This window comes from Pseudomonas sp. DR48, from assembly GCF_019823085.1.
Classification (GTDB): Bacteria; Pseudomonadota; Gammaproteobacteria; order Pseudomonadales; family Pseudomonadaceae; genus Aquipseudomonas.
The window spans coordinates 4,843,351-4,901,021 of sequence record NZ_CP081946.1 but is presented as its reverse complement, the minus strand read 5'-3'; the positions used below and the strand labels follow the sequence as shown (position 1 = coordinate 4,901,021).

The 57,671-nt window shown below is 60.1% G+C and carries 50 protein-coding genes and 1 pseudogene (1 of these 51 running past the window's edge); 34 read left to right on the top strand and 17 right to left on the bottom strand.

Annotated features, from left to right (window positions below):
• A protein-coding gene (locus K5K95_RS22260) for a DUF1330 domain-containing protein (RefSeq protein WP_222586130.1) crosses the window boundary here: on the bottom strand, window positions 1–113 show its start. It extends 184 nt beyond the left edge of the window; the window shows 113 of its 297 coding nt (coding positions 1–113); its start codon is at window positions 111–113; the stop codon falls past the left edge of the window.
• A 70-nt stretch (window positions 114–183) separates the two neighbouring features.
• Between K5K95_RS22260 and ribBA the strand changes: the two genes are divergently transcribed.
• The 5 genes from ribBA to K5K95_RS22235 all read left to right on the top strand — a co-directional run bounded on the left by ribBA (window position 184) and on the right by K5K95_RS22235 (window position 5,522).
• Window positions 184–1,293, top strand: a complete 1,110-nt coding sequence (gene ribBA, locus K5K95_RS22255; protein ID WP_222586129.1) for a bifunctional 3,4-dihydroxy-2-butanone-4-phosphate synthase/GTP cyclohydrolase II — start codon at window positions 184–186, stop codon at window positions 1,291–1,293.
• A gap of 274 nt (window positions 1,294–1,567) precedes the next feature.
• On the top strand, window positions 1,568–2,593 hold the full coding sequence (locus K5K95_RS22250) for an ABC transporter substrate-binding protein (protein WP_208667913.1): 1,026 nt from the start codon (window positions 1,568–1,570) through the stop codon (window positions 2,591–2,593).
• Window positions 2,590–3,534, top strand: a complete 945-nt coding sequence (locus K5K95_RS22245) for an ABC transporter permease (protein WP_222590390.1) — start codon at window positions 2,590–2,592, stop codon at window positions 3,532–3,534. Before K5K95_RS22250 ends, K5K95_RS22245 begins: the two co-directional genes overlap by 4 nt.
• Window positions 3,535–3,540: 6 nt before the next feature.
• On the top strand, window positions 3,541–4,350 hold the full coding sequence (locus K5K95_RS22240) for an ABC transporter permease (RefSeq protein WP_222586128.1): 810 nt from the start codon (window positions 3,541–3,543) through the stop codon (window positions 4,348–4,350).
• 17 nt (window positions 4,351–4,367) lie between these two features.
• On the top strand, window positions 4,368–5,522 hold the full coding sequence (locus K5K95_RS22235; protein ID WP_090183083.1) for an ABC transporter ATP-binding protein: 1,155 nt from the start codon (window positions 4,368–4,370) through the stop codon (window positions 5,520–5,522).
• Between the two features lie 1,081 nt (window positions 5,523–6,603).
• On the opposite strand, the gene K5K95_RS22230 is transcribed toward K5K95_RS22235, so the two are convergent.
• Window positions 6,604–8,010, bottom strand: a complete 1,407-nt coding sequence (locus tag K5K95_RS22230; protein ID WP_222586127.1) for a purine-cytosine permease family protein — start codon at window positions 8,008–8,010, stop codon at window positions 6,604–6,606.
• 325 nt (window positions 8,011–8,335) lie between these two features.
• On the opposite strand from K5K95_RS22230, the gene K5K95_RS22225 reads away from it, so the two are divergent.
• The gene (locus K5K95_RS22225; RefSeq protein ID WP_222586126.1) at window positions 8,336–8,821 is read left to right on the top strand and encodes a flavin reductase family protein; all 486 of its coding nucleotides are present in this window, start codon (window positions 8,336–8,338) and stop codon (window positions 8,819–8,821) included.
• A gap of 99 nt (window positions 8,822–8,920) precedes the next feature.
• A complete protein-coding gene (locus tag K5K95_RS22220) occupies window positions 8,921–9,964 on the top strand; it encodes an LLM class flavin-dependent oxidoreductase (protein WP_090183080.1) in 1,044 nt (347 codons plus the stop codon).
• A gap of 52 nt (window positions 9,965–10,016) precedes the next feature.
• Here the strand turns inward: K5K95_RS22220 and K5K95_RS22215 are convergent.
• The 5 genes and pseudogenes from K5K95_RS22215 to glnT all read right to left on the bottom strand — a co-directional run bounded on the left by K5K95_RS22215 (window position 10,017) and on the right by glnT (window position 15,899).
• A pseudogene (locus K5K95_RS22215) lies at window positions 10,017–11,331 on the bottom strand (ammonium transporter).
• A 192-nt stretch (window positions 11,332–11,523) separates the two neighbouring features.
• Window positions 11,524–12,858: an FMN-binding glutamate synthase family protein gene (locus tag K5K95_RS22210; protein ID WP_222586125.1), complete on the bottom strand. Its 1,335-nt coding sequence runs from the start codon at window positions 12,856–12,858 to the stop codon at window positions 11,524–11,526.
• Between the two features lie 20 nt (window positions 12,859–12,878).
• The gene (locus tag K5K95_RS22205; RefSeq protein ID WP_222586124.1) at window positions 12,879–13,562 is read right to left on the bottom strand and encodes a protein glxC; all 684 of its coding nucleotides are present in this window, start codon (window positions 13,560–13,562) and stop codon (window positions 12,879–12,881) included.
• An 11-nt stretch (window positions 13,563–13,573) separates the two neighbouring features.
• Complete coding sequence (locus tag K5K95_RS22200; protein WP_090183074.1) at window positions 13,574–14,479, bottom strand: class II glutamine amidotransferase; 906 nt, start codon at window positions 14,477–14,479, stop codon at window positions 13,574–13,576.
• 85 nt (window positions 14,480–14,564) lie between these two features.
• Window positions 14,565–15,899, bottom strand: coding sequence for a type III glutamate--ammonia ligase (glnT, locus tag K5K95_RS22195; protein ID WP_222586123.1), 1,335 nt, complete (start codon window positions 15,897–15,899; stop codon window positions 14,565–14,567).
• Window positions 15,900–16,181: 282 nt separating this feature from the next.
• Between glnT and K5K95_RS22190 the strand changes: the two genes are divergently transcribed.
• The 8 genes from K5K95_RS22190 (at window position 16,182) to K5K95_RS22155 (ending at window position 25,908) form a co-directional block, all read left to right on the top strand.
• Window positions 16,182–16,781, top strand: coding sequence for a helix-turn-helix domain-containing protein (locus K5K95_RS22190; protein WP_090183071.1), 600 nt, complete (start codon window positions 16,182–16,184; stop codon window positions 16,779–16,781).
• 1,056 nt (window positions 16,782–17,837) lie between these two features.
• On the top strand, window positions 17,838–18,704 hold the full coding sequence (purU, locus tag K5K95_RS22185; RefSeq protein ID WP_222586122.1) for a formyltetrahydrofolate deformylase: 867 nt from the start codon (window positions 17,838–17,840) through the stop codon (window positions 18,702–18,704).
• On the top strand, window positions 18,701–19,606 hold the full coding sequence (gene folD, locus K5K95_RS22180) for a bifunctional methylenetetrahydrofolate dehydrogenase/methenyltetrahydrofolate cyclohydrolase FolD (protein ID WP_222586121.1): 906 nt from the start codon (window positions 18,701–18,703) through the stop codon (window positions 19,604–19,606). The genes purU and folD overlap by 4 nt, the downstream gene beginning before the upstream one ends.
• On the top strand, window positions 19,588–20,829 hold the full coding sequence (locus K5K95_RS22175) for an FAD-dependent oxidoreductase (RefSeq protein WP_222586120.1): 1,242 nt from the start codon (window positions 19,588–19,590) through the stop codon (window positions 20,827–20,829). The genes folD and K5K95_RS22175 overlap by 19 nt, the downstream gene beginning before the upstream one ends.
• A 13-nt stretch (window positions 20,830–20,842) precedes the next feature.
• Window positions 20,843–21,142 (top strand): sarcosine oxidase subunit delta, encoded by a 300-nt coding sequence (locus K5K95_RS22170; RefSeq protein WP_090183060.1) that lies wholly within the window; start codon window positions 20,843–20,845, stop codon window positions 21,140–21,142.
• Window positions 21,139–24,036 carry a 2Fe-2S iron-sulfur cluster-binding protein gene (locus K5K95_RS22165; protein WP_222586119.1) on the top strand — a complete coding sequence of 966 codons (2,898 nt, stop codon included), beginning with the start codon at window positions 21,139–21,141 and terminating at the stop codon, window positions 24,034–24,036. The genes K5K95_RS22170 and K5K95_RS22165 overlap by 4 nt, the downstream gene beginning before the upstream one ends.
• A 3-nt stretch (window positions 24,037–24,039) precedes the next feature.
• Entirely contained in the window at window positions 24,040–24,633 is a 594-nt protein-coding gene (locus K5K95_RS22160; RefSeq protein ID WP_222586118.1) for a sarcosine oxidase subunit gamma, read from the top strand.
• Between the two features lie 255 nt (window positions 24,634–24,888).
• Window positions 24,889–25,908 (top strand): AbrB family transcriptional regulator, encoded by a 1,020-nt coding sequence (locus K5K95_RS22155; protein ID WP_222586117.1) that lies wholly within the window; start codon window positions 24,889–24,891, stop codon window positions 25,906–25,908.
• Between the two features lie 257 nt (window positions 25,909–26,165).
• Here the strand turns inward: K5K95_RS22155 and K5K95_RS22150 are convergent, their stop codons facing one another.
• The gene (locus K5K95_RS22150; RefSeq protein ID WP_222586116.1) at window positions 26,166–27,050 is read right to left on the bottom strand and encodes a LysR family transcriptional regulator; all 885 of its coding nucleotides are present in this window, start codon (window positions 27,048–27,050) and stop codon (window positions 26,166–26,168) included.
• 133 nt (window positions 27,051–27,183) lie between these two features.
• Here K5K95_RS22150 and K5K95_RS22145 point away from each other — a divergent pair, with 133 nt between their 5' ends.
• From K5K95_RS22145 to lldD, 3 genes are all read left to right on the top strand, one after another.
• Window positions 27,184–28,848 carry a GMC family oxidoreductase gene (locus K5K95_RS22145; RefSeq protein ID WP_222586115.1) on the top strand — a complete coding sequence of 555 codons (1,665 nt, stop codon included), beginning with the start codon at window positions 27,184–27,186 and terminating at the stop codon, window positions 28,846–28,848.
• A 141-nt stretch (window positions 28,849–28,989) separates the two neighbouring features.
• Window positions 28,990–30,612 (top strand): MFS transporter, encoded by a 1,623-nt coding sequence (locus K5K95_RS22140; RefSeq protein WP_222586114.1) that lies wholly within the window; start codon window positions 28,990–28,992, stop codon window positions 30,610–30,612.
• A gap of 1,141 nt (window positions 30,613–31,753) precedes the next feature.
• The gene (lldD, locus tag K5K95_RS22135) at window positions 31,754–32,899 is read left to right on the top strand and encodes an FMN-dependent L-lactate dehydrogenase LldD (RefSeq protein ID WP_222586113.1); all 1,146 of its coding nucleotides are present in this window, start codon (window positions 31,754–31,756) and stop codon (window positions 32,897–32,899) included.
• A 352-nt stretch (window positions 32,900–33,251) separates the two neighbouring features.
• Here the strand turns inward: lldD and K5K95_RS22130 are convergent, their stop codons facing one another.
• Window positions 33,252–33,620 carry a DUF427 domain-containing protein gene (locus tag K5K95_RS22130; protein WP_222586112.1) on the bottom strand — a complete coding sequence of 123 codons (369 nt, stop codon included), beginning with the start codon at window positions 33,618–33,620 and terminating at the stop codon, window positions 33,252–33,254.
• A gap of 14 nt (window positions 33,621–33,634) precedes the next feature.
• On the opposite strand from K5K95_RS22130, the gene K5K95_RS22125 reads away from it, so the two are divergent.
• The 6 genes from K5K95_RS22125 (at window position 33,635) to K5K95_RS22100 (ending at window position 38,407) form a co-directional block, all read left to right on the top strand.
• On the top strand, window positions 33,635–33,886 hold the full coding sequence (locus K5K95_RS22125; RefSeq protein ID WP_222586111.1) for a hypothetical protein: 252 nt from the start codon (window positions 33,635–33,637) through the stop codon (window positions 33,884–33,886).
• Window positions 33,867–35,816: a DNA topoisomerase III gene (locus tag K5K95_RS22120; RefSeq protein WP_222586110.1), complete on the top strand. Its 1,950-nt coding sequence runs from the start codon at window positions 33,867–33,869 to the stop codon at window positions 35,814–35,816. Before K5K95_RS22125 ends, K5K95_RS22120 begins: the two co-directional genes overlap by 20 nt.
• 113 nt (window positions 35,817–35,929) lie before the next feature.
• Window positions 35,930–36,559 carry a glutathione S-transferase family protein gene (locus K5K95_RS22115; protein ID WP_222586109.1) on the top strand — a complete coding sequence of 210 codons (630 nt, stop codon included), beginning with the start codon at window positions 35,930–35,932 and terminating at the stop codon, window positions 36,557–36,559.
• A 50-nt stretch (window positions 36,560–36,609) separates the two neighbouring features.
• Complete coding sequence (locus K5K95_RS22110) at window positions 36,610–37,113, top strand: GNAT family N-acetyltransferase (protein WP_222586108.1); 504 nt, start codon at window positions 36,610–36,612, stop codon at window positions 37,111–37,113.
• A 520-nt stretch (window positions 37,114–37,633) separates the two neighbouring features.
• Window positions 37,634–37,963: a hypothetical protein gene (locus K5K95_RS22105; protein ID WP_208667882.1), complete on the top strand. Its 330-nt coding sequence runs from the start codon at window positions 37,634–37,636 to the stop codon at window positions 37,961–37,963.
• Window positions 37,964–38,107: 144 nt separating this feature from the next.
• Window positions 38,108–38,407: a hypothetical protein gene (locus tag K5K95_RS22100; protein ID WP_222586107.1), complete on the top strand. Its 300-nt coding sequence runs from the start codon at window positions 38,108–38,110 to the stop codon at window positions 38,405–38,407.
• A 9-nt stretch (window positions 38,408–38,416) separates the two neighbouring features.
• On the opposite strand, the gene cynR is transcribed toward K5K95_RS22100, so the two are convergent.
• Window positions 38,417–39,298, bottom strand: coding sequence for a transcriptional regulator CynR (gene cynR / locus K5K95_RS22095; RefSeq protein WP_222586106.1), 882 nt, complete (start codon window positions 39,296–39,298; stop codon window positions 38,417–38,419).
• 122 nt (window positions 39,299–39,420) lie between these two features.
• Between cynR and cynS the strand changes: the two genes are divergently transcribed.
• Both cynS and K5K95_RS22085 read left to right on the top strand, forming a co-directional pair.
• A complete protein-coding gene (gene cynS, locus K5K95_RS22090; protein ID WP_008043963.1) occupies window positions 39,421–39,888 on the top strand; it encodes a cyanase in 468 nt (155 codons plus the stop codon).
• A gap of 89 nt (window positions 39,889–39,977) precedes the next feature.
• Window positions 39,978–40,637, top strand: a complete 660-nt coding sequence (locus K5K95_RS22085; RefSeq protein WP_222586105.1) for a carbonic anhydrase — start codon at window positions 39,978–39,980, stop codon at window positions 40,635–40,637.
• An 81-nt stretch (window positions 40,638–40,718) separates the two neighbouring features.
• Here the strand turns inward: K5K95_RS22085 and K5K95_RS22080 are convergent, their stop codons facing one another.
• From K5K95_RS22080 to glsB, 3 genes are all read right to left on the bottom strand, one after another.
• Window positions 40,719–41,066 carry a BON domain-containing protein gene (locus K5K95_RS22080; RefSeq protein ID WP_222586104.1) on the bottom strand — a complete coding sequence of 116 codons (348 nt, stop codon included), beginning with the start codon at window positions 41,064–41,066 and terminating at the stop codon, window positions 40,719–40,721.
• A 76-nt stretch (window positions 41,067–41,142) separates the two neighbouring features.
• Window positions 41,143–42,645, bottom strand: coding sequence for an aldehyde dehydrogenase family protein (locus K5K95_RS22075; RefSeq protein WP_222586103.1), 1,503 nt, complete (start codon window positions 42,643–42,645; stop codon window positions 41,143–41,145).
• Between the two features lie 84 nt (window positions 42,646–42,729).
• Window positions 42,730–43,638, bottom strand: a complete 909-nt coding sequence (glsB, locus tag K5K95_RS22070) for a glutaminase B (RefSeq protein ID WP_222586102.1) — start codon at window positions 43,636–43,638, stop codon at window positions 42,730–42,732.
• Between the two features lie 377 nt (window positions 43,639–44,015).
• Here glsB and K5K95_RS22065 point away from each other — a divergent pair, with 377 nt between their 5' ends.
• The 4 genes from K5K95_RS22065 to K5K95_RS22050 are packed head-to-tail and all read left to right on the top strand — an operon-like array spanning window position 44,016 to window position 46,207.
• Entirely contained in the window at window positions 44,016–44,219 is a 204-nt protein-coding gene (locus tag K5K95_RS22065) for a hypothetical protein (protein ID WP_222586101.1), read from the top strand.
• A 58-nt stretch (window positions 44,220–44,277) separates the two neighbouring features.
• Window positions 44,278–44,793 carry a DoxX family protein gene (locus K5K95_RS22060; RefSeq protein ID WP_222586100.1) on the top strand — a complete coding sequence of 172 codons (516 nt, stop codon included), beginning with the start codon at window positions 44,278–44,280 and terminating at the stop codon, window positions 44,791–44,793.
• Between the two features lie 54 nt (window positions 44,794–44,847).
• Window positions 44,848–45,471, top strand: a complete 624-nt coding sequence (locus tag K5K95_RS22055) for a glutathione S-transferase family protein (protein WP_090182999.1) — start codon at window positions 44,848–44,850, stop codon at window positions 45,469–45,471.
• A 37-nt stretch (window positions 45,472–45,508) separates the two neighbouring features.
• On the top strand, window positions 45,509–46,207 hold the full coding sequence (locus K5K95_RS22050) for a dienelactone hydrolase family protein (RefSeq protein WP_222586099.1): 699 nt from the start codon (window positions 45,509–45,511) through the stop codon (window positions 46,205–46,207).
• 728 nt (window positions 46,208–46,935) lie between these two features.
• On the opposite strand, the gene K5K95_RS22045 is transcribed toward K5K95_RS22050, so the two are convergent.
• Together K5K95_RS22045 and K5K95_RS22040 are read right to left on the bottom strand one after the other, a co-directional pair.
• Window positions 46,936–47,910, bottom strand: a complete 975-nt coding sequence (locus K5K95_RS22045) for a nitrilase-related carbon-nitrogen hydrolase (protein ID WP_222586098.1) — start codon at window positions 47,908–47,910, stop codon at window positions 46,936–46,938.
• A gap of 104 nt (window positions 47,911–48,014) precedes the next feature.
• The gene (locus K5K95_RS22040; RefSeq protein ID WP_222586097.1) at window positions 48,015–48,947 is read right to left on the bottom strand and encodes a GlxA family transcriptional regulator; all 933 of its coding nucleotides are present in this window, start codon (window positions 48,945–48,947) and stop codon (window positions 48,015–48,017) included.
• Window positions 48,948–49,178: 231 nt separating this feature from the next.
• On the opposite strand from K5K95_RS22040, the gene K5K95_RS22035 reads away from it, so the two are divergent.
• Window positions 49,179–52,664: a hypothetical protein gene (locus tag K5K95_RS22035; protein WP_222586096.1), complete on the top strand. Its 3,486-nt coding sequence runs from the start codon at window positions 49,179–49,181 to the stop codon at window positions 52,662–52,664.
• Between the two features lie 24 nt (window positions 52,665–52,688).
• Here the strand turns inward: K5K95_RS22035 and K5K95_RS22030 are convergent, their stop codons facing one another.
• A complete protein-coding gene (locus tag K5K95_RS22030; protein WP_222586095.1) occupies window positions 52,689–53,309 on the bottom strand; it encodes a cell wall hydrolase in 621 nt (206 codons plus the stop codon).
• Between the two features lie 139 nt (window positions 53,310–53,448).
• On the opposite strand from K5K95_RS22030, the gene K5K95_RS22025 reads away from it, so the two are divergent.
• Window positions 53,449–54,300 (top strand): CAP domain-containing protein, encoded by an 852-nt coding sequence (locus K5K95_RS22025; RefSeq protein ID WP_222586094.1) that lies wholly within the window; start codon window positions 53,449–53,451, stop codon window positions 54,298–54,300.
• A gap of 31 nt (window positions 54,301–54,331) precedes the next feature.
• On the opposite strand, the gene K5K95_RS22020 is transcribed toward K5K95_RS22025, so the two are convergent.
• The gene (locus K5K95_RS22020) at window positions 54,332–54,568 is read right to left on the bottom strand and encodes a hypothetical protein (protein WP_222586093.1); all 237 of its coding nucleotides are present in this window, start codon (window positions 54,566–54,568) and stop codon (window positions 54,332–54,334) included.
• Window positions 54,569–54,779: 211 nt separating this feature from the next.
• Between K5K95_RS22020 and K5K95_RS22015 the strand changes: the two genes are divergently transcribed.
• On the top strand, window positions 54,780–56,543 hold the full coding sequence (locus K5K95_RS22015) for an L-lactate permease (protein WP_222586092.1): 1,764 nt from the start codon (window positions 54,780–54,782) through the stop codon (window positions 56,541–56,543).
• A gap of 141 nt (window positions 56,544–56,684) precedes the next feature.
• Complete coding sequence (gene yghX, locus K5K95_RS22010; RefSeq protein ID WP_222586091.1) at window positions 56,685–57,572, top strand: YghX family hydrolase; 888 nt, start codon at window positions 56,685–56,687, stop codon at window positions 57,570–57,572.
• The last annotated feature ends 99 nt before the right edge of the window (window positions 57,573–57,671 follow it).

Here is a 57,671-nt window from a genome sequence, read left to right as displayed (position 1 = left end):
CTGGCCAACATCCGCCCCCCGTACAACGCAAAAGCCGCCGGCGCCCGCTGGGTGTATTGGCTGTATTGATCGGGATCGGTGACATCGACATGAGCAATCCAGTACGCCTTCATAGTGACCTCTCGGTTTATTTTGTATTATGGTATACCACATTATATTCCCGCCAAACACTGAGAACCCAACATGGCCTTCAACAGCATCGAAGAAATCATCGAAGACTATCGACTCGGCAAGATGGTGCTGCTGGTTGACGATGAAGACCGGGAAAACGAAGGCGACCTGCTGCTCGCCGCCGACTGCTGCACACCGCAAGCAATCAGCTTCATGGCGCGAGAAGCTCGCGGCCTGATCTGCCTGACCTTGACCGACGATCACTGCCAGCGGCTCGGACTGGAACAAATGGTGCCGAGCAACGGCAGCGTGTTCAGCACCGCGTTTACCGTCTCCATCGAGGCCGCCGTCGGCGTGACCACCGGCATCTCTGCCGCCGACCGCGCACGGACAGTGGCCGCAGCCGTTGCCGCCGACGCCGTACCGGCTGACCTGGTGCAGCCAGGCCACATCTTTCCATTGCGCGCCAAGGAAGGCGGCGTGCTGACCCGCGCCGGGCATACCGAGGCCGGCTGCGACCTTGCCCGCCTGGCCGGCTTCACGCCCGCCTCGGTGATCGTCGAAGTCATGAACGACGACGGCACCATGGCGCGACGCCCCGACCTGGAAATCTTCGCGCGCAAGCACGGGATCAAGATCGGCACCATCGCCGACCTGATCCACTATCGCCTCAGCACTGAACACACCGTGGTGCGAATCGGTGAGCGTGAGCTGCCCACGGTGCACGGCACTTTCCGCCTGATTACGTTTGAAGACCGCATCGAAGGCGGCGTTCACATGGCGATGGTCATGGGCAACCCGCAACGCAACGAACCGACGCTGGTACGCGTGCACGTAATCGACCCGTTGCGCGACCTGGTGGGCGCCGAATACAGCGGCCCTTCCAACTGGACGTTATGGGCAGCCTTGCAACGGGTGGCGGCCGAAGGTTGCGGCGTGGTGGTGGTGCTGGCCAATCATGAATCGTCCCAGGCCTTGCTCGAACGAGTGCCACAATTAACCCAGGCACCCCGTCAGTTCAGCCGTTCGCAATCGCGCATCTATTCTGAAGTAGGGACCGGGGCACAGATTCTGCAAGACCTCGGCGTGGGCAAGCTGCGTCACCTCGGCCCGCCGCTCAAATACGCAGGCTTGACCGGTTACGACCTGGAGGTCGTCGAGAGCATTCCGTTCACCGGATAAGCGCAGACGCGTCGCAGGTCGCCACCACAGCGCGGCCTGACGGAAAAAAACCCGCTTTTGGCTGATGGCCGGTAAGGCAAAGTGCTTGCACAAAGTTTGGAATACCATAATATGATATTCCATAGACCGGACGCTTCAGCCAAGTGCCCCCGACAGGGAAAGCACCAATAACAGCCCTTGGCACGGTCGCCGTTAGAGGCCAGATGGACCTACTGCTCCCGATAGGCGGGCATTACCAAGCCCGCTCAAAAACACAACAAATGAGGGCGTGAAAATGGTGTTGAACAAACGTGCAACCGCAGTACTGTTCGCGGGTTTACTGGCCACGGTCAGTCACGCGGCCATTGCGGCTGAAAGCGTCAACTTCGTCAGTTGGGGCGGTAGCACCCAGGATGCGCAGAAGCAGGCCTGGGCCGATCCGTTCAGCAAAGCCAGCGGCGTCACGGTGGTCCAGGACGGTCCAACTGACTACGGCAAACTCAAAGCCATGGTCGAAAGCGGCAACGTGCAATGGGACGTGGTTGACGTCGAAGCCGACTTCGCCCTGCGCGCCGCCTCCGAAGGCTTGCTCGAACCCCTCGATTTCTCGGTGATCCAGCGCGACAAAATCGACCCGCGATTTGTTTCCGATTACGGCGTCGGTTCGTTCTTCTTCTCCTTTGTCCTGGGCTACAACGAAAGCAAGCTCGGCGCCAGCAAACCTCAGGACTGGTCCGCACTGTTCGACACCAAGACCTACCCCGGCAAACGCGCCCTCTACAAATGGCCAAGCCCAGGCGTGCTCGAACTGGCACTGCTGGCCGACGGCGTGGCTGCCGACAAGCTCTATCCACTGGACCTGGACCGCGCCTTCAAGAAACTCGACACCATCAAGAAAGACATCGTCTGGTGGGGCGGTGGTGCACAGTCGCAACAGTTGCTGGCCTCCGGTGAAGCGAGCATGGGCCAGTTCTGGAATGGCCGGATTCACGCCCTGCAAGAAGACGGCGCGCCGGTGGGTGTGAGCTGGAAGCAGAACCTGGTCATGGCCGACATCCTGGTCGTGCCTAAAGGCACTAAAAACAAGGCAGCGGCCATGAAGTTCCTGGCCAACGCGAGCAGCGCCAAAGGACAGGCCGACTTCTCCAACCTGACCGCCTATGCGCCGGTCAACGTCGACAGCGTGGCACGCCTGGATTCAGTGCTGGCGCCTAACCTGCCGACCGCCTACGCCAAGGATCAAATCACTCTTGATTTCGCGTACTGGGCCAAGAACGGTCCGGCCATCGCGACACGGTGGAACGAATGGCTGGTCAAATGAAAATGGCGGCAACAGCTTCCTCTCCAGCAACGAAGACCGGGAGCGCCGCTGGCGCTGCCGGGGCGGTTCCCGGCAAGGCCGCTGTGCCGAAGCAATCTGCGTCCATGGCGCAGCGCTGGCGTGGTGCGAGCAACCTGATTCCGGCCCTGCTGTTTCTGGGCCTGTTCTTCCTGGCGCCGTTGATCGGCCTGCTGCTGCGTGGTGTGCTGGAACCCGTTCCGGGACTTGGCAACTACGAGCAGCTGTTCGCCAACTCGGCGTATGCCCGGGTCTTGCTCAACACCTTCTCCGTGGCCGGCCTGGTAACGCTGTTCAGTCTGCTGCTGGGTTTCCCGCTGGCGTGGGCCATCACCCTGGTGCCGCGTGGCTGGGGACGCTGGATCCTCAACATCGTGCTGTTGTCGATGTGGACCAGCCTCCTCGCCCGCACCTATTCCTGGCTGGTGTTGCTGCAAGCCTCCGGGGTGATCAACAAGGCGCTGATGGCGATGGGCATCATCGATCAGCCGCTGGAGATGGTGCATAACCTCACCGGCGTGGTGATTGGCATGAGCTACATCATGATCCCGTTCATCGTCCTGCCGCTGCAGGCGACCATGCAGGCCATCGATCCGATGATCCTGCAAGCCGGTTCGATCTGCGGTGCCAGTCCCTGGACCAACTTCTTCCGGGTGTTCCTGCCGCTGTGCCGGCCGGGGCTGTTTTCCGGAGGACTGATGGTGTTCGTGATGTCGCTCGGGTACTACGTCACCCCGGCCTTGCTCGGTGGTGCGCAGAACATGATGCTGCCCGAGTTCATCATTCAACAGGTGCAGTCCTTCCTCAACTGGGGCCTGGCGAGCGCCGGTGCCGCGTTGCTGATCGTGATCACGCTGGTGTTGTTCTACTTCTACCTGAAGCTTCAGCCGGAATCCCCGGTTGGCGCCAGCAACGCGAGGTAAGCCATCATGCTACTGACTCCCAATGCCATGAGCCGGCGCATGCGCCTCGGCCTGTATTTCACGACCGGGCTGATCGCGCTGTTCCTGCTGCTGCCGATCGTGTTCATCGTGCTGCTGTCCTTCGGCTCCTCCCAGTGGCTGGTGTTCCCGCCACCGGGCTGGACGCTGAAGTGGTACGGCCAGTTCTTCTCCAATGCCGACTGGATGAACGCCGCCGTGGCCAGCCTCAAGGTCGCGGTCCTGACCACCTTCTTCGCCGTGGCGCTGGGCTTGCCCACCGCGTTTGCACTGGTGCGCGGACGCTTCCCGGGTCGGGAAATGCTTTACGGCCTGTTCACCCTGCCGATGATCGTGCCGCTGGTGATCATTGCCGTGGCGGTGTACGCGCTGTTTCTCAAGCTCGGCTATACCGGGACGATGTTTGCCTTCGTCGTCAGCCACGTGATCGTCGCGTTGCCGTTCACCATCATCTCGATCATCAACTCGCTGAAGCTGTTCGATCAGTCGATTGAAGATGCGGCGGTGATCTGCGGCGCCTCGCGCCTGCAAGCGGTGTTCAAGGTGACCTTCCCGGCCATTCGTCCGGGCATGGTGGCCGGCGCCCTCTTCGCCTTCCTTGTCTCGTGGGATGAAGTGGTGCTGAGCGTGATGATGGCCAGCCCGACCCTGCAAACCCTTCCCGTGAAAATGTGGACCACCCTGCGCCAGGACCTGACGCCTGTGATCGCCGTCGCTTCGACGTTGCTGATCGGCCTCTCGGTATTGGTCATGGTGATCGCCGCCGCCGTTCGCCGGCGCAATGAAATCAGCGCCTGAGCGCCCAGGAGTACGACATGAGTGCAGTGATCAAAGATTCCGCGCAACACAGTGACCAACCCCTGGTAAGCCTGCGCAACCTGAACAAGTACTACGGCGAATTTGCCGCCGTGGACGACATCTCGCTGGACATCAAGGACGGTGAATTCCTCACCTTCCTCGGCTCCAGCGGCTCCGGTAAAAGTACAACGCTGTCGATGCTCGCCGGCTTCGAAACCCCGAGCAGCGGCGAGATCCTGGTCAATGGCCAATCGCTGGTCAACGTGCCGCCGCACAAGCGCGACATCGGCATGGTGTTCCAGCGTTACTCGCTGTTCCCGCACTTGTCGGTACGCGACAACATCGCGTTCCCGCTGGCCATCCGCAAGCTGCCCGCCGCCGAGCGCGAGCGTCGGGTCGATGCGATGCTCAAGCTGGTGCAACTGGAACAGTTCGCCCATCGTCGCCCTTCGCAACTCTCCGGCGGTCAGCAGCAGCGGGTCGCCATTGCGCGAGCGCTGGTGTATGAGCCCCGTATTTTGCTGATGGACGAACCGCTCGGCGCGCTCGACAAGAAACTGCGTGAAGATTTGCAGGACGAACTGCGCCAGCTGCACCGGCGCCTGGGCATCACCATTGTTTACGTGACCCACGATCAGGAAGAAGCCATGCGTTTGTCTCAGCGCATTGCGATTTTCAGCCATGGCAAGATCGTCGGGCTGGGCAGTGGTTTTGATCTGTATCAGAACCCGCCGAATGCGTTTGTCGCGTCGTTCCTCGGTAACTCGAACTTCCTCAAGCTCAAGGCTCAGGGCAACGCGGTGGCTTCGTTTGAAGGGCAGTCGCTGTCGATTCGCCTGACTGCCGGGTTGCAGATCGATCAGGATGTGCTGCTGATGGTGCGTCCGGAGAAGGCGTTGGCGCTGAGTGTTGAGCAAGCAGCTCGGGAGCCTCTGGCGGCGGGCTGGAATGAGGTGTCGGCGATTGTCGGTGAGGTGTTGTTTCTGGGTGAGAGCCAGACATGCACCGTCAAGACGCTGGGTGGGACTTCGATGACTGTGAAGGCGCTGTCTGCTGCGGGTATGCCGCTCAAGACGGGGGATCCGGTTCGTGTGCGTTGGGCTACTGCGGATGCGTGTGTGTATACCGAGTGGGCTGAGAGTGATTTGAACAAGGCTGCCGGGGCGCATTGATTTTCGGCTGGGCCGTATTACATAGCGTCACCCTCGGGTCGCTGCAACGTCGGGTTGTGGTGGCCCTTTTTTTTTGGTTTTGGTTGGGGGCATATCCGTTTTTTTTGTGATGGCGGATATTGGTTCCGCCCTGACGGCGGGTCACTTGGAGAAGCGCCAAGTAACCAAGCGCTTTTGCCCCTGACGTTCGGTGCCTCGCTAAGGCTCGGCATGCCCTCGCTCCGGTCCTGCTCCGTGGGCCCGCCGCCATCGGCCATCCATGGCCGGGGGCGGCTAACCCGGCATCCATGCCGGGTTGCCCACTGCGCAGAACCTGCGCTCGGCCTCACGAGGGGGCGTGCACTGCCAAAGCCAAAACGAGGCGGCCTGCGGGCCGACCTGTTTGCTCAACGCTTGCGCGTCCTGATCGTTCCCATGCTCCGCGTGGGAATGCCGCCGGGGACGCTCTGCGTTCCGCTGTCGACACCAGGCTTGAGTCTTGCGCGATGGTGACGCGGAGCGTCACGGGATGCATTCCCACGCGGAGCGTGGGAACGATCAACATCAAACCGCGAGATGACCTTCCGGCCAGCCTGGCTTTGCCGGATGGACTCAATACCTGTGGGAGCGAGCTTGCTCGCGATGGCGGCATTACAGGCAATATCACCGCCGACTGACAGGGCCTCATCGCGAGCAGGCTCACTCCCACATTTTGACGGTGTACACCCTGGCTTCTCACCACTCATCAGGCCGAGCGTTAGCTCGCCTTCCGCTTTTGATCTTGATCTTGATCTGCCCCGTCGGAAGGCCGAACGCAGGTTCTGCGCAGTGGGCAACCCGGCATGGATGCCGGGTTAGCCGCCCCCGGCCATGGATGGCCGATGGCGGCGGGCCCACGGAGCAGGACCGGAGTGAGGGAATGCCGAGCCACAGCGAGGCACCGTACGTCAGGGGCGCAAGCGCTTGGTTACTTGGCGCTCTTCCAAGTAACCCGCCGTCAGGGCGGAACCAATAGCAGCCATTACCAAAACAACGGATATGTACACGACCAAAAAAAACGCCCGACCAAAGCCGGGCATTCCAGACCAAACAACCAACGTAATCAGTCAGCAAACCCCAACCGCGAAACCCTGCCCACCTGCACCTGCCCCCGCGTCGCCAGGCAATAGTAAAGCGGACACGTCACCACCAACCCCACTAACCAGGACAAATCCGCACCGTCCACCAGATTGGCATAAGGCCCCACATACAACGACGTATTGGCAAACGGCAGCTGCACAACAATCCCGATGAAATACGCCACAATCGCATGCCAATTGAACCGCCCGTAAATCCCGCCATCCGCACGGAAAATCGAAGCAATGTCATAACACCCACGCTTGATCAGATAAAAGTCGATCAAGTTGATCGAAGCCCAAGGCACCAACACCAGCAACAACGCCAGAATCAACCCGATGAACTGCGAAATGAAATCCGCCGAAGCCCCCAACGCCACCACACAGCAGCCCGTCAGCACCACACTCGACAACACCACACGCACCTTGATGCTCGGCGTCCATTGACTGGCAAACGTCTGGATCGAAGTAATGATCGACAGCACCGCGCCATACAGATTCAAGGCGTTGTGGCTGATGATATTGAGCAGAAACAACACCATCAAAATAGGCCCCAACCAACCGGTGGATTGCTTCACGGCCGCCATCGCTTCAGTGCCTTCCGGCGTCGCCAAAACCGCGACTGCACCAAAGCTAAAAGACAAAATGGTACCCAGGGTTGCCCCCAGATAAGTGGCAAAAAACGGACGGGCAATCCCGATGTCGGCGGGCAGGTAACGCGAGTAGTCCGACACGTAAGGCGAAAAACTGATCTGCCAGATAATCCCCAGCGACACCGTCGCCAGCCAGCCGGACACATTGAAACTGCCGCGAGTGAAAAAGTCGGCCGGCAAGTCATGAGCAAAGATGTAAAGGAAACCGGCCAGCAAGGCACTGCCCATCACCCAGGTCCCGATTCGGTTTAGGGTATGAATGAAGCGGTAACCGATCACCCCGATCGCCGTGGCGCTCAAGGCACCGATCAGGATGCTCGCCGGCACCGGAACCGAAGGCGCAATGCCGACGATGGATTTGCCAGCCAGCACGATGTTGGAGATGAAAAAGCCGACGTAGATGAGTGCGGCAAAGAATACGATCAGCAGCGCACCATAACGACCGAACTGGCCGCGACTCTGGACCATCTGCGGAATGCCCATGCGCGGGCCCTGCGCCGAGGCCAGGGCGATCACCAGGCCTCCCACCATGTGCCCAAGCGCAATGGCCAGCAACCCCCAGAACAGATTGAGGTGAAACACTTGCACCACCATCGCACCGGTGACGATGGGCAGTGGCGCAATGTTGGTGCTGAACCACAAAGTGAAAAGATCGCGGGCCTTCCCATGGCGTTCCGCGAGAGGGACGTAATCGACCGTGTGATTCTCGATCAGGGGGTCTTGCCGGGACATCTGGGACATGTGCATGAACTCGAGTTTGTCTGATCTTATATTTGTATGAAGCCAAACCGGGGGAGCTCTTGGGCCGCCCCTCAGATGGCAGGCATATTATGGTATTCCAACTTTTTCACAAGGCTGATCTGGTCTTTTTGCGACGATCTGCGCCGCTATTCGGAGTCATACAAAATCTCACTTAATCGTTAAAGCGCCCGTAATCATTGGATGAAACGCCAATGACACACGTTTATCGATCCACAAAAAAAGCCCTTGCAAACTATGTATTACGGTATACCATCAGACCTACAAACACATAAAAACCCGTACCACACCGCCAGAGGACCGTCCCATGATCGATGCCGCCATCTACAAACAAGTAATGGGTTCGTTTCCTTCCGGGGTCACTGTCATCACGACACTCGATGACGTCGGACAGATCGTCGGCCTGACCGCCAGCGCCTTCAGCTCGTTGTCCATGGACCCGGCCCTGGTGCTGTTTTGCCCCAACTACAGCTCCGACTCATATCCGGTACTGATCAAGAACAAACGCTTTGCCATTCACGTGCTGTCCGGCGGCCAGCAAAGCGAAGCCTATGCATTCGCCCGCAAAGGTAAAGACAAGGCCCAAGGCATCGAATGGACCTTGAGCGAGCTGGGCAACCCGATTCTGGCAAACGCCACGGCGGTGATCGAATGCGAACTGTGGCGCGAATATGAGGGTGGCGACCACGCAATCATGGTCGGCGCCGTGAAGAACCTGATCGTGCCCCAGCAGAACGCCGGGCCACTGGTGTATTGCCACGGCAAGATGGGCGCCCTGCCCGTGCTCGCCTGATTAGACAATACTCAGAATATGTTGCGTAGATTGCGAATTCCGAGACTCCGATAAACAGCCTGTCGACAGGCCGACAACAAAAGATCCGAGGTAAGCGTCATGAAGTTTTCCCTGTTCGTGCACATGGAACGTTGGGACGAGAGCGTCAGCCATCGCCAGCTGTTCGAAGACTTGACCGAACTGACCCTGATGGCTGAGGCCGGTGGTTTCAGCACCGTCTGGATCGGCGAACACCACGCGATGGAATACACCATCTCGCCAAGCCCGATGCCGCTGCTGGCCTACCTGGCAGCCAAGACCACCACCATTCACCTGGGCGCCGGCACCATCATCGCGCCGTTCTGGCATCCGTTGCGGGTTGCCGGTGAATGCGCATTGCTCGACGTGATCAGCAATGGGCGTATGGAAGTCGGCCTGGCCCGTGGCGCTTACCAGGTTGAGTTCGACCGGATGGCCGGCGGCATGCCTGCTTCCTCCGGCGGTCAGGCATTGCGCGAGATGGTTCCGGTGGTCCGTGCGCTGTGGCAAGGCGACTACGCCCACGACGGCGATATCTGGAAATTTCCGACGTCCACCAGCGTGCCAAAGCCGATCCAGAAGCCCAACCCGCCGATGTGGATTGCCGCTCGCGACCCCGACTCCCATAACTTCGCCGTGGCCAACGGTTGCAACGTCATGGTCACGCCGCTGATGAAAGGCGACGAAGAAGTCCTCGACCTGAAGAACAAGTTCCAGACCGCGCTGGACAACAACCCCGACGTGCCCCGCCCGCAACTGATGGTGTTGCGTCACACCCACGTCCACGCCGTCGATGACCCTGAAGGCTGGAAAGTCGGCGCCAAGGCGATCTCGAAGTTCTACCGCACCTTCGACGCCTGGTTCGGCAACAAGCAAACACCGGTCAACGGTTTCCTCGCACCGAGCCCGGAAGAAAAATTCGCCGAGCGTCCGGAGTTCCAGCTGGAGAGCCTGCACAAGACCGCCATGATCGGCACGCCGGAAGAAATCATTCCGCGCATCAAGTATTACCAGGAACTGGGTGTCGACGAATTCAGCTTCTGGTGCGACAACAGCCTGCCCCATGCGGAAAAGAAAAAATCCCTGGAGCTGTTCATCAAACACGTGGTCCCGGCGTTCCGCTGATTAAAAAGCACAACGCTGGCTCAGGCCCGGCGTTGTGCTGTCAGCAACTGCATCAATGGTTATAGGCACGCTCGTTGTGCTCGGCCAGATCCAGCCCCATCTCCTCCACCGACTCATCGGCACGCAAGCCGATCACCGCGTTGATCACCTTGAGAATGATCCAGCTGACGGCGAAGCAATACACCGTAGTCAGCAGCACACCCTTGATTTGCGCCACCACTTGCGCGCCCATGGTCACGCCCTCGACCATCCCGCCCAGCGACGGCACGCAGAACACCCCGGTCAATACCGCGCCGATCATCCCGCCGATACCGTGCAAGCCGAACACATCAAGGCTGTCGTCATAGCCGAAACGGCGCTTGAGGACGGTGACGCTCAGATAACAGAACACCCCGCACAGCAAACCGATCGCCAGCGCACCACCGACGCCCACATAGGCGCACGCCGGCGTGATGCCCACCAGACCGGCCAGCGCACCACTTGCAAGACCCAAGGCACTTGGCTTGCCGACCTTGAACCACTCGGTGAACATCCAGCCGAGAATCCCGGCGCAAGCACCCAATTGAGTGTTGAGCATGACAATCCCGGAAGTGCCGTTGAGGCCGCCGCCGGAGCCGATATTGAAACCGAACCAGCCGACCCGCACCGGCCATGGTCAGGCTCAAGTTGTGGGCCGGCATCGGCGTGTTCTGGTAGCCCTTGCGTTTGCCGAGAATCAGACACGCCGCCAATGCCGCGACGCCGGCATTGATATGCACCGCCGTACCGCCGGCAAAATCGAGGACGCCCCAGTTATGCATCAAGGCGCCCGAACCGCCCCATACCATATGGGCCACCGGGGCATACACCAGGGTGAACCACAGCGCCATGAACCACAGCGCCGCCGAAAATTTCATGCGCTCGGCAAATGCCCCGGCAATCAGCGCCGGAGTGATGATGGCGAAGGTCATCTGGAAGGTCACGAACACTCCTTCCGGTATATCGCCGACCAGGCTCTGCGGGGTCATGCCCGCCAGAAAGGCTCGGCTCAAGCCACCGACAAAGCTGTTGAAGGTCACTTGCCCCTCGACCATGCCCGTGGTGTCGACCACCATGCTGTAGCCGTAGATCACCCATAAAACACCCACCAGTCCGGCGATGCCAAAGCACTGGGTGAACAACGACAACATATTTTTTGCCCGTACCAGGCCGCCATAAAACAGGGCCAGGCCCGGCAGGCACATGAACAACACCAACACGGCGGCGGTGACCATCCACGCGGTGCTGCCAGTGTTCAAAGTGGGTGCATCGGCAGCCTGTGCCAACGGCACGAGTGCACCGCTGGCTAGCAGGCCAAGAAGGGATTTGCCGAGAAGACGATTGACCATGTTCAAAGCTCCTGCAAAGGAAATGGGAAGTGCCGGGCAGTGAGCAAGCGCTGATTTGCACCTCTTTCGGGCGCTTTGATCGTTCCCACGCTCCGCGTGGTAATGCAGCCCGTGACGCTCTGCGTCACAGAATCGGGACGCAGAGCGTCCCTTGAGGCATTCCCACGCAGAGCGTAGGAACGATCCTGTCACTCAATAACCGGAGCCCGGAATCCAGCTAGTCCCGGCCAGTGGCACCCGGGCCATCGCGGCCGATTCCACCGTCAGCGCCACCAGATCCTCGGGATCGAGGTTGTGCAGGTGCGACTTGCCGCACGCCCGCGCCATGGTCTGGGCTTCCAGCACCAGCACCCGCAGGTAGTTGGCCAGACGGCGTCCGCCTTCCACCGGGTCCAGACGCTTGGACAGCTCCGGATCCTGCGTGGTGATCCCGGCCGGGTCGCGGCCGTTCTGCCAGTCGTCATAAAAGCCTGCGGCCGAGCCGATCTTCTGCAGTTCTTCATCCAGTCGCGGGTGGTTGTCGCCCAGCGCGATCAGCGCCGCTGTGCCGATGGCCACCGCGTCCGCGCCCAGCGCCATGGCCTTGGCCACGTCGGCACCGTTGCGTATCCCTCCTGAAACGATCAATTGGACCTTGCGGTGCATGCCCATCTCTTGCAAAGCCTGTACCGCTTGTGGAATGGCCGGCAAAATCGGGATCCCCACGTGTTCGATGAACACTTCCTGGGTTGCCGCGGTGCCGCCTTGCATACCGTCGAGCACGATCACATCCGCCCCGGCCTTCACTGCCAGTTTGACGTCGTAGTAAGGCCGGCTGGCGCCGATCTTCACGTAGATCGGTTTTTCCCAGTCGGTGATTTCGCGCAGCTCGGCAATCTTGATCGCCAGGTCATCCGGCCCGGTCCAGTCCGGGTGGCGGCAGGCGCTGCGCTGATCGACGCCAATCGGCAAGGTGCGCATACCGGCCACCCGCTCGGTGACTTTCATGCCCAGCAGCATGCCGCCGCCACCGGGTTTGGCGCCCTGCCCCAGGACGATTTCGATGGCATCGGCCTTGCGCAGGTCATCCGGGTTCATGCCGTAACGCGACGGCAGATATTGATAGACCAAGTGCTGCGATTGCCCGCGTTCCTCCGGCGTCATGCCGCCGTCACCGGTGGTGGTGCTGGTGCCGGCGATGGTTGCCCCACGACCGAGCGCTTCCTTGGCATTGGCGGACAGCGCACCGAAACTCATGCCGGCAATGGTCACCGGAATCTTCAGGTGGATCGGCTTCTTGGCGAAACGGTTGCCGAGGATCACATCGGTGCCGCACTTCTCCCGATAGCCTTCCAGCGGGTAACGCGACACGCTGGCGCCGAGCAGCAGCAAGTCATCGAAGTGCGGCACTTTGCGCTTGGTACCGCCGCCGCGAATGTCATAGATGCCGGTCTCGGCGGCACGCTGGATTTCCTGAATGGTCAGGCGGTCGAAGGTCGCGGATTCACGCAATACCGGGGCTGCTTTTGGGCTGGTAGAGTCGCTCATGTCTGTTCTCCTGGCGTGAATCAATACGCGGACGCGTTATCGACTTTGAAGTTGTACAACTGACGGGCCGAGCCGTAGCGCTTGAAGTCAGCGGCCTTGTGCTCGAAACCGGCACGGTTGAGCAGGACCTGCAGCTCTTCCAGATGCTCGGCGCGCATCTCTTTCTCGATGCAATCCGAGCCCAGGGACGCGACGCTACCCTTCACATAGATGTGGGTTTCGTACAGCGAATCGCCCAACGCATCACCGGCATCGCCGCACACCACCAGGCGCCCGGCCTGGCCCATGAAACAGCTCATGTGACCAATGCTGCCGCCGACCACGATGTCGATGCCTTTCATGGAAATCCCGCAACGGGCACCGGCATCGCCTTCGATCACCAGCAATCCACCATGGGCGGTAGCGCCGGCAGCCTGGGACGCGCTGCCCTTGATCCGCACATAACCGGACATCATGTTCTCGGCACAGCCGACACCGGCATTGCCATGAACGGTGATCGAAGCCTTCTGGTTCATGCCGGCGCAGTAGTAACCGGCGTGGCCCTGGATATCGATGGAAACGGCCTGGTTCACCCCGACGGCGAGGTTGTGCTTGCCGTTAGAGTGAGTCACGACCCACTCGCGGTCTTCTACAGCGTGGACCTGGTCATGCAGCGCCTGATTGAGGTCACGCACGGTGGCAATGGAAAGATCGATGGTTTTCATGTGTGCGCTCCTTAAGCTGACTCGCGTTCCCAGATGTACAAAGTGGCCGGTGCCGGCTCCCAGATCCTGGCGTTTTCAATGCCCGGCAGGCTCGACAGCGCCTGATATTCCGAGGCCATGGCGACGTAGTCGTCAGTCTCGGCGAGGATCGCCGGCTTGCAGGCGATCGGGTCGCGAATCACCGCAAAACCGTTACGGGTGCCGATGGCGAAAGTGAAGAAACCGTCGAGATCTTCCAGCGCATGATCCAGCGCCTCTTTCAACGAGTCGCCCTGCTGCAGGCGCCAGGTCAGGTAACCGGCGGCCACCTCGGTATCGTTGTCGGTTTCAAACTGGATGCCTTCGCGCTTGAGTTCCTGACGCAGGCGGAAGTGGTTGGACAGCGAGCCGTTGTGCACCAGGCACAGGTCGGCACCGGTGGAAAACGGGTGGCTGCCTTCCATGGTCACCGCGCTTTCAGTGGCCATGCGGGTGTGGCCGATGATGTGACTGCCTTTCATGCCGGCCAGGCCGAAGCGTTGGGAAATCTCCTGGGGCAATCCCATGCCTTTGAGAATTTCAATGCTCTGCCCGGCGCTCATGATGCGGACGCTGGGTGCCAATTCGGCAAGGGCCAGACGCACCGGCGCTTCGTCGGCGTGGATCTTCAGTACTGCCGCGCTGGCGTTCTGGAACCAGTCCAGCGAACAGCCAAGGCGCCCTTCCAGTTCGCCCATCAGGGTTTTCCAGTCGAAGCCTTCGGTGGTGGCCTGCAGGGTCAACTTGACCCAGCCATCGGCGACTTCATCGCCGTAGATGGCAAAGCCGGCACTGTCCGGGCCACGATCGGTCATGGCCTGCAACATTGGTTCGAAGAGCTGCCCCAGCCGGGATTCCAGCTGCGGATTTTTCAGGTAAAGACCTACGATTCCACACATGACAACAGTCCTCACTTCGTTCGGCAGCCGCAAGTTTCAAGCTGCAAGCTGCAAGATGGTTCGTTTAAACGCGCCTTGGCGGCGCTCAGAAAAATTCGGTATAGCGCGCGACTTCCCAGTCACTGACATGGCGGCTGTACTCGACCCACTCCATACGCTTGAGCTTGATGAACTCGCCCACGATCTGCGGGCCCAGCACCTCGGCGAACAGCGGGTCGGCTTCGAGCGCATCGCAGGCTTCCTTGAGCGACTGCGGCAAAGTCTTGATGCCGCGCGCGGCAATCTGCTCCAGGCTCAGGCTGTAGAGGTTTTCGTTGCAGACGTGGTCGATTTCCAACTGACGGTCGATGCCATCCAGACCCGCAGCGATGATGGCCGCGCTGACCAGATAGGGATTGCAACCGGCGTCCGGCAGACGGAATTCCAGGCGCCCGTAAGGCACGCGGACCATCGCGGAGCGGTTGTTGGCACCGAAGGCAATAAAGGCCGGCGCCCAGGTCGCACCGGACAATGAATTGCCCACCACCAAACGCTTGTAGGAGTTGACCGTCGGTGCGGCAAAGCCACACAGCGCCGGGCCGTGCGCCAACAGGCCGGCCGCGAAGTGATAGGCCATTTTCGACAGGCCCATGCCGCTCGGATCGCTGGCGTCGTGGAACAGGTTCTTGTTCTCGGCACTGCTGATCGACAGGTGAAAGTGCATGCCGTTGCCGGCACGTTTCGGATCGGGCTTGGGCATGAACGAGCAGATCATGCCCAAGTCATTGGCAATCTCACCGGCGGCCATGCGGAAGAAGGTGAAGCGATCCGCCGAGGTCATGGCATCGCTGTAGGTGTAGTTGATTTCGAATTGGCCGTTGGCGTCTTCGTGATCGATTTGATAGACCTCGAAATCCACCGCTTGCAGCGCTTCAGTCAGACGCTCGAGGAACACCCGGGAACGCGACAGGCCTTTGTAGTCGTAGCAAGGTTTGTCGAGGTTATCGCTCGGATCCACCAGTTGCAGCTTGCCCTGTTCGTCACGGCGCATCAGGTTGAATTCGGGTTCCAGGCCGGTGTTGAGCGTCCAGCCTTTGTCTTCCAGACGGCGAATCTGCTGCTGCAGCACGTAGCGGCTGTCATAGGGATGCGGCTTGCCATCGACATGACCGATGCACACGACCCGGCCATAACCCGGTTGCCAAGGCACCGGTGTCAGCGTCGACAAATCGCCCCGGGCCATGAAGTCCGGCCCGTGCGGCTCCATGCCCATGCCGCTGATGGCGAAACCGGCAAAACCGGCGCCGTCTTCAGCCACGGCCTTGAGCCCGCAGATCGGCACCGATTTGGTTTTTGCCGCGCCATGGATATCGACAAACTGTGCAAGCACGTACTTGATGCCGTGCTTGTCGATAATGTGCTGGGTTTCTGCTGGCAACATTGCTCGTCACTCCTCGCGAAAGGCAAAACATGATGGAAAGGCCTTAACTGACTTTTTATTCCTAAAAAGAAAGTTTGTTTCCCAATAGGAATGCAAGGCCCTTGCCACATTTGCCAAGGAGGTGTTCGCGGGAGGTGAACTGCGCTTTTGTGCTGTATATATGGGAAAAATCTTTTCCCCGTGGGAATATTCACGTCGGAACAGGAAGTGAATGCGTTGATTTGCACTTTCTCAGTGCGAAACTAATATTACTGAACGGAAAGTGTGCAGAACCTGATGACTATGTCGAACGAAACCGCGCCGCGCCTCAAGCTTGAGCAATACCTGGGGTTGCAGATCAAACGCCAGCGCCAGGCCCAGGACCTGAAATTGTCCGACGTGGCCAAGATTGCCGATATCAGCCAGGGCATGTTGAGCAAGATTGAAAACGCCCAGGTGTCGACCAGCCTCGATACCCTGAGCCGCCTGTGCGACGTGCTCGGCCTGCCCCTGTCGAAGTTGTTCAGCGAATACGATCAGCAGGACGGCAGCGCGCTGCTGGTGAAGGCGGATCAAGGCATGGAGGTGGTGCGCCGCGGGACTGAAAAAGGCCATACCTACCATTTGCTCAACCATACCCGTGGGCCGAAGAAGAGTTTCGAGGCGTACATGGTGAGCATGGATGACGCCAGTGAAGAATTTCCGACCTTCTCTCACCCGGGGACCGAGTTCTTGCATTTGCTTGAGGGTGAGTTGATTTATCGGCATGGGAATCAGCTGTATCGGATGGAGGCTGGGGACAGCCTGACGTTTGAGGGGGAGATTCCCCATGGGCCTGAGGAGTTGGTGCAGGTGCCGATTCGGATGTTGTCGATCATGAATTATGGGAATGACAAGGAGTGATGTTTTTCTGATTTGGGGGCATATCCGTTTTTTTTGTAATGGCTGCTATTGGTTCCGCTTTTACAGCGGGTCACTTGGAAGAGCGCCAAGTAACCAAGCGCTTTTGCCCCTGACGTTCGGTGCCTCGCTAAGGCTCGGCATGCCCTCGTTCCGGTCCTGCTCCGTGGGCCCGCCGCCATCGGCCATCCATGGCCGGGGGCGGCTACCGCGGCATCCTTGCCGCGGTGCCCACTGCGCAGAACCTCCACTCGGCCTCACGAGGGGGCGTGCACCGCAAAAGCAAAGCGAGGCGGCCTACCGGCCGGCCTGTTTGCTCAACGCTTACGCGTCCTGATCCCGACCCTGATCGTTCCCACGCTCCGCGTGGGAATGCATCCCGTGACGCTCCGCGTCACTCTTGCGCAAGACTCAAGCCTGGGGTCGACAGCGGAACGCAGAGCGTCCCCGGCGGCATTCCCACGCGGAGCGTGGGAACGATCAACAGCAACAACATCGCGAGCAGGCTCACTCCCACAAAAAGCAGATCAGCGCACCGCTGTTGCTTCTCACCACTCATCAGGCCGAGCGTTAGCTCGCCTTGCGCTTTTGATCTTGATCTGCCCCGTCGGGAGGCCGAACGCAGGTTCTGCGCAGTGGGCAACCCGGCATGGATGCCGGGTTAGCCGCCCCCGGCCATGGATGGCCGATGGCGGCGGGCCCACGGAGCAGGACCGGAGTGAGGGAATGCCGAGCCTAGGCGAGGCACCGGACGTCAGGGGCAAGAGCGTTTGGTTACTTTGCGCTTTTCAAAGTGACCCGCCGTCAGGGCGGAACCAATAGCGGCCATGACCGCAGAAACGGATATGTACCCCCCCCCCAAAAAAAGCCGCAGAAAAAATTCCCACCAGTTAAAAAACTTTCACAAACGTCTGGACGCCACCTCCCCATCCCCCGTATAAAGCCACCAACAGGAATATTTTATTCCCATCAAGAAACAGCGCTCAAGGAAGAGCCACCCTCTCCGCTGACATTTTTTCGCTTTGCGATGAGCTGCCGCCATCTTCCCGAGGACGTGTCATGCAACACGAAAAAAACCATTTCATCATCAAAATCACCTGTCCCGCCGTGTCCGGCATCGTCGCTGCCGTAACCACCTACCTGGCTGACAACGGTTGCTACATCGGGGAGATGGCGCAATTCGACGACGACCTCAGCGGCCGTTTTTTCATGCGCGCGGTATTCCGCTTCAACGACGGCCACACCGGCGACCTGCAACAGATCAAACAAGGCTTCGCCGACGTCGCCAACGCCTTCGACATGTCCTGGGAACTGCACGACACCCGCGAACCGATGCGCGTCCTGCTGATGGTCAGCAAATTCGACCACTGCCTGACCGACCTCCTCTACCGCTACCACAAAGGCGAGATGGACATGACCATCACCGCCATCGTCTCCAACCACCTCGACCTGCGGCCGATGGCCGAACGCGAAGGCATTCGCTTCATCTACCTGCCGGTGACCAAAGACACCAAGGCTCGGCAAGAAGCCGAGTTGATGAAGGTCGTTGATGACACCGGCACCGAACTGGTAGTGCTCGCGCGCTACATGCAAATCCTCTCCGATGACCTCTGCAAGCAACTCTCGGGCCGGGCGATCAACATTCACCACTCATTCCTGCCCGGCTTCAAAGGCGCCAAGCCGTATCACCAGGCCTACCAGCGCGGCGTGAAACTGATCGGCGCCACCGCCCACTACGTCACCAGCGACCTCGACGAGGGGCCGATCATCGAGCAGGAAGTCCAGCGCGTCGATCACGTCTATCTGCCTGACGACCTGGTCGCCACCGGCCGTGACACCGAAACCGTTGCCCTGTCCAAAGCGGTCAAATACCACTTGGAACACCGGGTTTTCCTCAACCAGGACAGAACGGTGATCTTCCGGTGAACACTCTCAAATTGATCGACGGCAAAGCCGCAGCAGCACGTGTGCTCATTCAAGTGCGCAAAGACGTGGACAGCCTGCGCGAGCAAGACATTCAACCGGCCCTGGCGGTGATTCTGGTGGGCAGCGATCCGGCCAGCCAGGTCTATGTGCGCAACAAGATCCTGCGCGCCGAAGAGGTGGGGATTCGTTCCGTGGAGCATCGTCTGTCCACCGACACCAGCACCGAACAACTGCTCAACCTGATCGCCACGCTGAATGCCGACCGCACCATCAACGGCATTCTGCTGCAACTGCCACTGCCGGCACATATCGACGAACTGAGGGCGCTGCAAGCCATTGCGCCGGGCAAGGACGTCGACGGTTTTCACAGTGAAAACGTCGGTGGCCTCAGTCAGGGTCGCACCGTGCTAGCGCCCTGCACGCCCAGCGGTTGCCTGTATTTGCTGGAGCAAACCTGCGGTGATTTGCGCGGCAAACACGCAGTGATCATTGGACGCTCGAACATCGTCGGCAAACCCATGGCCGCGCTGCTGCTCAAGGCCGACTGCTCGGTGACCGTGCTGCATTCGCGCAGTACCGATCCGCAAGTCTTGTGCCGTCAGGCGGACATCGTCGTCGCCGCCGTCGGCCGACCTCAGATGATCGACGCCAGTTGGCTTAAGCCTGGCGCGGTGGTGATCGACGTTGGCATCAATCGCATTGACGATCAGGGCCGTAGCCGCCTGGTGGGCGATGTCGATTTCGACAGCGCCCTGCCCCACGTCGCGGCCATCACGCCGGTCCCCGGTGGCGTCGGCCCGATGACCATTGCCTTCTTGATGAAAAACACCGTCACCGCAGCCCTTACGCAACACCAGGTTCAACGCAGCCAATCGGAGGCCCTATGCCATTCAATCTACTGAAATACGGGCTGAGTTCGGAGTATCCGGTGGAAGTGGACCTGCCACCGCCCAAGGAACTGAAACGCAGCTATGACGTGGTAATCATCGGCGCCGGTGGTCATGGCCTGGCCATTGCCTACTACCTGTCCAAATACCACGGCATCACCAACATCGCGGTGTTGGAGAAGTCCTACCTGGGCGGCGGCAATACCGCGCGCAACACGGCCGTGATTCGCTCCAACTACCTGACCAGCGAGGGCGTGCGTTTCTACGCCGAGTCCGTGCGGATGTTCCAGGGGCTGTCCAACGAATTCGATTTCAACATCATGTATTCCGAGCGCGGCCAACTGACCCTGGCCCATACCGACGCCACGGTGCGTTCGTTCCGCCAGCGGGCTGAGGTCAATAAACATTTTGGCGGGCGCACCGAGATGATCGACCGCCAGCAAATCCGCGAACTGGTGCCCAGCCTCAACCTCGACCCGGGCCACTTGCCGGTCATCGCCGGCCTCTGGCACATGGACGGCGCCACCGCGCGCCACGACGCCGTGGCCTGGGGTTACGCCAAGCAGGCGGCCAAGCGCGGCGTGGAAATCCACCAGCTAACCGAAGTCCAGGACCTGGTCATCGAAAATGGCGCGATCACCGCGGTCAAGACCAATCGCGGCACCATCCAGTGCGGCTGCGCGGTGCAGGCGATTGCCGGGCACAGCTCCTTGCTGATGGCCAAGGCCGGGATCCGCTCGCCGATCCAGACCTTCCCTTTGCAGGCGATGGTTACCCAACCCTTCAAACCATTCCTCGATCCGCTGGTCAGCTCCTCCGCGCTGCATTGCTATGTGCAACAGACCAGCCGTGGCGAAGTGGTCTTCGGCGGCGGCTCCGACCCTTATCCGCTGTTCAACACCCGCTCGACCCTGGACCTCAAGGAAAGCCTGCTGGCCCACGCCATCGAGATGTTCCCGTTCCTGGCCAACGCCAAGCTGATGCGCCAATGGGCCGGCATCACCGACATGACCCCCGACTACAGCCCGATCATGGGCCTGTCACCGGTGAAGAATTACTACCTCGACGCCGGTTGGGGCACCTGGGGGTTCAAGGCGACGCCGATCTGCGGCAAGACCATGGCCGAACTGGTGGCCAGCGGCGGACAAGTGCCGGAGTTGATCAAACCCTTTGGTCTGGAGCGGTTCTCGACCTTTCAGCAAGTCAACGAAATGGGCGCCACAGCGGCCAGTCACTGACGGAGAGCGGATCATGAAAATCATCAATTGCCCGCTCAACGGGCCGCGCAACATCAGCGAATTCACCTATGGCGGCGAATTCAAACCCATGCCCGACCCCGTCCGCTGCAGCGATGCCGAATGGGCCGATTACGTGTTCAACACCGACAATCTCGCCGGTGTGGTGCGCGAGTGGTGGATGCACACGCCGTCCAGCTACTGGTTTATCGCAGAACGGCACACGGTCAGCGATGAAATCCTGCGCACCTTCGACCCCAAAGAACTTTTCACCGCCCGCGTCGACTTCAGCGCCGCCCAGGAGATCGCAGGATGAACCGCCTACCCGCCCCGATGGGCCTGCTGATCAACCGTGATCAGCCACTGGATTTCAGCTTCGACGGTGACCGCTACCAAGGCTTGCAAGGCGACAGCATCGCCAGCGCCCTGTTGGCCAACGGACGCTTCCTGATCTCCCGCTCCTTCAAATACCACCGCCCGCGCGGCCCGCTGACCATGGCCGGGCAGGACGCCAACAGCCTGGTGCAACTGCCACAGGAACCCAACGTGCTGGCCGACGCCCATGCCCTGTCGGCCGGCTTGCAGGTCACTGCGCAGAACGTCAACGGCTCGCTGGACAACGACCGCGATGCCTACCTGGGCAAGTTCTCGAAATTCATGCCCGTCGGTTTCTACTACCGTTCGTTCTACAAACCCAAAGGGATGTGGAAAGTCTGGGAACCGATCATTCGCAAGAAGGCCGGTTTGGGCGTGCTCGACCTGACGTTCAAGCCCGAGTACTACGACAAGGCCTATCTGTTCACCGACGTGGCGGTGATCGGTGCCGGGCCAGCCGGACTGAACGCGGCGCTGACCGCGGCCAATGCCGGTGCCAAGGTGTTGCTCATCGAGCAACAACCGATCCTCGGCGGTTCGCTGACCTATGCCCGTTTCGATATCGAAGGCTCAAAAGCCGAAACCCTGCGCCGCGAATTGCTTGCGGCGGTAGAAGACCACGCCAACATCCGCATCCTCACCGAGGCAACGTGCAACGCCTGGTTCACCGACAATTACTTGCCGGTCATTCAAGGCAAACGGATGTACAAAGTTCGCGCCCGTCAATGCCTGGTGTGCAGCGGCGCCTTCGACCAGCCGGTGATCTTTCGCAACAACGACCTGCCCGGGGTGATGCTGACCAGTGCCGCACAACGCCTGATGAAACTCTACGCGGTCAAACCGGGCAAACGCGCCGTGGTGCTGACCGGCAACGATGACGGCTACCTCGCCGCACTTGATCTGCACGATCAGGGCGTGGAGGTCGCTGCCGTGGTGGACCTGCGTCACGGTCCTGGCGATGAATCGCTGCTGCAGGCGTTGGCCCAGCGCAAGATTCCTTGCCAGCGCGACAGCACCGTGTATGAAGCCCTGCACGGAAAAGGCATGCGCCATATCACCGGCGTCGACGTGCGCAAGATCACCGCGCAGGGTCAGGTGGCCGAGCACGGGCAACGTCTGGACTGTGATTTGCTGTGCATGTCCGCCGGGTACATGCCGGTTTATCAATTGCTTTGCCAGGCCGGTGGGAAACTGGCCTACGACGATCAGCGTGCCGAATTCACCCTCAGCGGCTTGCCTGAAAACCTGGCAGTCGCCGGCTCGGTCAATGGACGTCATCGCCTGGAAAATGTAATCGCCGATGGCGTGAATGCCGGTGCCGATGCCGCGTCCGCGCTAGGGTTCGTGGTGGGCGAGCAACGCGCACATTTCGCTAGCGAGATCCGGGTCAATTTCAATTGGCCGATCTTTCCGCACCCCAAGGGCAAGGACTTCGTCGACTTCGATGAAGACCTGCAAGTGGCCGACATCGTCAACGCCACCCGCATCGGCTATCGCGACGTGCAACTGGTCAAGCGCTACTCCACCGTCGGCATGGGGCCATCCCAGGGTCGCCACTCGGCGCTGCCGACCGCGCGCCTGGTTGCCTGGGCGACCCAGCGCAACATCAGCGAAACCGGTGTCACCACCGCACGCCCACCGTTCGTTGCGGAAAAGCTCGCCCATGTCGCGGGCCGGGCTTTCGACCCGTACCGGCAAACACCGATGCACGCCCGGCATCTGCAAGCGGGCGCCAAGATGATGCCTGCCGGCATCTGGCAGCGCCCCGCCTACTACGGCAACGCGAAGGACCGCGACGCGTGCATGCAGGCCGAAGCCCTGCACGTGCGCAACAAGGTTGGCATCATCGATGTCTCGACCCTTGGGGGTCTTGATGTGCGCGGTCCCGACGCCGCCGAGCTGCTCAACCGGATGTACACCTTTGCCTTTCTCAAGCAGCCGATCGGCCGTTCCCGCTATGCCTTGATGACCAACGAGCATGGCGTAGTGATCGATGACGGGGTATGCGCACGCTTTGCCGAGAACCATTTCTACGTCACCGCCACCACCAGCGGCGTCGACCGGATCTATCAGCAAATGCTCAAGTGGAATGCTCAATGGCGCCTGGACGTGGACGTCGCCAACGTCACCGCCGCCATCTGCGCGGTCAACGTCGCCGGTCCCGACTCACGCAAAGTGCTGGAAAAAGTCTGCAGCGATCTCGACTTGAGCGCAGAGGCATTCCCCTACCTGGGTGTCCGTCAGGGAACGGTCACGGGGATCAAGGCGCGTTTGCTGCGGGTGGGTTTTGTCGGCGAACTGGGTTACGAAATCCACGTGCCGGCGCGCCACGGCCTCAAGCTCTGGGATGCGCTGATCGAGGCCGGCAAGGCCCACGACATCCGTCCCTTCGGCGTCGAAACCCAACGCTTGCTGCGTCTGGAAAAAGGCCATGTGATCATCAGCCAGGACACCGACGGCATGACCCACCCGGCGGAAATCGACATGGGTTGGGCGGTGAGTCGCAACAAGCCGTTCTTCGTCGGCCGGCGCTCGGTGGACATCCTCGAAGCACAGCCACTGAAACGCAAGCTGGTGGGCTTCACCTTGCCCAAGGGCAGTGAGCAACCGCTGGAAGGACACCTGGTGCTCAACGGCCCGGACATCAGCGGCAACGTCACGTCGTGCGAGTACTCCGCCACCCTTGGCAAAATCATCGGCCTGGCCTACGCCGGCATCGACCAGAGCACACCGGGGCAACGGATTCCGATCCGCGTCGAAGGCGCAAAGGTGGTGCATGCCGAAGTGGTGCCGCTGCCTTTCTTCGATCCCGACAACCAACGCCAGGAGCTTTGAGCCATGACCAGCCTGAGAGAACAACACAGCAAGGTGCGCCAAACGCCGGCGCCGATGACCGGCTGCTGCCTGACGGATTTGACCGACCTGCCACGGGTCGGTTTTCGTGGCGCACACACTGCCGACTACCTGCAGGGGCGTGCCTTCACCCTGCCGGAGGCGCCAAATCGCGCCACAATTCAAGCCGATGGCAGCCACGTGGCGCGGCTTTCGCAAACCGAATACCTGCTGCTGGGCAGCCCCGAGGATCAGGGCCAGCGAATAGCCGATGAAGAATCACGTTGGGAACTCGATCATCAGGCCAACTACTTGCTGCCGCGCCAGGACAGTCATGCCTGCTTTCAGATGACGGGGGACTACCTGAGCGAGGTGCTGGCCAAGCTCTGCGGGGTTGATCTGAGTCCGCAAGCCTTCACCCCGGGCGCCGTGGCCCAAACGTCGGCGGCACGCATCAATGTGATCATCATCAACTCCGGCACGGCGCATCAGGCGAGTTTTCACATCCTCTGTGACCGGGCATCGAAGGCGTATTTTCAGGGTGCGCTGGAGGATGCGCTGCAGGAGTATTCAGGGCTTGCGTCGGCGATGAGGCGCTGATTCGCCGGTTGTGTTGAGCATGCATGCTGAGCGGTGAATGTCCGTTCTCAGCATGCATGGATGGGGATCAGCAGGTTGCAAAATCCGAATGGCTGCGACTTACAACTCATCAGCAGCCGGCTCCTGCAGGATCCACACACCTCGTCGGGATGACACTAGCGCAACAGGCATGCTTGACGCTTCGGCTGGTTAAATGGGAAAAGGTGCATGGCCCGGATGGAAGCGCGGGCTAATTCACGAATCAAGGAAGACCCCATGAAAACCCTGTTGTGTTTGCTGATCGCCATCGGCGTCGGCACCGCATTGCAATACGCCGGTGTCCCCCACGGCCTGTTGCTGGGCTCGATACTCGCGACCGCGTTAATCGCCAGCAACCTGCGTTTTTCCCCTGCGCTGCCCTTCAGTCTGGGTTATGTGCAGATCGTCTTGGGGATCGCGACCGGTCTGATGTTCAAGTCATGGGACAGCCACACAGCGGCTGCCATGCTGCCCAGTCTCGGCTTCATGCTGTTGTGCCTGATGGTTCAAAGTAGCGTCGCCGGCTTCTGGTTGTTCAGGGTTTCGGGCTGGAACCTGAAAGACTCACTATTGGCCGTGTACCCCGGTGCACTCGCCGCCGTGTTCGACTTGCTTGAATCCGAACGTGCGTCCGGCAAAGTGATTGTCGTGCACCTGATCCGCCTGCTGTCGATCACCGTGCTGGTGAGTGTGTGCATTCCCGGACACACCGACACGGTGCTTGCCGAAAGCAGCCCGCTGGTCATGAGCACCGTATTGACCCTGTTGTCGCTGATCGCCTTGTGCCTGTTGCTCGGGCGCTTGCTGTTGAAGGCCGGCGTGCCCGCCCCCTTCATGCTCACCGCCATCGTCCTCACCGGGATTTCGCTCAAGGTCGGCTATCTCCAGGACTTCCACCTGCCGCAATGGAGTGTCGACTCCGCCACGGTCCTGCTGGGTATGCTGATCGGCTCGAAATTCAAGGACATCACCCTCGGAGAACTGGTCCGCCACGGCCGCGCCGGACTGATGTCGATTGCCCTGATGTTGCTGATCGCAACAGCGTTTGCAGGCGTGGCCGCACGAGTGCTGGGCAGCGATCCCTTGTCGTTGTGGTTGGCCTATATGCCGGGTGCCATCGAGACCATCGCCATCGTCGCGTTCGGCGGCGGGCTGAACGTGGTGTTCATCCTCACGCATCACTTGATGCGCATGGTCGTGCTGCACTTTGCACCGGCATTGCTCGTGCAGGCGCGGCGCTGGCGGGAAGATGTTTGAAGGAACTTCGTTCAAACGCCTCCCCGTGTGGACGAAGGGACTAAACGGGAGAAATTGTCGCCAGGGCACCAATCAGAATGGTTAACACCAGAAATCCACCGAGGAAAATCGCCATCTTGCCCATAGGGCCTCCTACATAATGAGTTTACGGTGCAGTGGCTGCGCGACTGCAGACCGTGGCGTCATTGTGAGCTGCAGGCCTTATGCATAACAGATGCAGATAACGATGGAAAATACGGATCAGAGCCCCGGGAGAGCTATCCCAATAACAGCGTCTGCTCCGCCTCGCACAACGCCACCACGTAATCCCACAGCACCCGCAGCCTGACCGATTTGTGCAGCTCGCGGCGGGTGCTGATCCAGTAACTGCGCATGATGTTTTCATCCGGTAGCAGCGGCACCAACTGCGGATCGGCACTGGCCATGTAGCACGGCAACACCGCAATCCCCAATCCCGAACGTGCCGCCTGTTGCTGGGCGATGACGCTGGTGCTGTGAAATACCACACGCGGATTGCGGCAAAAGCTGTTGAGGAACATCAGTTCCTGGCTGAACAGCAAATCGTCGACATAGCCGATCCAGGCGTGGCGCCCCAGGTCTTCGCGGCTGTGCAGCGGCGGTGCCTGGTCGAGGTAGGCCTGACTGGCATACAGCGCCAGTCGATAGTCGGTGAGTTTGCGCGTGACCAGCATGTCGGCGGCCGGGCGTTCGAGGTGGATGCTGATCTCGGCTTCGCGGTTGAGGATGCTGACGAAGCGCGGCACCGCCACCAGCTCCACTTCAAGCCCTGGATAACGTTCGAACAGCCCGTTCATGCGGCTGGCGAGGAACATGATCCCCAGCCCTTCGGTCACGCCGACGCGGATCTTGCCCAGCGGCGCGGTGGACTGGGTGATTTCCTCCTGGGCCAGCAACGCGACGTTTTCCATGGCTTCGGCATGTTTAAGCAACGCCTCGCCTGCCGGAGTCAGCTCATAGCCTTGGGCATGCTGGACGAACAACGCCGTGCCGAGGCTTTTTTCGATGGCTTCGATGTGCCGGGCGACAGTGGCATGCGTGGTGTTCAAACGGCGGGCAGCGGTGAGCAAACGCCCGCTGCGTTGCAACTCGAGAAAAAACCGCAGGTCATTCCAGTCGAACATGAGTCGTCCTTGGGTCTACGCTGTTGGAAGCGCTGTTTAAAAACGCACAGCGGCTGCGCAAAAACTAACATTCTTTTGACGAAAGCTAACAACTAGGATGACTGACAACAAGAACAACAATACGAGGTCAGGGATGCAGACTTCCCTTGATGAATTCGACTACATCGTGGTTGGCGCAGGACCGGCCGGTTGTTTGCTTGCCAATCGACTGTCGGCCAACCCGCAACACCGGGTGTTGCTGCTCGAAGCCGGTGGCCGCGATAACTATGCGTGGATTCACATCCCCGTCGGTTACCTGTTCTGCATCGGCAACCCGCGCACCGACTGGTGTTTCAAGACCGAAGCGCAACCGGGCCTGCAAGGTCGTGCCTTGAGTTACCCGCGTGGCAAAGTGCTGGGCGGCTGCTCCTCGATCAACGGCATGATCTACATGCGCGGCCAGGCGGGCGACTACGATGGCTGGGCCGCCGACGGCAATCCGGGCTGGAGCTGGAACGACGTCCTGCCGCTGTTCAAGAAAAGCGAAAACCATTTTGCCGGCGACTCGGCATTTCACGGCGCTGCCGGAGAATGGCGGATCGAGCGTCAGCGGTTGTCGTGGCCGATTCTGGATGCGTTTCGCAGTGCCGCCGAGCAAAGCGGCATCGCCAGCATCGATGACTTCAACCAAGGCGATAACGAAGGCTGCGGCTATTTCCAGGTCAATCAAAAGGCCGGGATTCGCTGGAACGCAGCCAAGGCGTTTCTCAAACCGGTGCGCAACCGCCCCAACCTTACCGTATTGACCGACGTCGACGTCGATCGCGTGCTGCTGGAAAACGGTCGGGCATCGGCCGTCAGTGCGCGCTACCAGGGTCAGGCGAAAACCTTCAAGGCACGCAAGGAAATCGTCCTGTGCGCCGGCTCCGTTGGCTCGCCGAGTATTCTGCAACGTTCCGGGATCGGCCCTCGCCCACTCCTGGAAAAACTCGGGATCGGCGTGGCCCATGAGCTGCCCGGCGTCGGTGGCAACCTGCAGGATCACCTGCAATTGCGGCTGATCTACAAACTGGAAAATGCGCGCACCCTGAACCAGATCGCCGGCAGTCTGTGGGGCAAGATGGGCATGGGTCTGCGTTACCTGTATGACCGCAGCGGCCCGCTGTCGATGGCGCCGAGTCAGCTCGGTGCGTTCGCCCGATCCGGGCCGGAGCAAGCCTCGGCCAATCTCGAATACCACGTGCAGCCGCTGTCGCTGGAGCGTTTCGGCGAGCCATTGCATGCCTTCCCCGCGTTCACTGCATCGGTCTGCGATCTGCGACCGCAAAGCCGTGGCCGGGTGGAGATTCGCTCAGCCAATGCGCAGGAAGCACCGCTGATCCAGCCCAATTACCTGAGCCATCCGGAGGACTTGCGGGTCGCCGCCGACGCGATTCGCCTGACCCGGCGTATCGTCGCAGCCCCTGCCCTGCAAGCGTTTAAACCAGTGGAATACCTGCCCGGCGCCAGCTTGCAGACCGAAGAACAATTGCACGAAGCAGCAGCGCGGATTGGCACGACGATTTTCCATCCAGTGGGCACCTGCCGCATGGGCAACGACGCGGACGCGGTGGTCGACGCCGAACTGCGCGTGCACGGGATTCCCGGCCTGCGCATCGCCGATGCCTCGATCATGCCGCGCATCACCTCAGGCAACACCTGTTCGCCTACGCTGATGATTGCCGAAAAAGCTGCACAGCTGATCCTCAACCCTTTGACTGTAAACCCCTCCCCTGTGGGAGCGAGCTTGCTCGCGAAAGCGGTAGACCATCAACATTGATGAGCACTGACACGACGCATTCGCGAGCAAGCCCGCTCCCACAAGGGATCGCATCAGATTTACCGACGTAGAAATACCCCGCCGTAAGGAATACGCAACACCAGTGGAACAACAAAAACAATCACTGTGAGGGATACCGATATGTCAGAACATGTTCAGCCGCTGGACACCACGCTTAGCGTCGACACCAGCCCCGACACCCGCAAAGTCATCTTCGCCTCGTCACTCGGGACGGTTTTCGAGTGGTACGACTTTTTCCTCTATGGCGCGCTCGCGGCGGTGATCAGCAAGCAGTTTTTTGCCGGAGTCAACGACACCACGGCGTTCATCTTCGCCCTGATGGCGTTCGCCGCCGGCTTCATCGTCAGGCCCTTCGGCGCGCTGGTGTTCGGACGGCTGGGGGACATGATCGGGCGTAAATACACGTTCCTCGCAACCATCATCCTCATGGGCCTGGCGACCTTCTGCGTCGGACTGCTGCCGACCTACGCCAGCATCGGCATTGCCGCGCCGATCATCCTGGTGTTGTTGCGCATGCTCCAGGGGCTGGCCCTGGGCGGTGAATATGGCGGCGCTGCCACGTATGTCGCCGAACACGCGCCCATCGGCAAACGCGGTTTTCACACCAGCTGGATTCAATCCACGGCCACCCTCGGCCTGTTGCTGTCACTGCTGGTGGTGCTCGGGTGCCGTTACTTTACCGGTGACCAGTTCGAAGTCTGGGGCTGGCGGATTCCGTTTCTGTTTTCGATCATTCTGCTGGGCATCTCGACCTGGATTCGCCTGAGCCTGCACGAATCGCCGGCCTTCGTGAAAATGAAAGAGGAAGGCAAGCTCTGCAAGTCGCCGCTGCGCGACTCCTTCGGCAAGTGGGAAAACCTCAAAGTCGTGCTGATCGCCCTGTTCAGCATCAACGCAGGGCAAGCGGTAACCTTCTATGCCGCGCAATTCTACGTACTGTTCTTCCTCACCCAATTCCTGAAAATGGACCCGGCCCTGGCCAATAGCCTGCTGATCGTCAGCGTGATCATCGGCGCGCCGTTCTTTATCTTCTTTGGCTGGCTGTCGGACAAGGTCGGGCGCAAACCGGTGCTGATGATCGGCCTGCTGCTGGCCACTGCGCTGTACTTCCCGATTTTCAAATCCATCGCCCACTACGCCAACCCGGCCATCGACCAGGCCAGTCGCCAGGCACCGATCAGCGTGCTGGCGGACCCGGCCACCTGCACTTTCCAGTTCGACCCGGTGGGCAAGGCGAAATTTGACAGCCCTTGCGACAAGGTCAAAACCTTCCTGGTGAAACAGGGCCTGCCTTACACCAGCGAAGCGGCCCCGGCCGGCAGCGCCGTGCAAGTGAGCGTCGGCGATGTGAAAATCGATGGCTACGATGAAGCGGCGCTGCGCGGTGCAGTGGCCCTCGGCGGGTATCCGTCAAAAGCCGATACCCAGTTGGTCAACAAACCGATGATCGTGGCGCTGATCGTCGCGCTGATCATTATCTCCGCCATGTGCTACGGCCCGCTGGCCGCGCTGATGGTCGAACTGTTCCCGACACGCATCCGCTACACCTCGATGTCGCTGCCCTACCACATCGGCAATGGCTGGTTCGGTGGCTTCCTGCCGACGGTGTCGTTCGCTCTGGTGGTGTACACCGGGGATATTTTCTACGGGCTGTGGTACCCGGTGGTGATCACTGCGGTGAGCCTGGTGGTGGGGATGATCTGTCTGCGTGAAACGAAAAACGTCGACCTCGATAAAAACTGACCGGCACCGCAGAAAAAACGCCCCGCACACGCGGGTAATGCTGTTCACTTAAGACCGTTTTTGGGTTGGGGTTGGGGTTGGGGACATATCCGTTTCTGCGGTAACGGCGGCTATTGGTTCCGCCCTGACGGCGGGTCACTTGGAAAAGCGCCAAGTAACCAAGCGCTAGCGCCCCTGACGTCCGGTGCCTCGCTGTGGCTCGGCATTCCCTCACTCCGGTCCTGCTCCGTGGGCCCGCCGCCATCGGCCATCCATGGCCGGGGGCGGCTAACCCGGCATCCATGCCGGGTTGCCCACTACGCAGAACCTGCGTTCGGCCTTCCGACGGAGCAGATCAAGATCAAAATCAAAAGCTAAAGGCGAGCTAACGCTCGGCCTGAAGAGTGGTGAGAAGCCACGGGTGTACACCGTCAAAATGTGGGAGCGAGCTTGCTCGCGATGAGGCCCTGTCAGTCGGCTGTGATGTTGCCCGTAATGCCGCCATCGCGAGCAAGCTCGCTCCCACAGGTATTGAGTACATCTGCCAAAGCAACGTTGGCCGGAAGGTCACCTCGCGGTTTGATGTTGATCGTTCCCACGCTCCGCGTGGGAATGCATCCCGTGACGCTCCGCGTCACCCTTGCGCAAGACTCAAGCCTGGCGTCGACAGCGGAACGCAGAGCGTCCCCGGCGGCATTCCCACGCGGAGCATGGGAACGATCAGCAACCACTACGCGCAAGCGTTGAAGAATCAGGTCGGCCCGTAGGCCGCCTCGCTTTGGCTTTTGCGGTGCACGCCCCCTCGTGAGGCCGAGCGCAGGTTCTGCGCAGTGGGCACCGCGGCAAGGATGCCGCGGTAGCCGCCCCCGGCCATGGATGGCCGATGGCGGCGGGCCCACGGAGCAGGACCGGAGCAAGGGCATGCCGAGCTTTAGCGAGGCACCGAACGTCAGGGGCAAAAGCGCTTGGTTACTTGGCGCTTCTCCAAGTGACCCGCCGTCAGGGCGGAACCCTAAGCCGCCGTTACCGCAGAAACGGATATGCACCCAACCCCAAAACGTTCTTAAGTGAACAGCATTACGCACACGCGGGGCGTTTTCGTTAACCTGACGCAAAGCAGTCCGCAGCCCCGCCACTGACCAGAACGAGGCATCAGCACCCCATGATCATTTCATCCGCATCGGATTACCGTGAGGCCGCACGCCGCAAACTTCCGCGTTTTTTGTTCGATTACATTGATGGCGGCGCTTACGCCGAGCATACGTTGCGGGCTAACAGCGCCGACCTGACCGGCATCAGCCTGCGTCAGCGAATTCTGAAAAACGTCGAAACCCTGAGCCTGGGCACCACCCTCTTCGATCAGCCGCTTTCGATGCCCATCATTCTCGCTCCGGTCGGCCTGACCGGCATGTTCGCCCGTCGAGGTGAAGTGCAGGCCGTCAAAGCGGCGCAAAACAAAGGCATCCCGCTGTGCCTGTCGACCGTGTCGGTGTGTTCGATCGAGGAAGTCGTAGCGCAGAGTCAGCAACCCATCTGGTTTCAGTTGTATGTGTTGAAGGACCGGGGCTTCATGAAAAACGCGCTGGAGCGGGCGAAGGCGGCAGGGGTGAAAAACCTGGTATTTACTGTCGACATGCCTACTCCCGGCGCTCGTTACCGGGATGCGCATTCGGGGATGTCCGGGCCTTTTGCGTCATCGCGGCGAATGTTGCAGGCCATGACGCGACCCGACTGGGCGTTCAACGTCGGCCTCATGGGGCGCCCGCATGATCTGGGCAATATCTCGAAGTACCTGGGCAAAGCCGTCACCCTCGAGGACTACATGGGTTGGCTGGCCAACAATTTCGACCCGTCGATCAGCTGGAGCGATCTGGAGTGGATTCGTGAGTTCTGGAAAGGCCCGATGATCATCAAGGGCATCCTCGACCCTCAGGATGCCAGGGATGCGGTGAGCTTCGGCGCGGACGGGATTGTGGTGTCGAACCACGGTGGGCGGCAGCTCGATGGGGTGCTTTCTACTGCGAAGGCTTTGCCGCCGATCATGCAAGCGGTGGGGAATGATCTGACGGTGCTGGTCGATTCGGGGATCCGTTCCGGGCTCGATGTGGTGCGGATGTTGGCGTTGGGGGCGAAAGGCGTATTGCTCGGGCGCTCGATGGCTTATGCATTGGCGGCTGATGGCCAGCGTGGGGTGGAAAACATGCTGGATATTTTCGCCAGGGAGATGCGTGTGGCGATGACGTTGACCGGGGTGACTTCGATTGGTCAGATTGATGAGTCGACGTTGGTGGGGGGTGGTGTTCGTTGAGCGGGTACGCTTTGGGTGTATATCCGTTGTTTGGGTGATGGCTGCTATTGGTTCCGCTTTTACAGCGGGTCACTTGGAGAAGCGCCAAGTAACCAAGCGCTTTTGCCCCTGACGTTCGGTGCCTCGCCAAGGCTCGGCATGCCCTCGCTCCGGTCCTGCTCCGTGGGCCCGCCGCCATCGGCCATCCATGGCCGGGGGCGGCTAACCCGGCATCCTTGCCGGGTTGCCCACTGCGCAGAACCTCCACTCGGCCTCTCGAGGGGGCGTGTGCATCAAGATCAAAAGCTGCAAGCGAGCTACCGCTCGGCTTGTTGAGTGGTGAAGAGCAAAAGCACGTGTGCCTGGAAATCCATCATTCGATATTTTTCAGAACTTCAAACGTGACTTGATCGGGATAGAACGCCACGTATCCGCGAATCTGTTCGACGGACACTTTGGGGTTTTCATAGCGCCACACGGCGTTCGCGCCCTCATGCCCCGTGACTTTCAAGCTGTAGTAAGTGGCGTCGCCCTTGTAGGGGCAATAGGTTGTGTGGTCGGTGCGCGCGAAATATTGTTCGGCGATGTCCTCCCACGGAACGTAGTACACGGGAGGATAATTGGCCTCCAGCATCACCAGCGCACGTGTCGAGGCGGCGACTTGAATACCGTGAAACTTCACCAACAGGGTGTTCGGCTCTTCCGCGATGGTAATGACAGGACTGGGACCAGTGCTTTTCATGGAATGCGTTCCTCATGACGGTGATGGACCTGTGGGGCGCGCTGCGCCGCCAGAACCTGAGACCAGGGTTTATCAGGTATAACGCAATTTTCGCGACAATGACTGTCTCACAGCTGAACGGGCCGTTGGGGCGTCGCAACCTGACGCAACAGCTTTGCCTGTACATCCATACAGATAAAGATTGCTCCATCGCTCGCCACCGGCCATTCTGTGCGTCTCTTGCCAACTTGATGAACGATGGTGGTTATGCGGCTGTACCTCTGTGAGAAACCTTCCCAGGCCAAAGACATCGCGGCCGTGCTCGGCGCCAAGCGGCGTGGCGACGGTTGCTGGCTGGGAACGGACGTCACGGTCACCTGGTGCATCGGCCACCTGCTGGAAACCGCACCGCCGGACGCCTACGACGCGCGTTACAAGCGCTGGGTGCTGGCGGACCTGCCGATCATCCCCGACAAATGGAAGATGACCGTCAAGCCGCGCACGGCCAGTCAGTTCAAGGCGGTCAAGCGACTGCTCGGCGAGGCCGATGAGCTGGTGATCGCCACCGACGCCGACCGTGAGGGCGAAATGATTGCCCGGGAGCTGGTGGAGCATTGCCGTTATCGCGGGCCGATCCGCCGGCTGTGGCTGTCGGCGCTAGACGATGCATCGATACGCAAGGCACTGGCCGCGCTCAAACCGGGTGAAGAAACCTTCAGCCTTTATCACTCGGCGCTCGGACGGTCCCGGGCCGATTGGCTGATCGGCATGAACATGAGTCGGTTGTTTACGCTACTGGGGCGTCAGTCCGGTTATCAGGGCGTATTGCCGGTCGGCCGTGTGCAAACGCCGACCTTGCGCCTGGTGGTGGATCGCGATCGCAGCATTGCCGATTTCGTCCCGGTCGCCTATTGGGCCATCGACGTGCAGCTGCTGCACGATGGCACCGCGTTCACCGCGCAATGGCGTGCGGCATCCGACGCCTGTGACGATCAGGATCGCTGCCTGAACCAGGCGCTGGCCCAGCAAGCGGCCGCCGCACTGCGCGGTGCCGCGAGTGCCCGGGTGATCAAGCTACGCACTGAACGGATGCGTGAAGTCGCGCCATTGCCGTTCGATCTGGGCACCCTGCAGGAAGTCTGCTCGAAGAAACTCGGGCTCGGCGCCCAGGAAACCCTCGACATCGCCCAGGCGCTCTACGAAACCCACAAGGTCATCACCTACCCGCGCAGCGATTGCGGATTCCTGCCCCTGAGCCAGCACAGCGAAGCGCCGGGCATTCTCGCCGCGCTGCGCCAGGCCGACCCGTCGCTGAACGCCTTGAACGACCATCTGGAGCCGCAACGCCGCTCACGGGCCTGGAACGATGCCAAGGTCACGGCGCACCACGGCATCATCCCGACCGCCGCCGCCAAGAATCTCGATCGGCTGGTGGGCAAGCAGCGCGCGGTCTACACGCTGATCCGCGCGCGCTATCTGGCGCAGTTCCTGCCCAACCATGAATACGACCGCACCCAGGCCGACTTCGACTGCGCCGGCGAAGCCTTGCGCGCCGTCGGCAAGCAAATCGTCGAACCGGGCTGGAAACGTGCCCTGCCCGAGGCACTCGCCCCAGCGAAAGGCCGCGAGGCGCCAGCGCCGCAACCGCTGCCGACATTGGCCGAAGGGCTTGATTGCGCCGTCGCCGAGGTCAAGCTCAAGGACCTCTGGACGCAACCGCCCAAGCCGTTCACCGAAGGCGACCTGATCAAGGCAATGAAGAATGTCGCGAAACTGGTGGAGGACCCGCTGCTCAAACAAAAGCTCAAGGACACCACCGGCATCGGCACCGAGGCGACACGCGCCTCGATCATCCAGGGTCTGCTGGATCGCGGTTACCTGATCAAGAACGGCAAGGCCCTGGCCGCCACCCCGGCCGCCTTCAGCCTGATCGACGCGGTGCCGCGCGCGATTGCCGACCCCGGGACCACGGCCATCTGGGAGCAGGCGCTGGATATGGTGCAAAGCGGCGAGATGAGCCTGGAAGAATTCGTCACCAAGCAAGCGGCGTGGATGAGCAAGCAGGTCGCCCGTTGCGCCGGCCTGAGCCTGACCATCAGCGGGCCGGCGAGCCCGGCCGGTCGTGGCGCCACACCGTGGAAAAACAAACGCAAGCCTGCCAAGCGAAAGCCGTCGACGGGCACCAAGCGCGCGGCAAAACCGGCCAGTAAAGCTTGAGGGCACTTCGAATGGACGATGATGGTCTAGTGTTCTTCAAGCTCACGACCGCCTATTTCTGACAAGACATCGCAGCCTCGCTTCACTCGACAGCTGCCACAGGGAAAATATCTATGATTATCGTGCACCACCTGAACAACTCCCGCTCCCAACGGATTCTCTGGTTGCTGGAAGAACTGGCCATCCCTTATGAGCTGAAAACCTACCAACGTGACCCCAAGACCAACCTGGCACCGCCAGAACTGAAAGCGGTCAACGCCCTCGGCAAGTCGCCAGTAATCGAAGACGGCGCGCAAAAAGTCATCGAGTCCGCCGCGATCATCGACTACCTGATTCGCCGTCATGGCCAAGGACGCCTGCAACCCGATCCATCCACCGCCGCCTACGATGAATACATCCAGTGGCTGCACTTTGCCGAAGGCTCGGCCATGCTGCCGCTGATGCTGAACCTTTACGTCGGACGCCTGGGTGAAGCCGGTGCGCCGTTGCATCCGCGTATCAACTCGGAAGTGGCCAACTACCTCGGCTACCTCGACACGGCACTGAGCCAGTCCCCGTACTTGCTTGGCGATGAGTTCAGCGCCGCCGATATCCAGATGAGTTTCATCGGCGAGATCGCCAGAGCCCAGGGCAAACTCGGCGACTACCCTCATGTAACGGCGTGGATTGAACGGTTCCAGGCCCGCCCTGCTTACGCCGCCGCTTTGAAAAAAGGTGGGAAGTACGACTTCGCGCCTAACTGAGTGACGCCGAACGGGCCACGGATGGCCCAGCGATCAGGAGCGACCCCCACATGCCTTCGATTGAGCTGCACGCCGCACACCGCGATGAACTGGAAACCATCGAAAACCTGATGCAGTTCTACCTGTACGACTTGAGCGAATGGCTGCCGTTGAAACTCGGTGAACACGGGTTCTTCAACTTCCAGCCCAGTTGGGATTACTGGCGTAAACCCGCGACGCGGCCGTTCCTGATCAGGGTGGATGCAGAACTGGCCGGCTTCGTGACCGTGGACGACAACACCCCTATCGACGGTGCCGAATACAACATCGGCTATCTCTTTGTCAGTCGACGCTTTCGTGGCCAAGGTGTCGCGAAGTTTGTCGTTTCCACCCTCTTGAGCCGGTTCCCCGGTCAATGGCAGATTTTCCACATCGACGCGAACCAGCCGGCTCGGCTGTTCTGGGCCAAGGTGATGCCCGAACTCGCCGGCGCTGACTTCACCCTCCACCAGCAGCCGGCAGACGGTTATCCCTGCACCTTCTACCGCTTCCAGCGTTTGCCGTCATCGGCCTGACAGCCCGCCTCGCCCGCCCTTTTTTTAATTCCAAACAGCTTTGTCCGACAATATGTAGTGAGCAAAAATAATCACTACATAACGGTTGACGCCTTCGATTTGCCCTTGCATGATGCAGACATCTCCCCGATCGGGAGTGCAGCAACATGTTTGAGCAAGCTCGTCTGACCGCCGAGCTGTTTTTCCCGGATACACGCTGCCCACAAGGCAGATTGAAGAAGCTGACCTGGCCCGAACGTCCAGTACAAGGACGAGAAGCGCTGGCGATCAATCCTCATGAAGCTTGTGGCCGACCCTGAAAAAGTCGGCAGTGGCCTCCAGGTTTTCGCCGCTTCTCCTCGTTGTGACGCTAACGCGTAGCAGTTATTCAACACGACTACATGCAACAGACGCGCAACCCCGTCGATTTGACGGCCGACCGCTGACGTCCTGGTTTCGGTGCCAGGGATCAACTAACCGATGGGCTACTTGTATTAGCGAATCAACTTTGAAAGATCACCAAATGGTCAAGGGGCATATTATGAATCTGAACAATCAACCTACTATCGATGAACTGGCTCGTATCTTCGCTGCGCAAAAAGACAGCCACGACAGCCACATTCTGTGGATCAGCAAATCGGGCCAGGTTCATATCGACTGCCTGTCGCCTCACGCTCATGAAGCGGAGTTCGACCAGAACAACCAGAACCTGCTCGCCCGACTGAAGATGTACCGTCGCGGCCAGGGCTACGTTGGCAAGAAAGCCGCAGCCGACCGGGACTTCATCGGTAACGTTCTGCAAACGCTGAAACAGGCATGGGCCTCGATGCAGAACCAGAATGAAGTTCGGGTGATTGACCGGTTCTACTGATATCCCCTCCAGGGTTTATCCCGCGTCTCATCAATAAAAAGGCCCCGCTCGACTATTCGAGCGGGGCCTTTTTTTGTTTGTCTCGTGCGCAGCAAATACAGCTATGGTTAATCTTATTCGCTGTTGTGCCCTTGGAGACTTGCGATGAAAAAAACCCTGACAGTTCTGCTGTGGCTGGCAATCGCCAATACCGCCCATGCCGATATTTCCAGCCTGCCTCTGTTCGATGCCGACTGCCCCGGAAAAATAGCGGTGCATGCGGATTCCGGGGGCCCGGTCACAATCGGCGGCAAGGAAGCCGAGACCAAATCCATCGATGACCACCACTTCGAAGCCAAGGGTTCGGGCATCACTATTTCGATTGAAGTGATCGATGACGAAACGGTCAAGGTGACAGCCGCCGGCAAGGGCTCGAATGGTGTGTGCCCAACACTGGATGATTGATCCTGTCGACTAACGAGCCACCGTCCCCAACACCAGATTCATGAACGCCACCGACGCTGCGCTGTGATAGTTGTTTTTACGCCGCAGCAGCGCCGCGCCCCGAGTGGGCGCCTCTCCTTGCAACGGGATTTTTCGCAGTGCCCGGTCCTGGGTGGCAATGGGCTCCGGGAGAATGGTGGCAATCGCCGTGTGCCGAATGACTTCCAGCAGGGTGTTCACCGAGTTGACCTCGATCACCACCTTCGGCGTGATCTGCTCCAAGGCAAAGTACTCATTGATGCGGGTACGGGTGACGAAGCCGGGCGCCAGCAGCGCGAAGTCCAGTTGCGCCACCTGCTCAGCGGACAGCGCGACCTGGCTTTCATACAACGGATGATCGCGCCCCACCATCACGCCCAACGTCTCGGTAAACGCCGGGATGGATTCGATGTCGGCATTTCTGACCTGGGTAAATGCAATGGCAACGTCCAGTGAATCGTCGAGCAGCCCGGCCTCGATGTCGTCCATCGACAGCTCGAAAATCTCCAGGTGAATGTTCGGAAATTGCGCCACGTAATCGCGCACCAACGGCCCTACCAGGTACGCCATGAACGTCGGCGTCATGGCCAGGCGCAAGCTGCCGCGGGACAAATCCTTGACGTCGTGCAGCGCACGTTTCCCGGCTTCCAGCTCGACCAATACCCGACGCGCACACTCGATGTAGGCCGCCCCGGCATCGGTCGGCTTGACCGTGCGCGAGGTTCGGTCGAACAGGCTCACGCCGAGGGTTTCTTCCAGCTGGCGAATCTGCTGGGACAGGGTCGGCTGTGAAACGTGCAGTGCCTCGGCGGCGCGGGTGAAACCGCCGTGGTCGGCAACCGCCAGCAAATAACGCAAATGTCGCAGCAGCATGGGGCTCACCATCTATAGGCAGGACTTATGCGCAGCATTGTATATCGGTCTTGGACGCTATGGATCAATCGGCAGAAGATTGCTTCACACCCAAGCACTACCAACCCGATAGGAGAATCACCATGCAACAGTCCCACGCTTACAACGACCCAAGTCTGGCCCTGACCACGTCGATTCTCGATGCCAAGGCGCGGAAAAATCTGTCCTGGCAGGACCTGACCGACGGCACCGGCCTGGGCCTGGCCTACGTCACCGCCGCCCTGCTCGGCCAGCATCCACTGCCCGAGTCCGCCGCCAAGGTCATCGGCGAGAAACTGGACCTGGACGCCGACACCGTGGCCCGCCTGCAGATCATTCCGCTGCGCGGCAGCCTTTCCGGTGTCCCGACCGATCCGACCATCTACCGTTTCTACGAAATGATCCAGATCTACGGCACCACGCTCAAAGCTTTGGTCCATGAGCAATTTGGCGACGGCATCATCAGCGCGATCAACTTCAAGCTCGACATGAAGAAAGTCGAAGATCCGGAAGGCGGTTCCCGCGCCGTGATTACCCTGGACGGCAAGTTCCTGCCTCTGCGTCCTTTCTAAGCCGATCCGCAGAACACGCAATCCTGTAGCAGCTTCGCGCTGCCTGCCAGCTGCTACAGGGTAACGATCCGATTCAAAAGGAAATCACCATGAAAGCGCTCATCGAAGGTTTTTTGAAGTTCCAGAACGAAGCTTTTCCGCAACGCACCGACCTGTTCAAACACCTGGCCACCACCCAGCATCCCGGCACGTTGTTCATCACGTGCTCTGACAGTCGCGTGGTGCCGGAACTGCTGACCCAACAAGAACCCGGCGAGCTGTTTGTGATCCGCAACGCCGGCAACATCGTACCCTCCTACAGCCCGCATCCAGGCGGGGTGTCGGCCACGGTCGAATATGCCGTCGCGGTACTCGGCGTGACGGACATCGTGATCTGCGGCCATTCCGATTGCGGCGCCATGACCGCCATCGCCAAGTGCAAATGCATGGATCACCTGCCTGCCGTCAGCGGATGGCTGCAACACGCCGAGTCGGCCAAGGTCATCAACGAATCGCGCCCTCACGCTGATGACGCGGCAAAGGTGAGTTCGATGGTGCGCGAAAACGTCATCGCGCAACTGGCCAATATCCAGACCCATCCCAGCGTGCGCCTGGCCCAGGAAAAAGGTCAGTTGAACTTGCATGGTTGGGTCTACGACATCGAGACCGGTTCGATCGATGCACTGGAAGCCAGTAGCCGCACCTTTGTGTCGCTGGCCGAACACCCGACGACCTGCGCGGTTTATGGCAAAACAGTTGAAGCGGCTTGATGGTTTCAGAACGTGGCCAAAAGACGATCGGTGCAGCGCTCCCGGATTACGGGAGCGCTGCCTTTCAGACGATGGTGATTGTCATTTGTCGTCAGGTCTGGAGGACGACGACCGACGCTCAGCGGTTTCCTCGGCGTTGGGCGCCGTTGGAACGCTGCCTGGCGTGAACACGTGAGTGAGCAATTCCCTGGCATCGATCTCGACGACACCCGGCACCGAACGGGCCAGCGCAACGGCCTGCTCACACTGTTTATGGGTGATGACACGACCGCTTAACACCACTGTTCCCGCATGGGTTTTGACATGGACCTGCATGGCAAGGCTGGGTTCGGCCAATGCCAGGGCCGACTTCACCCGGCCGGTGATCCATGTGTCGTGCACGACCGCTTCCAGATCATGAGAGTAATGCTGAAATGAATTAAGTTTCATGGCGGACCTCTCTCGAAACGCAGACGCAAACACACCTTTTAGTATAGTGCGCCTGGCGTCTGCGGTCGGAAGTGGATCAGCGTTTCACCGTCAGGTCCGTCTGGGTCATGCGACTGCGAACGGTGAACACCCCGTCGCCCGACAGAATGGCGCTACGGGCGAACAGGCGGCCGCTCTCCCAGTTCGAAAGGCCCAGTTCCGGCTTGTTCAGCGCGTATTGACCGTCGACCCAACGGGTGATGCCATTGCCGACAAACGGCGCGTTGACCGCATTGTAGAAACGCTCATGCGCCGCTGCGTCCTCACTGATCAGCGACACCGTGAACTGCGGGCTGTAGCGATTGAACAAGGCGATGGCGCGGTCCAGGTCGTCGACGATGTTCAGGCTGACTTCCGGGGTTTCTTCCCATTCCCACTCGCGGCCCAACTGATCCTCTGGCAACGGCTCGGCCAAGGCTTCGGTCTGATAGCCTTCGGCGCGGTACACCTGGACGCTCGCGGTTTGCCATTCAGCCGGCAAGTACTGTTCGCTGCCCTCGACGATGTGCAATTTGCAGCCTTGGCCCCGCGCGGTGCCGGCCTGTTGCAGCGCGTCGAGGAACAGTGGCACCAGCTCCGCAGCGCGGTCACGCTGGATCAGGCAGACGTTCAGGGTGTTGCAGACCTTGCGGTCCAGGGAATTGCGCACCACGGCGGCGAAGCGCTTGGCGTCAGCGTCTTTGTCGGCAACCAGCCAGGCGCCACCGGTGCCGTGCAGGCTGACGGCGGTACCGGCCTGTTGGGCGATGCTGCCCAGTTGGCTGACCGCGCGTCCCGAACCACGGGCCACGGCCAGTGACAAACGGCGGTCGGCAAACATCGCCCAGCCCGCCGCATGATTGACGCTTTCGACCAGCGACACCGCGCCGACCGGCAATCCGGCCTCGCTGAGTGCCGGGTTCAGTGCATGAGTGACAATCGCCTGGGCGGTGCCCAACGCATCGCTGCCAATGCGCAGCACTGCGGTGTTACCGGTGCGCAACACGCCAGCCGCGTCGGCGAAGACATTCGGCCGTCCTTCGAACACAAACGCGACGATTCCGAGTGGCGACACCACTTGCTCGACTTTCCAGCCGTCGTGTTCGACGCAACTGATGACCTTGCCGCGAGTGGCCGGCGCATCGCGCCAGGCCCGCAGGCCGGCGATCATGTCGCGGCGCATGCGCTCATCGGCCAGCAGTCGTGTGGTGGAACGGCCACGGGATTTGGCGCGTTCGATGTCGGCCAGGTTGGCGGCCTCGATCAAGGCCCAGCAGTCCGGGTTTTCCAGACGTTGTGCAAAGAGATCGAAGAAGGTGCTGATCGCCTGATCCGGCACGCTGGACAGCGCGGTGAACGCCGCTTCAGCGCGCTCGATCGCGACGGCTGCCGCTTGCTGGTCCACCACCGGGATCAGCAGCAACTCGCCGCTGACCTGCTCTACCAGCAAATGGTCACCGGGCTGAAAGCGCGCGGCCAGTTCGGGGCTGACGACCGTGACACGATTACCGGCAAAAGGGATCGGCGTGCCAGCGACTAGACGTTCGAGCGCAAGAGACATGAAGCGGTTTCACCATGCAGGGGGCGGCTGGAAAATGTATAGGAAAATCCACGGAGCGTCATTAGCCCAGCCACCCCGATTGCCTTAGAACACCGACCAGCCAATGCGCTGGCTCAACAACTCCAGCGCCGCCATCCCGGCCAGCGAGTTGCCGGCGGCGTTCAATTCCGGTGACCAGACGCACACCGTGAACTGCCCCGGCACCACCGCGACAATCCCCCCGCCCACGCCGCTCTTGCCCGGCAGCCCGACCCGATAGGCAAAGTTACCGGCCTCGTCATACAGACCGCTGGTGGCCATGATCGAGTTGACCTGCTGAGTCTGGCGGGCGCTGAGAATCTGTTCGCCGCTGTGTTTGCAGAACCCGTCGTTGGCCAGGAAGCAGAACGCCCGGGCCAGGTCGATGCAATTCATGCGCAACGCGCAGTGGCTGAAATAGCTGCGCAGCACCGCCTCGACATCGTTGTGAAAGTTACCGAACGACTGCATCAGGTAGGCCATCGCCGCGTTACGCGCACGATGCTGGTATTCGGATTCGGCGACCTTGCCGTCCACCATCACCTGCGGGTTGCCGGACAGCCGACGGACAAAATCGCGCATCGACAAGGCCGGCGCGGCAAAGCGTGACTGGTTGATGTCGCAGATCACCAGGGCACCGGCATTGATGAAGGGATTGCGTGGGCGACCGCGTTCGAATTCCAGCTGCACCAGCGAGTTGAACGGCTGGCCGGACGGCTCGTGGCCGAGACGTTCCCAGATCGCTTCACCCGAGTGATCGATGGCCTGCACCAGGCTGAACACCTTGGAAATACTTTGCACCGAGAACGGCGTCTCGGCATCGCCTGCGCAATACAGCTCGCCGTCGTTGCCATACACGGCAATGCCCAGCTGATTGGCCGGGACCGTGCCGAGGGCAGGAATGTAGTCAGCCACCTTGCCCTGACCGATCAGCGGCCGGACAGCATCAAGAATCTCGTTCAACAGCGCTTGCATGCCGGGTTCCGAAGTCTCGCCCCGAGGGATTGCGGGGACACGGAGGCTAGACGCCGCGGGTCGGCGTTGAATCACAGTTAAATACCGGTCACCCCTGTAGGAGCTGTCGAGAGAAACGAGGCTGCGATCTTTTGATCTTCAGCGATTTCAGATGCGCCGAAAAACAAGATCAAAAGATCGCAGCCTCGTTTCACTCGACAGCTCCTACAGGAGTAAGGCTGTGTATCGGAGTGTGTACAGACCCGCCCGTGACACACCCCATCCATAAAACCCCGCCCCCGCGACACATCGCAGATACACCCCTTTGATGAACTGTGCCTGTCGATTGGCCACGCCAATCAAAGCGCTCAACTCACTCAATGCTACGGAGTATCACCATGTTCAAGCTCTCGACTTCTTCCCTGACCCTCGGCCTGATCATCGCGGGCGGCCTGGCCCTGTCCAACGTGGCGTCGGCCTCCGAATCCGAGGCGTTCAGCATGAAACAACTGGCCCATGGCTACAGCCAGGTCCAGGCCGCCAACGCGGAAAAACCCGCCGAAGGCAAATGTGGCGAAGGCAAGTGCGGCGCCGGCGAGTAACCCATTGCATAGGGGCAACGCGTTGCCCCGCTTCCCTGACAGAACGGAGACCCCGTCCATGACTTCTGCCATTTCATCGGCCGTGAAAGGCCTGCACCTGAACCTCGACCGCGCCGGTAGCTGGCTCGCGCCATTGACGCTACGGCTGTTCATTGCCTGGGAATTTTTCGAGTCGGGCCTGGAAAAATGGAACGGCGAAAACTGGTTCGCCGACATCCAGGACGCCTTCCCGTTTCCGTTCAACCACGTGCCGGTCACCTTGAACTGGGAACTGTCGATGTGGGCCGAGCTGATTTGCGCCCTGGCCATACTCGTCGGCCTGGGCACGCGTATTTCGGCAATCATCCTGATCATCGTCACTGTCGTCGCGACCGCTGCCGTTCACTGGCCGGCCGATTGGTCTACATTGAGTGAGCTTGCTCAGGGTTACGCCATCAGCAACAAGGGGCACGGCAACTTCAAGCTGCCGCTGATCTACCTCGCAGCCCTCATGCCGCTGTTGCTCTCGGGTGCCGGCAAGCTCAGCCTGGATGCACTGTTGGCCCGATTCATCTGGCGTCGCACTCACCCTTGACCGACCAGAGGCTCGGGCGCGTCCCCCACTCCCTGAAACAACGGAGCAATCGCCATGAGCCTCACTCTCTACGGTTTCGACGGCAGTACGTATGTGCGCACCGTGAAGATGCTGCTATCAGAAAAAGACGCGGACTACGAACAGGTGCAGGTCAACGTGATCAAGGGCGAGCCGCACCTGCCAGAGCATTTGGTGCGTCACCCTTTCGGCAAGGTGCCGGTCATCGATCACGACGGATTCCGGGTGATCGAAACCGGCGCAATCGTCGCCTATCTGGACGAAGTCCTGCCCGGTCCGTCCATCACCCCGGATAACGCCCACGACCGCGCCCGCACGCACATGGCCCAGGGGATTTACGATTCCTATGGCTATGGCAACTTGGTGCAGGTGTTCGGCTATCATCTTTTTCCTGACTTTATTGGCGGGCAGAATGAAGAGGCGCGCCGCAAAGGCATCGAAAATTCGAAACGGGTGCTGCGCGAACTGATGAAAATAAAAGGCACCGATCCGTATATTGCAGGTCTTGAACCCAGTATCGGCGACTTTTACCTCGCGCCGGGCTGCGCCTACATCGCGATGACGCCGGATGCGCCGCAGGTGTTTGCGGTCGAAGGGTTCGACGGATGGTGGAAACGCATGCAGTCTCTGCCAAGCTTCAAGGCCACACAGCCGCATTAAGCTTCACTCCACCTCACTTGCGAAAACAGGAGCCACCATGAGCGTGACCACCCAATGGATCGAGATCGACAGCGACGAAGGCACATTCGGCGCTTACCTGGCCATCCCGCATACCCGCAAAGGTCCGGGGATTGTGCTGATCCAGGAGATCTTCGGCGTGAATGAACACATCCGCTCGGTCGCCGAGCAGTACGCCGCCGACGGCTACCTGGTCATCGCACCGGACCTGTTCTGGCGCAACGGCCACCGCATCGAACTGGGCTACGACGAAGCCGGCTGGAAACGCGCCGTCGAGTTGATGAACGCCACCGACATCGACAAGGCCCAGGCCGACATCAAACTGGCCATCGATGCACTCGATGCACAGCCAGGCCTGGACGGCGGCATCGCCTCCATCGGTTATTGCTTTGGCGGCTTGCTGTCGTACCTCACCGCCGCCAACGGCCTGGTGGAAGTGGCCGTCGCCTATTACGGCGGTGGCATCCAGAACCACCTGGACCGCGCCGACGACATCGAGGTGCCGTTGCTGATGCACTTCGGCGAACAGGACAGCCACATTCCACTGGAAGCCGTGGAGAAAATCGCCGAGCGTTTCGAGAACAACGACAACGTGGAAATTGTTGTGTATCCGGACGCCGAACATGGCTTCAACTGCTCGCACCGTGAAAGCTACAACCAGCGCGCCGCCGCTGAGGCCCATGGCAATACACTGATCTTTTTGGGTCAGGAACTGTAAAAGCAAAACAGGAAAAAGGGGACTTCCATCGCTCGGTGGAAGTCCCCTTTTTTTCAGCGCCTTTGATGGCCCCATCGCGAGCAAGCCCGCTCCCACAGGGGATCTTCAGTGAACACAGCATTTGTGTTCGACAAAGATCAACTGTGGGAGCGGGCTTGCCCGCGAAAGCGGTGGCACATTCAGCATGGCAGTGCCTGGTATATCGCTTTCGCGAGCAAGCCCGCTCCCACAAGGGATCTTCAGTGAACACAGCATTTGTGTTCGACAAAGATCAAGTGTGGGAGCGGGCTTGCTCGCGATGACGGTCGTACATTCAGCATTGCGGTGACGGGTATATCGCTTTCGCGAGCAAGCCCGCTCCCACAGGGGATTTTCAGTGAACACAGCATTTGTGTTCGACAAAGATTAACTGTGGGAGCGGGCTTGCTCGCGATGACGGTCGTACATTCAGCATTGCGGTGCCTGGTATATCGCTTTCGCGAGCAAGCCCGCTCCCACAGGGGATTTTCAGTGAACACAGCATTTGTGTTCGACAAAGATCAACTGTGGGAGCGGGCTTGCCCGCGATGACGGTCGTACATTCAGCATTGCGGTGCCTGGTATATCGCTTTCGCGAGCAAGCCCGCTCCCACAAGGGATCTTCAATGAACACAGCATTTGTGTTCGACAAAGATTAACTGTGGGAGCGAGCCTGCTCGCGATGGGAGCGCCTCGGTCTCAAGCCGTTTTCAACGCCCGGTTTCTTCAGCAGTGTCGATCACGCCCGGTTTCGGCTGGTCATTGCGTTCGTGAACATGGCGATGCGGCGTACGGTCGATGTTCAGGCTCAGGATTTCCGGACGGCTGTAGTGACCGCGTCCGTCCATCTGGCGTTTGCGGATTTCGATCTGGAACAGGTCGATGTCGGCAATTACTTCGCCCTCGCCTTCGGTCAATGCGCCGACGACTTCACCCTGAGGGTCGATGATCGCGGTGTAGCAGCCGCCGGAGATCGGTCCGATCTCGCAGCCGGTGTCGGCCATGATCTGGGCTTGCTGTTCCGGGTACAACCACGCCGTGGAGTTGACCACAAAGCACGCCGACTCCAGCGCGTGCATGCGGATGCTGACTTCCATCTGGCGAGTGAACAAAGGACCTGCGAACGAGCCCGGGTACATCGAGGCGTGGATCTGTTCGCCGTCTTCGATCAAGGCGTAACGTGCCAGCGGATTGTAATGTTCCCAGCAGGCCAATTGACCGATTCGCCCGACCGCACTGTCGGTGGCGCGCAGGCCGGAACCGTCGCCCATGCCCCAGATCATGCGTTCGTGGTAGGTCGGTGAAATCTTGCGACGCGCCTGAATCAGCGTGCCGTCGGCATCGAACAGCAACTGCGTGTTGTAGAGAGTGCTGCCATCGCGTTCGTTGACGCCGATGGACACCACCATGTTGGCTTCCTTAGCCGCTTTGCCGATGGCATCGGTAGTTGCCGACGGCACGACAACGGCCTGGTCGAGCAATTTGTAGTGCTCGGAACCCATTTTGAAAGGGCTCTGCACGAAAGAAAAGTACGGGTAGTACGGTACGACGGTTTCAGGGAAAACGGCGAACTGCACGCCCTTCTCGCCGAGTTCGCGAATCTTGTTTACGACCTTTTCTATAGTGCCTTCACGGCTGTAGAGAACAGGGGCGATCTGGACGGCAGCGGCTTTGACAATGGTCATGGCGGTGATCTCACTGAGGGAATGGGCTTCAACGAGATCTAGATTACGGCAATAATATTTTGTCTTAAATGTCGAATGCACCACCTTTTAGGACATCAGAAACATCAAGCCCGATGGGCCCGCTGGATCACCTGCGGTGGTTGCCCGAATGCACGGACAAAGGCGCGGCGCATACGTTCGCGATCGCCAAACCCGGTGTCGGTCGCCACCACATCGATGGAATGCCGACCGGTTTCGATCATCAGCCGGGCCGCCTCTACCCGCAGGTTTTCAATGGCTTTGGCCGGGGTCTGGCCGGTTTCGGCATGGAACACCCGGCTGAACTGCCGAGGGCTGAGATTGGCCGCGCTGGCCAGTTCCTCCACTGAGAGCGCTGATTTGAGGTGGTGTTTGGCGTAGGTCAACGCGGCCTGGATGCGATCGGTCTTCGGCTCAAGTTCGAGCATCACGGAAAACTGCGACTGGCCACCAGCGCGCCGGTGATACACCACCAGTTGCCGCGCAACCTGGCGCGCGACTTCGGCGCCCAGGTCCTTCTCCAACAAGGCCAGCGCCAGGTCGACGCAAGCGCTCATGCCGGCGGCGGTCCAGATATTGCCGTCGTTGATGAAGATCCGGTCCTCTTCCACTTTTACCTTCGGGTACGCCCGTTGCAGCGCCGGGGCATGGCACCAGTGCGTGGTCGCCCGCTTGCCATCCAGCAGACCGGCTTCGGCCAGCGCAATCGCACCGGTGCAAATCGACCCCAGGCGTCGGGTGGTCTGGCTGGCCTTACGCAGGAATTGCACCATGCCCGGCGATGTTGGCCGGATCAGGTTGTCGCCCATCACCAGAAGCGTATCGAACGCCCTCTCGTCGAACGCGTGGGTTGCCACATCAAAACCGGCCGATGTCGGCACCGACCCACCCTGCTCAGACAGCAACGCAAGGCTGTACACAGGCTCGTCAGCGGCGGTGTTGGCCAACTCAAAGGCGGCGCACATGGCGAGGCCCAATACCTGGAAACCGGGGTAAACGATGAGTCCGACGTTGTGCACGGTGCATGTCCGTAAACGCGGCATGAAGGGATTCAAGCCATTGCATCGAACTCTACGCTTCTGCGCCTTCAGGTGAACAGATCCACGATCAGCGGATGACTATCGCCCATGTGTTTTAGCCGCGTTACAACTTTCAGGTTCAACCAGAAGAACTAACCTCGGGCGAAAAACCAACGTGCTAATTGGGTCTATAACTAACGTTGTAACCGTCGGCCATTCGAGGGAAAGGCCATGGACACCTCTAAGGATTCAGGTACTAACCTGGCCTTCTGGCTGCCTGGCAGTGCGGTCATCCTGAGTCTGGTGGTCTCGACGTTCGCCCTGACCCGCGAACCGTTCCTTGAACCGCGTCCCATCGGCGCACAATTTCAGGCGCAACTGCCAATCGAAGCGCGATTGTGGCAAGACCCGTTTGATGCGCTGGAGCGTTATCGCAAAAAACTCAACGACGCCAAAAGTCCCGACGCCGGCCACTTATGCAAACCCTCGATCACCCTGCCGCCCGAGGAATCAGCGGTTCCAGACATGATGGTGGCGCTGGTCGAGGGCGGCCCTTATGCCGATGAAGTCGAACGGCGGCGGCGCATTCGTTACGCGTTGCTGGCAGGTTTCAAGAACTCGCACCGGGTGCCGGATCAAGAGCAATACATCCAGTGCCTGAAACTGCCCGCTGATCTTTCAACCGACTCACCCAGCGAGACCAACTTCGCCGACATTCCCTACGAAATGTTTGTCGATAACCCCTTCGATCCACCGACCGATCCGCAAGACAAACCACTGCCGCCCAAACGCACGATCGTGTTCTGGCTGAAACAGGACGCACTCGGCACCACTCCGCTGCAAACGCTGGATAAATTGAACAAGACCCTGAGCGCCACACTTCAGTCGGGGTGTACCGCTCAAGCGTGTCCGCAACGGCCCGACGACGCCAATTTAAAAGTCATCGGTCCGGCCACATCAACGGTCTTGCGCGGCATGTACCAGGATGAAGCCAACGCCCACGCCACGCCGAACATCGAGATCTATTCTCCACTGGCCACCGCCGACAACGAGACACTCGCCAAAAGCCTCCACCCCCCGGCGAAAGAGGCGCAAGACAAACAGCCGATGAAACTGCTGCGCACCGTCAGCGACGACGGCACCATGACCCAACTGATGCTGGAGGAACTGAAACTGCGTCATGTCGATCCGGCAACCGGGTTGAAGTGCAACAAAGGCAGCTTGCGGCGAGTGGGTTCCGATTGCGCCCGGACCCGTTGGCCGCGCGCCGACCGCATCGCATTGATTTCCGAGTGGGACAGTTTCTACAGCCGCGCGTTGATCGAAAGCTTCAAGGCTCAGGTCGCGGCGGATGCCGGTCTGCGCGAGAAAAAGGAAAAGGCTGCGGTCGATCGCTGGATTCTGCGTTTCAGCTATTTGCGTGGCCTGGACGGACGCCTCCCGGAAGAAGCCGCCAGCACTGACAAGGCGGCCAGCGCCGATGCCGGCAAAAACAAGGACGCCACGGCCATTGATCTGAGTCCGCTGGAAAAAGCCGACGGCAACTCCCAGCTGGATTATCTGCGCCGCCTCGCCGATCACATCGCCAGCGAAGACGCGACTTATCGACGCAACGGTGAAAGCGGCATCGGCGCCATCGGTATTCTGGGGGTCGATGCCTACGACAAACTGCTGGTGTTGCAGGCGCTCAAGAGCCGGATGCCGTACAAGTTGTATTTTTCCACCGACCTCGACGCCCGCATGCTGCAACGGGGCCAGGCTCAAACCACCCGCAACCTGATACTCGCAGCGCCTTACGGGCTGACGCTGACACGAGCCCTGCAACAAGACGTTCCGCCGTTTCGCGACAGCTTGCAAAGCTCGGTGTTCGTCTCCGTGCTCGCGGCGCTGGCGCCACAGTCGTTCGACGCCAAGCGGGCGAAATTCGACTATTCAAAATCGGAGCTGCTCTCGCCCGGGATCTACGAGGTCGGCATCAGCGGTTTCATTCCCTTGGCGAGCCCGGTCACCGGCATACGCCCGGTGAGTTGTGAAGCCCCGACATTGCTTTCGCGCTCGGACAGCGACTTGCGTCCACACGACTTGATGGCGTTACGGTGCCTTCAAGACCCCTCGCCCCCGCCGTACCCGCAAGCCTCCCAGGCCGTGCGCGAGCAGTTCAAAGCCATTCAGTCGTTCTTCTGGGCCGGGCCGCTGACGTTCACGCTGCTGCTGATGGCCGGGTTCATTGTCTGGCGGTGGATCTCGGGGCCGAAGATCGACCCTGACACCAAGCTGGCCTGGGTGCGCGGCGTGCCGATGACGTTGTACATGGTCGCGGTGGCCTGTGCCTTTATCGCCACGCGCTTCTGGCATGCCGAGTTTCTGTGGTTCACGTTCGTGCTGATCCTGCTAGGCATCATCTCGTCGAACCTGATCCGTCGTTCCCGGCAACACGCCCACAGCAAAGACACGACGGCCAGCGCAGACAGCGGCTTTTACGACGCCTCGGCGTGGTACATCGTCGTGCCCCTCGTGGGGTTCATCCTTGCGTTGATGCTGGCGTATCAAATGCGCAGCACATTGACCGGCGAGGGCCTGGGTGAACCGATGTTTCTGTTTGAAGGCATCAGTGCCTGGCCGACCGTGGCGCTACGCGTGGCTGCGGTACTGATATCGCTCTCGGCGCTGGCCTGGGGCTGGCGCAACCTGCGCGTCAACAGAGCCGAAATCGAAAGCACCTACCATCTGCGCCAGTACATGCGCCGCTACCGGATCGGTGTGTGCGGGCAGGTTCTACGCTTTCTTCGCCACTGCAGACGCTGGAAACTGCGACGCGGGTGCAACGAACTGGGGAACGGCCTGCTGCTGATATTTTTCCCGTTGATGAGCGCCAATGACGAATGGTCAAAACCCTGTCAGTCCGCTGAAGCCAGCTGCGAGGACGGGCGCAAAATGATCTCCATTGCACGCTTCTGGGGAGAACACTGCGTATGCGGATCGTTCGGCGCCCGACTGCTTCGCGCGCTGCTCGCCACCTGGGTTTTCGTCGTGGTCACCAGCGTGCTGTTTGTGGTGTGGCCCATGGAGCATTCTCCGGTGCGCGGCGATTCAATCGTGTGGATGCTCAGCTGGCTGATTCCCACCCTGGTGTTCCAGATGCTGGTGTTCTGGGTCGTGGATGCCAATCTGCTGCTGACGCGTTTCATCCGGCACCTGAGCACGCATCATGCTATCTGGCCCAAGTCGTTGCAGCTGGAACACCAGAAGATTTTCGGCATGCTCAAACACCCTTGCATCGACGAGTGGGTGGACATGCAGTTGATCGCCACCCGGACTTCGGCGGTCAGCCGTCTGATCTACGCGCCAACGGTGGTCATGTTGATCCTGTTGGCGGCGCGCAGCAGCGTGTTCGATAACTGGCCGACCCCGCCCAGCGTGGTCATTTCGTTTTTAATCACGGCACTGATCCTGCTCGCCTCTGCACTGTCTTTACGTCGGGCTGCGGAAAAGGCCCGCACGGTCGCGTTGCAACGGATCGATGCCTACCTGCTGCAAACGCCGAAAGCGCCAGGCCCCTACGAGAAATTCCAGATCATTCGCGAGCGTGTCGCAACGCTCAATAAAGGCTCGTTCTCGCGGTATTCCGAGGACCCGCTGATCCGCGCGCTGTTGCTGTCGCTGACCGGCATTGGCGGGTCGGCGATTGTCGATGCCTTGAACTATGCGAAGTTCTAGGCGCCTGGCATGGGCGCTGCGTGCCTACTTCGCCGACCCGTCATGCGGCTTGTAAAACTGGAACATCCCGGTTTCAGCCGTTTTGATGTACTCCTTGGCCCAGTCCGGTTTTACCGTGCGGTCATGGAAATACATGGCGCCACCGGTGTGGTCCGGCAACTGTTTGTTGAGGGCCTTGCGCGCGATTTCCTTGGCGATCGCGTATTGGGTCTCTTCCTGGGCGGTGTCCGGGCGCCCGTCGCACCACCAGGAGAACTGACATTTCTTGCTTTCCGAGCCTTGCTTGACCACCGCACACACCGTATCGGGGAAACCTGCGTGACCGAGGCGGTTCATCACGACATTGGCGACCGCTTCCATCTCGGTGGTGTCCTTGCCTTTGGCTTCCCAGTAAATGGAGCGGGCCAGGCAGGTAATCGCCTCGTCCAGCGGTGCATCGCCGGACGGATCGACCGCCTGGACCTCGGATTGGGTAATCTTCTCGGATTTGGGCACGGGCACGTTGTCGCCCTTCTCTGCCGCTTTCTGCTCAAGCACCTGAGCCTTGTCTTGAGCCACTTCTTTTTTTTGTTCCTGGTCGTCGGCGATGGCCTGACCGGCGAGCAGGGTCACGGCGAGTAACGCTGCGATCCATTTAACGGACATGGTGGAAACACTCCGAAAGTCGTCGATTCAGTGTAGTAGCCAAATCATGTCAAAGGTTAAAGAACAATCTGCAAAAAGCCATTGCCTTGAACGGGGTAAGTTCGCGCATTATGGGCGCACTCAGTCAAAGGGGATTTCCATGCGCGTTCCGTCATCCGTTTTGTGTCTTGTCGCGTTGCCGTTGGGCTTGGCATTTGCCACCACCGCCATGGCAACCGAGGATTCGCAACTGGTCGAATCGATCAACGTCTACCGAAGCCAGGCGCAGCGCTGTGCCAATCAGGCCTCTTCGGAACTGCCTCCGCTGACGAGCGACCCGCGCCTGATCTTGTCGCCCACCGGCAACGTCGATTTGCAGCAGGCGATGGCCCGCGCGTCGTACCCGATGGTCAACGTGCAGGCGATCAGCATGTCCGGACCGCGTGATGCGACCTCCGCCATGGCAGCGATCAAGGAGAGCTTTTGCCAGGTGGTGCTGAACCCGCAATTCATCGACGTCGGTGTCAGCCATGAGGGTCGCGACTGGCGCATCGTGTTGGCGCGTCCACTGCTGACCGCACGCTTGGGCGATGCCACGGTAGAAGGCCAGAAGCTTCTGGAAACGCTCAACGCCGCTCGTAGCCAGCCTCGTCAGTGTGGCGGTCAACCGTTTGCCGCGACCTCGCCGCTGGCCTGGAACGCGACATTGGCGGCAGCGGCCGAAAAGCATTCCCGGTCCATGGCCAACAACAATTTCTTCGACCACAAGGACCGCGACGGTCGTACACCCGGGGACCGTGCCGAACTGGAAGGTTACAGCGGCCAGCAAGTCGGCGAGAACATTGCCGCCGGGCAAGACACCGTGCGCAAGGTCGTCGATGGCTGGCTGGCCAGCCCCGGTCATTGCGCCAACCTGATGAACCCGCAATACCGCGAGTTGGGCGCCGCCTACGCAGTCGATCCGAAGAGTGATGCCGGGATCTACTGGACAGCCATGTTCGGCGCGCAATAAGGGCGATGGCCAGAGCGGTGATGCACCGCTCTTACAACGTGTGTTGTTTGTTGCCGATGTCTTTGGCTTTTTCGATGGCCCAATCCATGGCCCCTTCGAGGTCCAGCAAGTGCGGGGACGGATGCTTGTCCTCTTCAATCACCGAGCCGTCCGGCCGGTAAACGCCGATGAACATCTTCAGGGAACCATCCCTCAATATCTCGGCTTTCACCTCGATCTTGCATCCGTTGGAAAGCGTTTCCTTGTGCTCCTCATGGCGTTCAGTCATCGCTGTCTCCCTCTCGTCGTGGATAGCAGGGTTTGCCGTCATTCTTTCTTTCTGAGCGTAGTAGAACTTCGACCAGGATTTTCGCTGGCCGCTGGCAGGCGGTTTTACCAGCCATGAGCCTCACAGGACAGCGGCGCAATGCCACCTATACTCCATTCCACCAACCCCGCCCGGGGCCTGCACTACCAACAATAAAAAGCAGAGGTGGAACATGGTCTGGCAGCAAGTCTACGATCCCTTTGGTAACCCGGTGCTCTCAACCATCATGGCCGCAGTGCCGGTCGTGGTAATGCTGGCATCCCTTGCGTTTTTCCATATCAAGGCCCATCTGGCGGCATTGCTGGCCCTTGGTTCTGCCTTGTTGATCGCCATCTTCGCCTTCGGCATGCCCGCGAACATGGCCGGCACGGCGGCGCTGTTCGGCGCCGCCAATGGCTTGTTGCCGATTGGCTGGATCGTGCTCAACATCATCTTCCTGCACCGACTGACCACCGAGAACGGCTCGTTCAAAGTGTTGCAGGATTCCCTCGCGCGCATCACCGACGACCGACGCCTGCAATTGCTGCTGATTGCTTTCTGTTTCGGTGCGTTCTTCGAAGGCGCTGCCGGGTTCGGCACGCCGGTGGCGGTGACCGGCGCAATCCTGATCGGCCTGGGTTTCTCGCCCCTGGCGGCGTCTGGCCTGGCGTTGATTGCCAACACCGCACCCGTGGCGTTCGGCGCCTTGGGCACGCCCATCATCACCTTGGCCAAGGTGACCGGGCTGGATGAAATGGAACTGTCGATGATGGTCGGCCGGCAATTGCCATTCTTCTCGGTGCTGGTGCCGTTCTGGCTGATCTGGGCCTTTGCCGGTTGGCGCAAGATGCTGGAAATCTGGCCGGCCATTATGGTCGCCGGTGTCAGCTTTGCCGTGCCGCAGTTCCTGGTGTCCAACTACCACGGGCCGATGCTGGTCGACGTGATTGCCGCACTGATCTCCATGGCCTGCCTGACCTTGTTCCTGAAAGTCTGGAAACCGGCCACGATCCACACCTCCGCCGCGCTGTCGGGGCGTGTCGACACCTCAAAAATCGATGCCGAACATGAGCAAAAACCCGAAATCAGCGGCACCTTTGCCAGCGATGCAAAACCGGCGGTGATGCGTGCGTGGATGCCGTGGATCATCCTCACGGTCTTCGTTTTCGCCTGGGGCACCCAAGGCTTCAAAAACATGTTCGACACCCGCCCGGCGATCGACCCGGCCACCCAGTCGGCCAAGCTCGACCCACAAGGCAAACCGCTGCGCGAAGCCAATCCGCTGTTCGCTCCGGCCGTGACCTTCACCACCTTGCACCAGCAAGTCGAGAAGGTTCCACCGGTGGTGCCTGCGCCAAAAACCGAGGAAGCGATCTATAAATTCACCTGGTTCACCAGCACCGGCAGCGGCATCCTCCTGGCGGCCATCGTCGGCGGACTGCTGATGGGCTATTCGATCCCGCAACTGGCCCGCCAATACCTGCGAACGCTGTGGGTGGTGCGCTATTCGCTGATCACCATCGCGGCGATGTTGGCCCTGGGCTTCCTCACCCGCTACTCGGGACTGGACGCGACCATGGGCCTGGCCTTCGCCGCCACCGGCATCTTCTACCCCATGTTCGGCACCCTGCTCGGCTGGCTCGGCGTCGCCCTGACCGGCTCGGACACGGCCTCCAACGTGCTGTTTGGCGGCTTGCAACGGGTGACTTCCGAGCAACTGGGACTCAGCCCGGTGTTGATGGCCGCGGCCAACAGCTCCGGCGGCGTCATGGGCAAAATGGTCGACGCCCAGTCGATCGTGGTGGCGTCCACGGCGACTCGCTGGTACGGGCATGAAGGGGAAATCCTGCGCTACGTGTTCTTCCACTCCATCATCCTGGCGATTCTGGTCGGTGGTCTGGTTACGTTGCAGGCGTATGTCGCGCCGTTCAGCCATATGGTGGTGGGCGGGCATTGATAAACTGAGTTAAGTGTGTGGTCCACGCCCGGCGATCTTGCCGGGTTGTGGCGAACGATGCGGTGCGCGGGTGAATGGGCTAGCCAGTGTGCTAAACACTGCTTTACTGATTCAAAGCCTTAACCCACGGGAAGCACATCGATGGAACGCCTGACCGCCAAAGACTTCGCCCCGGAACTGCTTGAACTCTACGACTATTACGCCCATGGCAAAATCAATCGGCGCGAGTTTCTTGACCGGGCGGCGCTGTTCACTTTGGGCGGCCTGACGGCCAGCGCTCTGCTCGCCACTCTGAGCCCCAATTACGCGCTGGCCGAACAAGTGGAGTTCACTGACCCGGACATCCTCGCCGAGTACATCAGCTACCCCTCGCCCAAAGGCCATGGCAATGTTCGTGGCTATCTGGTGCGTCCAGCCAAAGCCACCGGCAAAGTGCCGGCGGTGCTGGTCGTGCATGAAAACCGTGGGCTCAACCCCTACATCGAAGACGTCGCCCGGCGCGTCGCCAAAGCGGGATTTATTGCACTCGCCCCCGACGGCCTGAGTTCGGTGGGCGGTTATCCCGGCAACGACGACAAAGGCCGCGAGTTACAAGCGACTGTCGATCCTGAAAAACTCATGAATGATTTTTTCGCCGCCATTGAATGGCTGATGAAACTGGATGGCGCCACGGGCAAGGTCGGGATTACCGGCTTCTGCTATGGCGGCGGTGTCGCCAATGCCGCCGCCGTGGCGTATCCCGAACTGGCGGCGGCCGTGCCCTTCTATGGCCGTCAACCCAAGGCCGAAGATGTGCCAAAAATCAAGGCGCCAGTGCTTTTGCATTACGGCGAACTGGACAAGGCCATCAATGAAGGCTGGCCGGCGTATGAAAAAGCCTTGAAAGCGGCGGGCAAGACCTACGAGGCGTATATCTATCCGGGCTGCAATCATGGTTTTCATAACGACTCAACGCCCCGTTACGACGAAGCCGCGGCGAAACTCGCGTGGGACAGAACGGTGGCCTGGTTTCGCAAATACCTGGTGTAGAAGCATCGGCGGGGAGCAACTATCAATTCCTTCGATCTTTTACATCATGAAGCCGAATTTTTTATTTTTCAGCGGCTTGTTCAAGATAGCGCCACTTCT

Coding starts and splice junctions, on each gene's coding strand:
- ribBA (WP_222586129.1), top strand. CDS start 184: ATGGCCTTCAACAGCATCGAAGAAATCATCGAAGACTATCGACTCGGC.
- K5K95_RS22250 (WP_208667913.1), top strand. CDS start 1,568: ATGGTGTTGAACAAACGTGCAACCGCAGTACTGTTCGCGGGTTTACTG.
- K5K95_RS22245 (WP_222590390.1), top strand. CDS start 2,590: ATGAAAATGGCGGCAACAGCTTCCTCTCCAGCAACGAAGACCGGGAGC.
- K5K95_RS22240 (WP_222586128.1), top strand. CDS start 3,541: ATGCTACTGACTCCCAATGCCATGAGCCGGCGCATGCGCCTCGGCCTG.
- K5K95_RS22235 (WP_090183083.1), top strand. CDS start 4,368: ATGAGTGCAGTGATCAAAGATTCCGCGCAACACAGTGACCAACCCCTG.
- K5K95_RS22230 (WP_222586127.1), bottom strand. CDS start 8,010: ATGTCCCAGATGTCCCGGCAAGACCCCCTGATCGAGAATCACACGGTC.
- K5K95_RS22225 (WP_222586126.1), top strand. CDS start 8,336: ATGATCGATGCCGCCATCTACAAACAAGTAATGGGTTCGTTTCCTTCC.
- K5K95_RS22220 (WP_090183080.1), top strand. CDS start 8,921: ATGAAGTTTTCCCTGTTCGTGCACATGGAACGTTGGGACGAGAGCGTC.
- K5K95_RS22210 (WP_222586125.1), bottom strand. CDS start 12,858: ATGAGCGACTCTACCAGCCCAAAAGCAGCCCCGGTATTGCGTGAATCC.
- K5K95_RS22205 (WP_222586124.1), bottom strand. CDS start 13,562: ATGAAAACCATCGATCTTTCCATTGCCACCGTGCGTGACCTCAATCAG.
- K5K95_RS22200 (WP_090183074.1), bottom strand. CDS start 14,479: ATGTGTGGAATCGTAGGTCTTTACCTGAAAAATCCGCAGCTGGAATCC.
- glnT (WP_222586123.1), bottom strand. CDS start 15,899: ATGTTGCCAGCAGAAACCCAGCACATTATCGACAAGCACGGCATCAAG.
- K5K95_RS22190 (WP_090183071.1), top strand. CDS start 16,182: ATGTCGAACGAAACCGCGCCGCGCCTCAAGCTTGAGCAATACCTGGGG.
- purU (WP_222586122.1), top strand. CDS start 17,838: ATGCAACACGAAAAAAACCATTTCATCATCAAAATCACCTGTCCCGCC.
- K5K95_RS22175 (WP_222586120.1), top strand. CDS start 19,588: ATGCCATTCAATCTACTGAAATACGGGCTGAGTTCGGAGTATCCGGTG.
- K5K95_RS22170 (WP_090183060.1), top strand. CDS start 20,843: ATGAAAATCATCAATTGCCCGCTCAACGGGCCGCGCAACATCAGCGAA.
- K5K95_RS22165 (WP_222586119.1), top strand. CDS start 21,139: ATGAACCGCCTACCCGCCCCGATGGGCCTGCTGATCAACCGTGATCAG.
- K5K95_RS22160 (WP_222586118.1), top strand. CDS start 24,040: ATGACCAGCCTGAGAGAACAACACAGCAAGGTGCGCCAAACGCCGGCG.
- K5K95_RS22155 (WP_222586117.1), top strand. CDS start 24,889: ATGAAAACCCTGTTGTGTTTGCTGATCGCCATCGGCGTCGGCACCGCA.
- K5K95_RS22150 (WP_222586116.1), bottom strand. CDS start 27,050: ATGTTCGACTGGAATGACCTGCGGTTTTTTCTCGAGTTGCAACGCAGC.
- K5K95_RS22145 (WP_222586115.1), top strand. CDS start 27,184: ATGCAGACTTCCCTTGATGAATTCGACTACATCGTGGTTGGCGCAGGA.
- K5K95_RS22140 (WP_222586114.1), top strand. CDS start 28,990: ATGTCAGAACATGTTCAGCCGCTGGACACCACGCTTAGCGTCGACACC.
- lldD (WP_222586113.1), top strand. CDS start 31,754: ATGATCATTTCATCCGCATCGGATTACCGTGAGGCCGCACGCCGCAAA.
- K5K95_RS22130 (WP_222586112.1), bottom strand. CDS start 33,620: ATGAAAAGCACTGGTCCCAGTCCTGTCATTACCATCGCGGAAGAGCCG.
- K5K95_RS22125 (WP_222586111.1), top strand. CDS start 33,635: ATGACGGTGATGGACCTGTGGGGCGCGCTGCGCCGCCAGAACCTGAGA.
- K5K95_RS22120 (WP_222586110.1), top strand. CDS start 33,867: ATGCGGCTGTACCTCTGTGAGAAACCTTCCCAGGCCAAAGACATCGCG.
- K5K95_RS22115 (WP_222586109.1), top strand. CDS start 35,930: ATGATTATCGTGCACCACCTGAACAACTCCCGCTCCCAACGGATTCTC.
- K5K95_RS22110 (WP_222586108.1), top strand. CDS start 36,610: ATGCCTTCGATTGAGCTGCACGCCGCACACCGCGATGAACTGGAAACC.
- K5K95_RS22105 (WP_208667882.1), top strand. CDS start 37,634: ATGAATCTGAACAATCAACCTACTATCGATGAACTGGCTCGTATCTTC.
- K5K95_RS22100 (WP_222586107.1), top strand. CDS start 38,108: ATGAAAAAAACCCTGACAGTTCTGCTGTGGCTGGCAATCGCCAATACC.
- cynR (WP_222586106.1), bottom strand. CDS start 39,298: ATGCTGCTGCGACATTTGCGTTATTTGCTGGCGGTTGCCGACCACGGC.
- cynS (WP_008043963.1), top strand. CDS start 39,421: ATGCAACAGTCCCACGCTTACAACGACCCAAGTCTGGCCCTGACCACG.
- K5K95_RS22085 (WP_222586105.1), top strand. CDS start 39,978: ATGAAAGCGCTCATCGAAGGTTTTTTGAAGTTCCAGAACGAAGCTTTT.
- K5K95_RS22080 (WP_222586104.1), bottom strand. CDS start 41,066: ATGAAACTTAATTCATTTCAGCATTACTCTCATGATCTGGAAGCGGTC.
- K5K95_RS22075 (WP_222586103.1), bottom strand. CDS start 42,645: ATGTCTCTTGCGCTCGAACGTCTAGTCGCTGGCACGCCGATCCCTTTT.
- glsB (WP_222586102.1), bottom strand. CDS start 43,638: ATGCAAGCGCTGTTGAACGAGATTCTTGATGCTGTCCGGCCGCTGATC.
- K5K95_RS22065 (WP_222586101.1), top strand. CDS start 44,016: ATGTTCAAGCTCTCGACTTCTTCCCTGACCCTCGGCCTGATCATCGCG.
- K5K95_RS22060 (WP_222586100.1), top strand. CDS start 44,278: ATGACTTCTGCCATTTCATCGGCCGTGAAAGGCCTGCACCTGAACCTC.
- K5K95_RS22055 (WP_090182999.1), top strand. CDS start 44,848: ATGAGCCTCACTCTCTACGGTTTCGACGGCAGTACGTATGTGCGCACC.
- K5K95_RS22050 (WP_222586099.1), top strand. CDS start 45,509: ATGAGCGTGACCACCCAATGGATCGAGATCGACAGCGACGAAGGCACA.
- K5K95_RS22045 (WP_222586098.1), bottom strand. CDS start 47,910: ATGACCATTGTCAAAGCCGCTGCCGTCCAGATCGCCCCTGTTCTCTAC.
- K5K95_RS22035 (WP_222586096.1), top strand. CDS start 49,179: ATGGACACCTCTAAGGATTCAGGTACTAACCTGGCCTTCTGGCTGCCT.
- K5K95_RS22030 (WP_222586095.1), bottom strand. CDS start 53,309: ATGTCCGTTAAATGGATCGCAGCGTTACTCGCCGTGACCCTGCTCGCC.
- K5K95_RS22025 (WP_222586094.1), top strand. CDS start 53,449: ATGCGCGTTCCGTCATCCGTTTTGTGTCTTGTCGCGTTGCCGTTGGGC.
- K5K95_RS22020 (WP_222586093.1), bottom strand. CDS start 54,568: ATGACTGAACGCCATGAGGAGCACAAGGAAACGCTTTCCAACGGATGC.
- K5K95_RS22015 (WP_222586092.1), top strand. CDS start 54,780: ATGGTCTGGCAGCAAGTCTACGATCCCTTTGGTAACCCGGTGCTCTCA.
- yghX (WP_222586091.1), top strand. CDS start 56,685: ATGGAACGCCTGACCGCCAAAGACTTCGCCCCGGAACTGCTTGAACTC.